The sequence below is a fragment of the Lysinibacillus sp. FJAT-14222 genome (assembly GCF_001278875.1).
GTDB lineage: Bacteria > Bacillota > Bacilli > Bacillales_A > Planococcaceae > Lysinibacillus > Lysinibacillus agricola.
In genome coordinates, this window is the sequence record NZ_LIYL01000021.1 from 115344 (window position 1) to 173014 (window position 57671).

50 protein-coding genes and 2 pseudogenes (2 of these 52 cut by a window edge) are annotated in these 57671 nt (G+C 37.6%); 51 read left to right on the forward strand and 1 reads right to left on the reverse strand.

Features of this window, described 5'->3' with window-relative positions; translation table 11 throughout:
• From AN161_RS10165 to AN161_RS10250, 21 genes and pseudogenes are all read left to right on the forward strand, one after another.
• Nucleotides 1–536 carry the 3' portion of a phosphatidate cytidylyltransferase gene (locus AN161_RS10165; protein ID WP_053594238.1) on the forward strand. It extends 262 nt beyond the left edge of the window, so the window shows 536 of its 798 coding nt (coding positions 263–798); its start codon lies beyond the left edge, outside the window; it ends in the stop codon at nt 534–536.
• A gap of 90 nt (nt 537–626) precedes the next feature.
• On the forward strand, nt 627–1772 hold the full coding sequence (dxr, locus tag AN161_RS10170; RefSeq protein ID WP_053594239.1) for a 1-deoxy-D-xylulose-5-phosphate reductoisomerase: 1146 nt from the start codon (nt 627–629) through the stop codon (nt 1770–1772).
• A gap of 43 nt (nt 1773–1815) precedes the next feature.
• Nucleotides 1816–3078, forward strand: coding sequence for an RIP metalloprotease RseP (rseP, locus tag AN161_RS10175; protein ID WP_053594240.1), 1263 nt, complete (start codon nt 1816–1818; stop codon nt 3076–3078).
• Between the two features lie 144 nt (nt 3079–3222).
• Nucleotides 3223–4929 (forward strand): proline--tRNA ligase, encoded by a 1707-nt coding sequence (locus tag AN161_RS10180; protein ID WP_053594241.1) that lies wholly within the window; start codon nt 3223–3225, stop codon nt 4927–4929.
• A 244-nt stretch (nt 4930–5173) separates the two neighbouring features.
• Nucleotides 5174–8101 (forward strand): annotated as a pseudogene (locus AN161_RS10185) (PolC-type DNA polymerase III); the annotation flags it as partial.
• Nucleotides 8102–8827: 726 nt separating this feature from the next.
• Nucleotides 8828–8992 (forward strand): hypothetical protein, encoded by a 165-nt coding sequence (locus AN161_RS29565; protein ID WP_158003001.1) that lies wholly within the window; start codon nt 8828–8830, stop codon nt 8990–8992.
• Between the two features lie 186 nt (nt 8993–9178).
• Entirely contained in the window at nt 9179–9460 is a 282-nt protein-coding gene (locus AN161_RS28740; protein ID WP_143114710.1) for a hypothetical protein, read from the forward strand.
• Between the two features lie 294 nt (nt 9461–9754).
• Nucleotides 9755–11179, forward strand: a pseudogene (locus AN161_RS10190) (PolC-type DNA polymerase III); the annotation flags it as partial.
• A gap of 446 nt (nt 11180–11625) precedes the next feature.
• Nucleotides 11626–12102, forward strand: a complete 477-nt coding sequence (gene rimP / locus AN161_RS10195; RefSeq protein ID WP_053594242.1) for a ribosome maturation factor RimP — start codon at nt 11626–11628, stop codon at nt 12100–12102.
• A gap of 24 nt (nt 12103–12126) precedes the next feature.
• The gene (gene nusA, locus AN161_RS10200) at nt 12127–13266 is read left to right on the forward strand and encodes a transcription termination factor NusA (RefSeq protein ID WP_053594243.1); all 1140 of its coding nucleotides are present in this window, start codon (nt 12127–12129) and stop codon (nt 13264–13266) included.
• Nucleotides 13267–13447: 181 nt separating this feature from the next.
• Nucleotides 13448–13726, forward strand: coding sequence for a YlxR family protein (locus AN161_RS10205; RefSeq protein ID WP_053594244.1), 279 nt, complete (start codon nt 13448–13450; stop codon nt 13724–13726).
• Nucleotides 13723–14031, forward strand: a complete 309-nt coding sequence (locus tag AN161_RS10210; RefSeq protein ID WP_053594245.1) for a YlxQ family RNA-binding protein — start codon at nt 13723–13725, stop codon at nt 14029–14031. Before AN161_RS10205 ends, AN161_RS10210 begins: the two co-directional genes overlap by 4 nt.
• Nucleotides 14032–14045: 14 nt before the next feature.
• Entirely contained in the window at nt 14046–16316 is a 2271-nt protein-coding gene (infB, locus tag AN161_RS10215; RefSeq protein ID WP_053594246.1) for a translation initiation factor IF-2, read from the forward strand.
• Nucleotides 16316–16594, forward strand: coding sequence for a DUF503 domain-containing protein (locus tag AN161_RS10220; protein WP_053594247.1), 279 nt, complete (start codon nt 16316–16318; stop codon nt 16592–16594). Before infB ends, AN161_RS10220 begins: the two co-directional genes overlap by 1 nt.
• 102 nt (nt 16595–16696) lie before the next feature.
• On the forward strand, nt 16697–17038 hold the full coding sequence (rbfA, locus tag AN161_RS10225; protein ID WP_053594248.1) for a 30S ribosome-binding factor RbfA: 342 nt from the start codon (nt 16697–16699) through the stop codon (nt 17036–17038).
• 286 nt (nt 17039–17324) lie between these two features.
• Nucleotides 17325–18236 (forward strand): tRNA pseudouridine(55) synthase TruB, encoded by a 912-nt coding sequence (gene truB, locus AN161_RS10230; RefSeq protein WP_053594249.1) that lies wholly within the window; start codon nt 17325–17327, stop codon nt 18234–18236.
• Nucleotides 18237–18249: 13 nt separating this feature from the next.
• Nucleotides 18250–19206, forward strand: coding sequence for a riboflavin biosynthesis protein RibF (ribF, locus tag AN161_RS10235; RefSeq protein WP_053594250.1), 957 nt, complete (start codon nt 18250–18252; stop codon nt 19204–19206).
• Between the two features lie 155 nt (nt 19207–19361).
• Nucleotides 19362–19523 carry a hypothetical protein gene (locus AN161_RS29575; RefSeq protein ID WP_158003004.1) on the forward strand — a complete coding sequence of 54 codons (162 nt, stop codon included), beginning with the start codon at nt 19362–19364 and terminating at the stop codon, nt 19521–19523.
• A 175-nt stretch (nt 19524–19698) separates the two neighbouring features.
• Nucleotides 19699–19968: a 30S ribosomal protein S15 gene (rpsO, locus tag AN161_RS10240; RefSeq protein ID WP_053483257.1), complete on the forward strand. Its 270-nt coding sequence runs from the start codon at nt 19699–19701 to the stop codon at nt 19966–19968.
• Between the two features lie 287 nt (nt 19969–20255).
• Nucleotides 20256–22370 (forward strand): polyribonucleotide nucleotidyltransferase, encoded by a 2115-nt coding sequence (gene pnp / locus AN161_RS10245; RefSeq protein ID WP_053594251.1) that lies wholly within the window; start codon nt 20256–20258, stop codon nt 22368–22370.
• A gap of 150 nt (nt 22371–22520) precedes the next feature.
• Complete coding sequence (locus tag AN161_RS10250) at nt 22521–23744, forward strand: pitrilysin family protein (RefSeq protein ID WP_053594252.1); 1224 nt, start codon at nt 22521–22523, stop codon at nt 23742–23744.
• Nucleotides 23745–24632: 888 nt separating this feature from the next.
• Here the strand turns inward: AN161_RS10250 and AN161_RS30565 are convergent.
• Entirely contained in the window at nt 24633–24866 is a 234-nt protein-coding gene (locus tag AN161_RS30565) for a GntR family transcriptional regulator (protein ID WP_343069285.1), read from the reverse strand.
• 137 nt (nt 24867–25003) lie between these two features.
• Between AN161_RS30565 and AN161_RS10260 the strand changes: the two genes are divergently transcribed.
• The 30 genes from AN161_RS10260 to AN161_RS10405 all read left to right on the forward strand — a co-directional run.
• Nucleotides 25004–25267 carry a sporulation protein, YlmC/YmxH family gene (locus tag AN161_RS10260; protein ID WP_053594254.1) on the forward strand — a complete coding sequence of 88 codons (264 nt, stop codon included), beginning with the start codon at nt 25004–25006 and terminating at the stop codon, nt 25265–25267.
• 9 nt (nt 25268–25276) lie between these two features.
• Nucleotides 25277–26056: a dipicolinate synthase gene (locus tag AN161_RS10265; protein ID WP_053594255.1), complete on the forward strand. Its 780-nt coding sequence runs from the start codon at nt 25277–25279 to the stop codon at nt 26054–26056.
• A complete protein-coding gene (locus AN161_RS10270; protein WP_053594256.1) occupies nt 26050–26640 on the forward strand; it encodes a dipicolinate synthase subunit B in 591 nt (196 codons plus the stop codon). Before AN161_RS10265 ends, AN161_RS10270 begins: the two co-directional genes overlap by 7 nt.
• A gap of 82 nt (nt 26641–26722) precedes the next feature.
• Nucleotides 26723–27760: an aspartate-semialdehyde dehydrogenase gene (locus AN161_RS10275; protein ID WP_053594257.1), complete on the forward strand. Its 1038-nt coding sequence runs from the start codon at nt 26723–26725 to the stop codon at nt 27758–27760.
• Between the two features lie 13 nt (nt 27761–27773).
• Nucleotides 27774–28691 carry a 4-hydroxy-tetrahydrodipicolinate synthase gene (dapA, locus tag AN161_RS10280; protein ID WP_053594258.1) on the forward strand — a complete coding sequence of 306 codons (918 nt, stop codon included), beginning with the start codon at nt 27774–27776 and terminating at the stop codon, nt 28689–28691.
• A gap of 432 nt (nt 28692–29123) precedes the next feature.
• Nucleotides 29124–30791, forward strand: a complete 1668-nt coding sequence (locus AN161_RS10285; RefSeq protein ID WP_053594259.1) for a ribonuclease J — start codon at nt 29124–29126, stop codon at nt 30789–30791.
• Between the two features lie 131 nt (nt 30792–30922).
• Entirely contained in the window at nt 30923–31213 is a 291-nt protein-coding gene (locus AN161_RS10290) for a hypothetical protein (protein WP_143114713.1), read from the forward strand.
• Between the two features lie 69 nt (nt 31214–31282).
• Nucleotides 31283–33586: a DNA translocase FtsK gene (locus tag AN161_RS10295; protein ID WP_053594261.1), complete on the forward strand. Its 2304-nt coding sequence runs from the start codon at nt 31283–31285 to the stop codon at nt 33584–33586.
• Between the two features lie 187 nt (nt 33587–33773).
• The gene (locus AN161_RS10300) at nt 33774–34502 is read left to right on the forward strand and encodes a GntR family transcriptional regulator (protein ID WP_053594262.1); all 729 of its coding nucleotides are present in this window, start codon (nt 33774–33776) and stop codon (nt 34500–34502) included.
• A gap of 54 nt (nt 34503–34556) precedes the next feature.
• Entirely contained in the window at nt 34557–35642 is a 1086-nt protein-coding gene (locus AN161_RS10305) for a BMP family protein (RefSeq protein WP_053594263.1), read from the forward strand.
• Nucleotides 35643–36234: 592 nt separating this feature from the next.
• Nucleotides 36235–37782, forward strand: coding sequence for an ABC transporter ATP-binding protein (locus AN161_RS10310; protein ID WP_053594264.1), 1548 nt, complete (start codon nt 36235–36237; stop codon nt 37780–37782).
• A complete protein-coding gene (locus tag AN161_RS10315; RefSeq protein WP_053594265.1) occupies nt 37782–38828 on the forward strand; it encodes an ABC transporter permease in 1047 nt (348 codons plus the stop codon). The genes AN161_RS10310 and AN161_RS10315 overlap by 1 nt, the downstream gene beginning before the upstream one ends.
• Before the next feature lies 1 nt (nt 38829).
• A complete protein-coding gene (locus tag AN161_RS10320; RefSeq protein WP_053594266.1) occupies nt 38830–39789 on the forward strand; it encodes an ABC transporter permease in 960 nt (319 codons plus the stop codon).
• Nucleotides 39790–40022: 233 nt separating this feature from the next.
• Nucleotides 40023–41294: a pitrilysin family protein gene (locus AN161_RS10325; RefSeq protein ID WP_053594267.1), complete on the forward strand. Its 1272-nt coding sequence runs from the start codon at nt 40023–40025 to the stop codon at nt 41292–41294.
• Nucleotides 41291–42595 carry a pitrilysin family protein gene (locus tag AN161_RS10330; protein WP_053594268.1) on the forward strand — a complete coding sequence of 435 codons (1305 nt, stop codon included), beginning with the start codon at nt 41291–41293 and terminating at the stop codon, nt 42593–42595. Before AN161_RS10325 ends, AN161_RS10330 begins: the two co-directional genes overlap by 4 nt.
• Nucleotides 42592–43320, forward strand: coding sequence for an SDR family oxidoreductase (locus tag AN161_RS10335; RefSeq protein WP_053594269.1), 729 nt, complete (start codon nt 42592–42594; stop codon nt 43318–43320). Before AN161_RS10330 ends, AN161_RS10335 begins: the two co-directional genes overlap by 4 nt.
• A gap of 44 nt (nt 43321–43364) precedes the next feature.
• Nucleotides 43365–43622: a DUF3243 domain-containing protein gene (locus AN161_RS10340; RefSeq protein WP_053594270.1), complete on the forward strand. Its 258-nt coding sequence runs from the start codon at nt 43365–43367 to the stop codon at nt 43620–43622.
• A gap of 228 nt (nt 43623–43850) precedes the next feature.
• Entirely contained in the window at nt 43851–44639 is a 789-nt protein-coding gene (locus AN161_RS10345; protein WP_053594560.1) for a DUF3388 domain-containing protein, read from the forward strand.
• Nucleotides 44640–44664: 25 nt separating this feature from the next.
• The gene (locus tag AN161_RS10350; protein ID WP_053594271.1) at nt 44665–45579 is read left to right on the forward strand and encodes a helix-turn-helix domain-containing protein; all 915 of its coding nucleotides are present in this window, start codon (nt 44665–44667) and stop codon (nt 45577–45579) included.
• 50 nt (nt 45580–45629) lie between these two features.
• Entirely contained in the window at nt 45630–46208 is a 579-nt protein-coding gene (pgsA, locus tag AN161_RS10355) for a CDP-diacylglycerol--glycerol-3-phosphate 3-phosphatidyltransferase (RefSeq protein WP_053594272.1), read from the forward strand.
• 17 nt (nt 46209–46225) lie between these two features.
• Nucleotides 46226–47485 carry a competence/damage-inducible protein A gene (locus tag AN161_RS10360; protein WP_053594273.1) on the forward strand — a complete coding sequence of 420 codons (1260 nt, stop codon included), beginning with the start codon at nt 46226–46228 and terminating at the stop codon, nt 47483–47485.
• 157 nt (nt 47486–47642) lie between these two features.
• Nucleotides 47643–48710, forward strand: a complete 1068-nt coding sequence (recA, locus tag AN161_RS10365) for a recombinase RecA (protein ID WP_053594274.1) — start codon at nt 47643–47645, stop codon at nt 48708–48710.
• A gap of 743 nt (nt 48711–49453) precedes the next feature.
• On the forward strand, nt 49454–51013 hold the full coding sequence (gene rny / locus AN161_RS10370; RefSeq protein ID WP_053594275.1) for a ribonuclease Y: 1560 nt from the start codon (nt 49454–49456) through the stop codon (nt 51011–51013).
• Nucleotides 51014–51372: 359 nt separating this feature from the next.
• A complete protein-coding gene (locus AN161_RS10375; protein ID WP_053594276.1) occupies nt 51373–52095 on the forward strand; it encodes a Wzz/FepE/Etk N-terminal domain-containing protein in 723 nt (240 codons plus the stop codon).
• Nucleotides 52096–52242: 147 nt separating this feature from the next.
• Complete coding sequence (locus tag AN161_RS10380) at nt 52243–53430, forward strand: hypothetical protein (RefSeq protein ID WP_053594277.1); 1188 nt, start codon at nt 52243–52245, stop codon at nt 53428–53430.
• A complete protein-coding gene (locus tag AN161_RS10385) occupies nt 53427–54389 on the forward strand; it encodes a glycosyltransferase family 2 protein (RefSeq protein ID WP_053594278.1) in 963 nt (320 codons plus the stop codon). Before AN161_RS10380 ends, AN161_RS10385 begins: the two co-directional genes overlap by 4 nt.
• Before the next feature lie 10 nt (nt 54390–54399).
• Complete coding sequence (locus AN161_RS10390) at nt 54400–55617, forward strand: O-antigen ligase family protein (RefSeq protein ID WP_053594279.1); 1218 nt, start codon at nt 54400–54402, stop codon at nt 55615–55617.
• A gap of 26 nt (nt 55618–55643) precedes the next feature.
• The gene (locus AN161_RS10395; RefSeq protein WP_075807229.1) at nt 55644–56753 is read left to right on the forward strand and encodes a hypothetical protein; all 1110 of its coding nucleotides are present in this window, start codon (nt 55644–55646) and stop codon (nt 56751–56753) included.
• Between the two features lie 157 nt (nt 56754–56910).
• Nucleotides 56911–57618, forward strand: coding sequence for a CpsD/CapB family tyrosine-protein kinase (locus tag AN161_RS10400; protein ID WP_053594281.1), 708 nt, complete (start codon nt 56911–56913; stop codon nt 57616–57618).
• Nucleotides 57619–57639: 21 nt separating this feature from the next.
• Nucleotides 57640–57671: the start of a CpsB/CapC family capsule biosynthesis tyrosine phosphatase gene (locus AN161_RS10405; protein WP_343069287.1), read on the forward strand. 730 nt of this gene lie beyond the right edge of the window; the window shows 32 of its 762 coding nt (coding positions 1–32); its start codon is at nt 57640–57642; its stop codon lies off the right edge, out of view.

Sequence of the window (57671 nt, forward strand, 5' to 3'; positions counted from 1 at the left end):
ATGGTCTAATGATGCTATTGCTCATATACGTAGTCCTTGTAAAAAATAAAATTACATTTGATGAAGTTGCTTTTATTTTATTAGGAGCGTTTTATGTCGGGTTAGGCTTCCATTATTTAATCGAAACACGATATTACGGTCTAGAGTTTGTCGTATATTGTTTGCTTGTAGTTTGGACAACTGACTCAGGTGCATATTTTGTCGGAAGAAAACTTGGCAAAAATAAGCTATGGCCTGAAATCTCACCGAAGAAAACCGTGGAAGGTTTTGTGGGGGGAATTGTCATTGCAGTAATTTTTGCTGTCGCGATGCAAGCAATTTATCCATTTGCAAAGGGTTATGTCTCACTTATTTTCATCACAATCTTTGCGTCAATTATTGGCCAAATGGGTGATCTAGTGGAATCTGCTATAAAGCGTCATTTTGACGTAAAGGATTCAGGAAATATTTTACCTGGGCATGGCGGTATATTAGACCGCTTTGATAGTCTTTTATTCGTCGTGCCTTTACTACATTTTTTTCATACTTTTTGGTAGCTAGGAACTGTAGTAGTATTTCCTCTAATTAGAGTGGTTGAATAATCGTGCTATATCATTTGCTTAGATAGAAAAAGGGGACAATTTGTCGTGAAAAAAATAAGTTTACTTGGTGCAACTGGTTCAATCGGTTGGCAAACCTATGATATTTTAAAAGAACAACGCGATGCCTTTCATTTAGTGGCGTTTTCTTCAGGGAAAAACATCGAAAAAACTCGTGAAATGATCGAAACTTTGACGCCTGAGCTTGTATCTGTTCAATTAGAAGAAGATGCACTTACGCTCGCTAAAGAGTATCCGCAAGTTCATTTTACGTTTGGTGCGAAAGGGCTTGTAGAGGTTGCTACACATCCTGATTCTACGGTGCTTGTCAACGCTGTTCTTGGAAGTGTCGGACTAGAATCGACATTAGCCGCAATTCGCATGGGTAAAACAATTGCTATTGCCAATAAGGAAACACTCGTAACCGCTGGGCATTTAGTGATGGCAGAGGCAAAGAAATACAATGCAACAATTTTACCGGTTGATAGTGAGCATTCTGCAATCTTCCAATCGATGAATGGTGAAAATCCAAAAAATATTGAACGTTTAATCATTACAGCTTCTGGTGGTAGCTTCCGTGACAAAACACGTGAGGAATTGAAGCATGTAACGGTTGCAGATGCACTAAATCATCCGAACTGGTCAATGGGTGCGAAAATTACGATAGATTCAGCTACAATGATGAATAAAGGACTAGAAGTCATTGAAGCACATGTCTTATTTGATATGCCTTATGATAAAATTGATGTACTTTTGCATAGAGAAAGTATTATTCACTCCCTAGTTGAGTATCATGATACTAGTGTCATTGCACAGCTCGGTACACCGGACATGCGTGTACCTATCCAATATGCATTAAGCTATCCAGATCGTATGCCGCTGCATAACGGACAACGACTTAATTTAGCACAAATTGGTCAGTTACATTTTAAAGAAATGGATTTTGAACGTTATCCAGCATTGCGTCTAGCATACGAGGCTGGACGTACAGGTGGTACAATCTTAACAGCAATGAATGCAGCGAATGAAGCGGCAGTTGCGGCATTTTTACAGGGCAACATAACATTCCTTGAAATTGACGAAACGATTGAGCGTGTAATGCAGGCGCATAACAATATATTAGTGCCGGATTTACAAACAATTTTACAGGTAGACAGTGAAACAAGAAAAACAGTGTTAGACATGGTAAAATAACGAGAGAGATATCATTAACTATTCACTTTAAAGGTGGGGTATTATGCAAACAGCCATTGCATTTATTTTAATATTTGGCATGCTCGTATTCTTCCATGAACTTGGTCACTTCCTGTTTGCGAAACGCGCAGGAATTATGGTTCGTGAATTCGCCATTGGTATGGGACCGAAAATTTATGGGAAAACACATGGTGAAACAATCTATACGATACGTTTATTACCAATAGGTGGTTACGTTCGTATGGCTGGTGAGGACATGGATGGCACCGAATTACAGCCGGGCTACCGAGTAGGGCTTATTGTAGATGAAGATAATGTTGTCAAGAAAATTATCTTTAATCAAAATAATAAGCAATTACCAGATTTATTATTTTTAGAAATTGAACATGCTGATTTAGAAAAAGAATTGTTTGTGGAAGGTTATGATGAAGAAGAAAAATTAATTCGTTATAATGTTGCAAGAGATTGTATTCTCGTGGAAAACGGTAGAGAAACGTTAATTGCACCGTATGATCGTCAATTTAACGCTAAAACAGTCGGTCAACGCGCCATGACAATCTTTGCAGGCCCATTGTTTAATTTTATTTTAGCATTTGTTATTTATTTGCTGATTGGGTTATTCCATGGTGTACCTACCTATGAGCCAATCATAACAGAGGTAGTAGAAAATGATCCAGCTGCACAGGCAGGAATGCTTGCAGGTGATAGAGTAGTTGGCATTGATGGACAAGTAGTTGAAAAATGGCAAGATTTAGCTGCTATTGTACAAGATCACCCAGGTGAAGATATAACTGTTACAGTTGAACGAAATGGTCAGCAAGTTAACTTAAATATGACGGTAAAAGAAATAAAACAAGATGGCGAAAAATATGGTCAAATAGGGGTTAAGTATGAGAGCCCACGTGAATTTAATCCATTAAAGGCTGTTGTTTATGGCGCTCAAGAAACCTATAGTATGACTGTTCGAATCTTTGAATTACTTGGTATGTTAATTACCGGTAAATTCACTATAGATGCTCTTTCAGGTCCAGTAGGTATTTATAAAGCGACAGAGCAGGTAGCTCAATATGGATTCATAAATCTCATGAATTGGGCTGCGATGTTAAGTATTAACCTTGGAATTATGAACTTACTACCGCTTCCAGCACTTGACGGTGGTCGCCTATTATTCTTCGGCTTCGAAGCAGTAAGAGGCAAACCAATTGATCGTCAAAAAGAGGGGCTTGTGCATTTTGTAGGTATCGTACTATTGATGATACTAATGGTCGTAGTTACATGGAACGATATACAAAGATTTTTCTTTTAACTAAATTTAGTTAAATTTTCCAAGTGAAACTGATTGAAAACATAGCTTTGAGCGCAATTTTTTTGAAACATTGCGTTCAAAGCTAAATTTGTTTATGCTAATTAGAGTATAAAAACTTATCTATTAAAAAAGGTGGAACACTGAATGAAGCAAAGTAAAACATTTATCCCAACGCTACGTGAAGTACCTGCTGATGCAGAAGTAAAATCACATAAGCAATTACTACGTGCAGGGTTTATTCGTCAAAATACAAGTGGGGTATACTCGTATTTACCGCTTGCGAAACGTGTGTTAACAAAAATAGAAAATATTATTCGTGAAGAAATGGAAGCAATCAATTCGGTTGAGCTTTTAATGCCTTCATTACAATCTGCGGAACTTTGGCAGGAATCCGGCCGTTGGGAAAAATACGGCCCAGAATTAATGCGTTTGAAGGACCGTCATGATCGTGATTTTGCATTAGGACCAACACATGAAGAAGTGATTACAACTTTAGTACGTGATGAAATTAAATCATATAAAAAATTACCGTTAACACTTTATCAAATTCAAACTAAATTCCGTGATGAAAAACGTCCTCGCTTTGGTTTACTACGAGGCAGAGAGTTTATTATGAAAGATGCATATTCTTTCCATGCATCGCGTGAAAGCTTAGATGAAACATATGATGATATGTATCGTGCCTATTCAAATATTTTCTCTCGTCTTGGTCTAAACTATCGTGCAGTTATTGCAGATGCAGGCTCAATTGGTGGGAAGGGTACTCATGAATTTATGGTGCTTTCTGAAATTGGGGAAGATACAATTGCATATTCTGACACGTCTGATTATGCTGCGAACACCGAAATGGCAGAAGTTCTTGTAGACTATCAACCATCAGATGCAGCATTAAAAGAGCTTGAAAAATTGGCAACACCAGACCAAAAAACAATCGAAGAAGTATCAGCTTTCTTAAATGTTGAGCCTTCAAATGTCATTAAATCATTAGTCTTTGATGTTGACGGTGAATTAGTCGTTGTACTTGCTCGTGGAGATCACGAAATTAATGATATTAAACTGAAAAATGCGCTTGATGCTGGTTCTGTTGAACTTGCTAGTGAAGCAGCGATCCGTGATTTATTAGGCTGTGGCATTGGCTCAATCGGTCCTGTTAAATTACCAGTAGACGTAAAAGTAGTAGCTGACAATGCGATTAAATCTATTCGCAATGGTGTCGCTGGTGCAAACGAGGATGGATTCCACTTAGTAAATGTAAATCCTGAGCGTGATTTTGCAGTAAATGAATATTTAGATATTCGTTTTATTCAAGAGGGTGATCCATCTCCAGACGGACAAGGTATTATCAAATTTGCTGAAGGTATCGAGGTTGGTCATATTTTCAAATTAGGAATAACTTACTCTGCAAAAATGAACGGTACATTCTTAGACGAGCAAGGTAAGGCACAGCCATTTATTATGGGCTGCTATGGTATTGGTGTATCACGTATTTTAGCTGCTGTTGCTGAGCATTTCCAAGATGACAATGGTTTCACTTGGCCAACGCAATTAGCTCCTTATGATATCCATGTTGTACCTGTTAATACAAAGGATGAAACACAAGTAGCCTTAGCTGATGAGCTGTATGGCTTATTGAAATCTTACCGTTACGACGTGCTATTAGATGATCGTGCTGAGCGCGCCGGTGTTAAATTTGCAGATGCTGATTTAATTGGATTACCTGTCCGTGTAACAGTAGGTAAAAAAGCAACTGAAGGTATTGTTGAAGTGAAATTCCGTCAAACAGGTGAAACGTTCGAATGGAAAAAAGAAGAGGTCATTGATCGCTTAAATGAATTTTTCCGCAAAAACTAATTTCCTTTAAAACGATTTGTCCCGAAAAGGATGTAAATAGCATCAAATAGACAAGAAAATTCGCACCACTCCTCGGGGACAGCGAGCCAAGTTATGAATTCATAGATGTTTAGAATCTGTGAAGCTTGTAGACCACCCGGGGAAAGGGAGCGGATTTTTTTCGAATTTTAATCGTAAACATTGATGAGGAAATAAAACAAGGGGCTTTTAACATTGCCTCTTTCTGAAAGTAGGTGTCAATAGATTGGAACAGCAACAAGAAGCAAGAACGAGGTTTCAAATGCTCTTGCAGCAACTAGAGTTAACAGATGACGTGTATATGTCCTTTTTTGAAGAAGGTGAATTATCACGGCTAACCGTACACAAAAAGAACAGGCTATGGCATTTTAACATTAAATTACGAGGTATACTTCCTTTTCAGCTATACCAACTTTTTCGTACTCGTTTGACCGAAAAATTTTCAGCTATCGCTCAAATCCATACAACTTTTGAGACGGTAGAAAAAGATGTGACAGAGGAACTTGTTCAAGGATATTGGTTAACTGTAGTAGAGCAAATAGATGAAATGGCGCCAACTTTAAAAAATTGCCTAGTATCACAAACGCCTATGTGGAATGGGCAAAAAATTACTTTATCTTGCATGCAAGAAATGGAATTTATGATGCTGAAAACAAAGTATGCAGAAAAGCTTTCCGAAAGTTATGGTCAATTCGGCTTTCCACACATTGTGATAGATTTCGTGCTTCAAGATAAAACGGAAGAAATGATTGCGGCACAGGAAGCTTTCATGGAACAGAGGCGCTTAGAGGAGGCAGTTTTAGCTCAGCAAGCGATACAAGATTTCCAAAAACGAGAGAAGGAGAAGAAGGAAAATCCAGCCCTTGCCAACCTGGGTGACCGTCCATTCCAGCTGGGTATGTTAATTAAAGACGATGAAACCATGGAAATTAAACGCATTGTTGAGGAAGAACGTCGTGTTATCGTTGAAGGCTTTGTATTTGATACAGAAATCAAAGTACTAAAAAGTGGCCGTTCTTTATTGCAAATTAAAATTACCGACTATACGGATTCCATCATTGTAAAGATGTTCTCACGCGATAATGATGATGCAGAGCTAATGCAATATTTGAAAAAGGGAATGTGGGTAAAAGTCCGCGGTTCCGTACAAACTGACACATTCATTCGAGATCTAATCATCATGGCCAACGATATTAATGAAATCAAAAAAGAAACACGACAGGACAAGGCTCCAGAGGGAGAAAAGCGGGTAGAATTGCATTTGCATACACCAATGAGTCAAATGGACGCTGTAACACCAGTTGATAGACTTGTTGCGCAGGCTGCAAAGTGGGGTCATCCAGCCGTGGCTATTACTGACCATGCTGTTGTGCAATCCTTCCCAGATGCTTATGCAGCAGGGAAAAAGTATGGTATCAAAGTTATTTATGGCTTGGAAGCTAATTTAGTAGATGATGGTGTACCGATTGCTTATGCACCTGAGAACCGTTTATTAGCTGATACTACCTATGTCGTGTTTGACGTAGAGACGACAGGTCTATCTACTGCTTACGATACTATTATTGAGCTTGCCGCGGTGAAAATTAAAGATGGAAATGTTATCGACAAATACGAAAGCTTTGCCAATCCACATCACCCACTCTCTGCGACGACCATTGAACTGACAGGCATTACAGATGATATGGTACGTAACGCGCCAGAAGTGGAGCAAGTCATTAAAGAGTTCCATGCATTTATCGGAGATTGCATAGTAGTAGCCCATAATGCATCGTTTGATATGGGCTTTTTATACACAGGCTATAAAAAATTTGGGCTAGAGGAAACAGTTCATCCAGTCATTGATACGTTGGAGCTTGCGAGAATGCTTTATCCAACGATGAAAAACCATCGTTTAAATACACTTTGTAAAAAATTCAATATTGAATTAACCCAGCATCACCGGGCTATTTATGATACAGAGGCAACGGGTTATTTACTTTTACAGCTGTTAAAAGATGCAGATGAATTAGATATTAAATACCACGACGACTTTAATAAGCATGTTGGTGGTGGGGATGCTTATAAAAAGGGACGACCAATGCACTGCACAATATTAGCGGTAGATAATGTTGGACTAAAAAATTTATTTAAAATAGTCTCCCATTCCCATACAAAAACTTTCTATCGTGTACCTCGTGTAACACGGGCGGTCCTAGAGCAATATAGAGAAGGATTATTAGTCGGCTCAGGCTGTAGTAATGGTGAATTATTTGAGACCATGATGAATAAATCCCCAGAGGAAGCAGAGAAAATTGCGAGATTTTATGATTATATTGAAGTTCAACCTAAGGCAGTGTATGCACCATTAATTGAGCGCAATGTCGTACGTGATGAATGGACACTTGAAGATATTATTCGCAAGTTAGTAAAGCTAGGGAAGAAGATCGATAAACCAGTTGTAGCAACCGGTAATGTGCATTATTTAGATCCAACAGACGGGATGTTCAGACAAATACTAGTTGGTTCACAAGGTGGTGCCAATATATTAAATAGATCAAAGCTACCTGAGGTTCATTTTAGAACGACTGATGAAATGCTTAAGGAATTTGATTTTTTAGGACCGGATCTTGCAAAAGAGGTAGTTGTCACCAACTCTCAAAAAGTCGCAGATATGATTGGTGATGTTAAACCAATTAAAGATGATTTATACACACCGAAAATTGAAGGCTCAGATGATGAGGTCACAAATTTAACCTATGAAATGGCTCATCATATATACGGAGAAGAGCTACCAGAAATCGTCAAGGCTCGAATTGAAAAAGAATTAAAGTCAATTTTAGGCCATGGTTTTGGAGTAATTTATTTAATTTCTGCGAAGCTTGTTAAAAAATCATTAGCGGACGGTTATTTAGTAGGTTCTCGTGGTTCTGTTGGATCTTCATTAGTGGCAACTTTTATGGAGATTACTGAGGTAAATCCACTTCCACCTCATTATATTTGTCCAAATTGTAAGCATTCCGAGTTTTTTAATGATGGTTCAGTAAGCTCAGGTTTTGACTTACCAAATAAAGATTGTACGGAATGTGGAACACCGTATAAAAAGGATGGACAAGATATTCCATTCGAAACGTTCCTTGGATTTAAAGGAGATAAGGTACCTGATATCGATTTGAGTGCGACACGTTGTTAACTGAAAAGGTTAACCACCTTCATTGGTAGAACTGCTATTTCGAAGTGTGGAATGAGAGAGTAACGCCTTGAAACACACTCGCTGAAGCTACGACAAGCGTGGACGGTATTGCAAACACCAAAAACGTTTGAAGCTCGTTAAAGTAGGCTGAAGTTCACCCAAACAGTCAGCTGTGGAAAGAGGGATAGAAATCTCTTGTGAATGATAGGTCTGGCGTCTATAAAATTCCTATGGTTAGAAGCGGTAGAATAATCGAGACGAACCCTCGACTGACTTTTCGTGAATGTCACGTAGTAGAAATGCTGCAGGGTCCAGTTAGGACTTCTAGGTGTGGATGAGTAAGTGTTAGGTTATGAAAATCCATATTGTGTTACAGGCACAATCCAGCCTAGCGGAATTTAGAGGGAACCTAAGGGAATTATGTACAGATAGAAATAGTGGAACGTGTGAAACTCCTAACGTAAGAGAAGATTGCACTTCAATGACGACGGTGTATGGAAAGGCAAAATGGCTATAACATACTTTAAAGGAGTGGCAGTAGTGCCGTAGTACTGACGAAGAAATGCTGTTGATGACTGAATAACCAATAAGTCGGAGGGAAAAACATTTCAGAGGGAAGGGCACAAGTCGTTAACGTTGAAACAAAACCTACAATAAGTCAGATTCGTGTATGACTAAAGAGAACGAAAACTTCGTAAAGGAAGTGATTAGTTGGCTGACTTAATGATTCAAAAGTTAAGAAATAACGAATATTTTGGTTTACAAGAGTCATTTGATAACCTTTTTAAAGAAAGCGAAAAGGGTTGGTACTTTACAGATATCACAAGTGAAGATTTAAAAGGCACATCACCAAAATTTGTGAATGACATTTGTTAAAACATATGCCTTGTAATATAAGTTGATCTTCGTTACGACTGGGCGACTCCTTGGGGATCAGCGATAGAGGAACGAAGGCTAAAAACATCACGTCCTGTGATAACGCCTTCGTGACCAACATCGGTGCTGTTGCTGTCGCTGCGCTTTCGCACAAACAAAACCCTCTGCTGCCGCTACGTTAGCACTATGCTTTCGCGCAAAAAACATCTGTTGGCCCAAGCGGCTCATCGGACGCCCCCAGGAAGCTTTGCTCTGTGCGAAAGCAAAGCGGCAGCTACAAATGTTTTCTATAGCGAAAGCAAAGCGGCAGCTACAAATGTTTTATCTGCGCGAAAGCGAAGCGTCAGCGGCAAATGTTTTATCTGCGCGAAAGCGAAGCGTCAGCGGCAAATGTTTTATCTGTGCGAAAGCGTAGCGGCAGCAACAAAGCGCCCAGCTGGAACGGAAATCAACCACACGTTATGGTGATGAGTCATTTAAAAGTAATGAATTGCTGGTATATCCTATTGAAGCAATTCGACATGATATACGAGGACAGAGAAAGCCTGAATTTACAGGTCCTTAATTCAAAGATTTAAAACATGTGTCTGTTCAAAGCTCGATTCGAAAAGAAAGCAATAAATAAAATAAACGAACTAAGAACGGAAGTAGGAAATCCAAAGCTTAGTTTATAAATTTCAACAAAGTTAACGATGGAACGCCGTATGACGCCGAAAGGGTCACGTACGGTGTGGGACGGGGGAAGAGCTGGAGATAATATCAAATGTTTACCTATCGTCATACTTTTCTGGTGAATATCAACCACAAGCTCATAACTATACGAAGGTACTATTCGGTGAAGATTATGTATATCGTGCCGGGACAATCGGTACAGTTGCAGAGAAAACAGCGTATGGCTACGTAAAGGGCTATGCTAATGATAACAACCTACACTTCCGCGGTGCTGAGGTAGATCGGTTAGTGCAAGGTTGTACAGGCGTAAAACGTACATCAGGACAGCATCCAGGAGGAATTATCGTAGTACCGGACTATATGGATATTTACGACTTCTCACCAGTGCAATTTCCTGCGGATGCACAAGATGCAGAATGGCGTACAACGCACTTTGATTTCCATTCCATTCACGATAATATTTTAAAGCTCGATATTCTCGGGCACGATGATCCGACTGTGATTCGGATGTTGCAGGATTTATCAGGAATAGATCCAAAAACCATTCCAACAGATGATCCAGTCGTTATGAAAATCTTTAGTTCTCCAGAATCTTTAGGCGTAACAGAAAAACAAATTGGCTGTAAGACGGGAACACTTGGGATTCCTGAATTTGGTACTCGCTTTGTGCGCCAAATGCTTGAAGATACAAAGCCATCAACATTCTCGGAGCTTGTGCAAATTTCAGGACTTTCACATGGAACGGACGTGTGGCTTGGTAATGCACAAGAATTAATTCAAAATGGTACATGTGTACTGAAAGAAGTAATTGGCTGTCGTGACGATATCATGGTGTATTTAATTTACCAAGGGTTAGAACCGTCACTGGCGTTTAAAATTATGGAGTCCGTGCGTAAGGGGAAAGGATTATCTGAAGAGTTTGAAGCAGAGATGCTAGCGAATAAGGTGCCAGGCTGGTATATTGAATCATGTAAAAAGATAAAATATATGTTCCCGAAAGCCCACGCTGCTGCTTACGTTTTAATGGCAGTTCGTATCGCTTGGTTTAAGGTACACTTCCCGATACTTTACTATGCAGCGTATTTCACAGTGCGCGCAGATGATTTTGATTTAATTGCGATGGTACAAGGCTCGCAAATGATTCGTGCAAAAATTGATGAGATCAATATAAAAGGCTTAGATGCTTCAACAAAAGAAAAAAACCTATTAACTGTGATGGAACTAGCACTTGAAATGTGTGAGCGCGGTATGAGCTTCCAAAAGGTGGACTTATATCGTTCGCAGGCTAGTGAATTTGTAATTGATGGGAACTCTTTAATTCCACCATTCGATGCGATTCCTGGACTTGGTACGAACGTTGCGAAAACAATTGTGGCAGCACGTGAGAACGGGGAATTTTTATCGAAGGAAGATTTACAGCAACGCGGTCGTGTCTCCAAGACATTAATAGAATACATGGATCAATTGGGCTGTTTAGAGGGAATGCCTGATGCTAATCAGTTATCACTTTTCTAAAATAAGAAGGTTAGTCTGAAGGCATCATCATCAATAACGAATAACTTATAAGCATTATGCTCAAATTAAGGCTTATAAAGTTGAGGGTGACATTTGTTAAAATGTATACCATGTATATAAGTTAGCCGGAACGGAAATCCCCCCACGTTATGGTGATGGACCTAAATTAAGCACAAATTTCAAATTCCAGACACAATTATGGCTATTCCTAATAGATATCTAGAATAAGGAAATTTGCATTGTGCTGTAAACTATGCTATCCTTACTGTAATAATTTGTTGATATTTTTCCAGCAAAAGAGTGGGTCCTTCCCGCTCTTTTCTGTTGTTATACCGTAGCAAAACAAATTTTTGACTAACAGCAGGTAAGACCGTTAAATTTCACCAAAGCTACTGGTGGAATTTCTGTTTTATTACGCCAGAATTTGATAGATACAGGAGGAAACAATGAGCAAAGTACCATCTTTAATTGAAGAGCTCGCCAAACCGATTGTTGAAGAATTAAATCTTGAGTTAGTGGATGTCGAGTTCGTAAAAGAAGGACGTAACTGGTTTTTACGTGTTTATGTGGATACACCTGAGGGGAGTATTGACATTGACCAATGTGCTCAAGTTAGTGAACGACTGAGTTTGCTGTTGGATGAAAAAGATCCAATTACACAAAACTATTATTTAGAAGTTTCTTCACCTGGAGCAGAACGTCCATTAAAAAAGGATGCTGATTTTGAAAAAGCGATTGGCAAATTTATTTATATTAAAACCTATGAGCCCATCAAGGACATGAAGGAATTCCAAGGCTACTTAACGTCGTACGATGAACATATATTAGTGGTGGAAGTACTCATCAAAACCCGCAAAATTACAGTAACAATTGAACAAGAAAAAATCGCATTGGCACGATTAGCCATCGATTTTTCAGCATAATGCATATTTAGGAGTGAAAACAGAATGAGTAGTGATTTGTTAGATGCGCTAAATGCGCTAGAAGAACAAAAAGGAATTTCAAGAGATGTGTTAATTGAAGCAATTGAAGCGGCATTAGTTACAGCTTACAAACGCAACTTCAATCAAGCACAAAATGTTCGTGTGGACTTAAATTTAGATAAGGGCTCAATTCGTGTCTTTTCACGTAAAGATGTTGTAGAAGAAGTAGAGGATGATCGTTTACAAATTTCTATAGAAGATGCAAAGGCTATTAACCCTGCATACCAGATGGAGGATGTGGTTGAGCAAGAGGTGACACCTCGAAACTTTGGTCGTATTGCCGCACAGACAGCGAAACAAGTAGTTACACAACGTGTACGCGAGGCAGAACGCGGTCTAATTTACGAGCAATATGTGGACCGTGAAGATGATATCGTGACTGGTGTAGTTGAGCGTCTAGATGCTCGTAATATATATGTAGGTCTAGGAAAAGTAGAGGCTGCATTACCACAAAACGAACAAATTCAAGGTGAAACATATCATCCACATGATCGTATCAAGGTCTATATTACAAAGGTTGAACGTACTACACGTGGGCCTCAAGTCATTGTTTCACGTACACATCCTGGTTTATTACGCCGCTTATTTGAAATGGAAGTACCTGAAATCTATGAAGGTATTGTAGAAATTAAATCGATTGCTCGTGAAGCAGGAGATCGTTCTAAAATCTCTGTTTATGCACATAACGAAGAGGTAGATCCAGTAGGTTCATGTGTAGGTGCAAAAGGCGCGCGTGTTCAAACAATTGTTAACGAATTAAACGGTGAAAAAATCGATATCGTTGAATGGTCAGAAGATCCAGTTGTATTTGTAGCAAATGCTCTTAGCCCATCAAAGGTTTTAGATGTTCAAGTAAATGAAGAAGAAAAATCTACAACGGTTGTCGTACCTGACTATCAATTATCATTAGCAATTGGTAAACGTGGTCAAAATGCACGTTTAGCTGCAAAGCTAACAGGCTGGAAAATTGATATTAAGAGTGAAACAGATGCTCGTGAGTTAGGTATTTATCCATCTGCTACAAGCACTTTCATTCCTGCTGAGGATGAAGAAAGTGATTTTGATGATGTAGCAGTTGACTTATATCAAGACGACGAAGAATAAGTAAGAAAGCCGTGTGACTAGTTAGCTGCCATTATTCAGTGGGCGTTGGGCTGCGTCGACTGAATAGTGGCAGAGTCCTACAATGGAAAATGGAATTTAATTTAAATCCAAGTTAATGGCCAATGTAGTGCATGGCTAGTCCACCTCTTACGACATGCTTCAGAGAGGAAAGGTGATTCTTATGGCTATTAATAAAAAAGTACCTCTTCGAAAATGTGTAGCTACAGGAGAAATGCTACCAAAGAAAGAAATGATTCGTGTTGTTCGTTCAAAAGAGGGCGAGGTAAGTGTTGATATTTCCGGAAAAAAACCCGGACGTGGTGCTTATGTCTCTAAATCGGAGAAGGCGATTGAAATCGCCCGAAAGAAAAATGTTTTAGGGCACCAACTTGATGTAAAAATCCCTGAAGAAATCTACGATGAACTTATTTTGCTGATTCGTAGGGAGTCTATTATATGATCAATCAAGCAGTGTTTAACTTGCTTGGAATAGCGGCGAGAGCCCGTAAAATTATTTCAGGAGAAGAGTTAGTAGTAAAGGAAGTCCGCAATGGTAATGCAAAGCTAGTACTGCTTGCAAACGATGCTTCTAAAAACTCTAGCAAAAAAATTCAAGATAAATGCACGTACTACAACGTTGAGTATCATGTAATTGGTGATCGTTATGATCTAGGACATGCTACAGGTAAGGAGGCCCGAGTGGCTTTAGCTATTACCGATAAAGGTTTTGCAAGCAAATTGTCTAGTCTACTCAACGAAAAATAATCGGGGGTGAGCAGATGACCAAAATCAGAGTTCATGAATATGCGAAACAAGTGAATAAAACGAGTAAAGAGGTTATTGAAGCACTAAGTAAATTAAATGTGAGTGTAACAAACCATATGTCAATGTTAGAAAAAGATATAGTGGCAAAGTTAAATCAATCATTTAAAGCTACAAAAGAAGTGAAGAAACCTACTCAAAACGTATCGCAAAAACCACAAGCTAATGGTCAACAAAAACCACAGCAATCGGTGAAAAAGCAAGAAGGGCAAAAGCAGCAATCTACTACTTCTAAACCAAAAGTCAATAATCAGCAACAAACGCATCAAAACTCAAATTCGTCTAACGAAAAATCTAAGAATATAAAAGGTAATCAAAATCGAAATATGACACAAAATAATAATAATAATAATAATAATAATAATCGCAGAGGTTACAACCAACGTCCAAAACCAGGAATTCATGGCGGAAAACGTCGCCATCCAAAAACACATCAACCAAGTCTACCAGTGAAACAAAAGGAATTACCAGAAAAAATTACTTTTGTTGAATCACTTTCTGTAGCAGAATTAGCTAAAAAATTACACCGTGAACCATCAGAAATTATTAAAAAATTATTTATGCTTGGTGTAATGGCAACAATTAACCAAGAATTAGATAAGGATGCAATTGAATTAATTTGCACAGACTATGGTGTAGAAGTTGAAGAGGAAATTCGTGTAGATATTACGGATTTAGAAACACACTTCGAACAAACAGAAGAAATTAACGAAGAGGACTTATCAGAACGTCCTCCTGTAGTGACAATTATGGGGCACGTTGACCATGGTAAAACTACATTATTAGACTCTATTCGCAATACAAAAGTTACAGCTGTTGAAGCTGGAGGTATTACTCAGCATATCGGTGCTTATCAAGTAACTGAAGGCGACAAAAAAATTACGTTCCTTGATACACCAGGACACGCTGCTTTTACAACGATGCGTGCGCGCGGTGCGAAAATAACAGACTTAACGATTTTAGTGGTTGCTGCGGATGATGGTGTTATGCCACAAACAGTTGAAGCGATTAACCACGCAAAAGCAGCAGAAGTACCAATTATCGTTGCAGTCAATAAAATGGATAAACCTTCAGCTAATCCAGACCGTGTGATGCAAGAGTTAACGGAGCATGGCCTAGTTCCAGAAGCTTGGGGCGGCGAAACTATTTTCGTACCAATTTCTGCATTAAAAGGTGAAGGCATTGACACATTATTAGAAATGATTTTACTTATCGCTGAAGTTGGAGAATTAAAAGCGAACCCTAATCGCTTAGCACTTGGTTCAGTAATTGAAGCACAGCTAGATAAAGGTCGAGGCTCTGTTGCAACGCTTTTAGTACAAGATGGAACATTAAAAGTTGGGGACCCAATTGTTGTCGGCCATGCTTATGGGCGAGTACGTGCTATGGTGAATGACAAAGGCCGTCGTGTGAAGGAAGCTGGACCATCAACGCCAGTAGAAATCACAGGCTTAAATGATGTACCACAAGCTGGTGACCGTTTCGTTGTCTTTGAAGACGAAAAAACAGCACGCCAAGTTGGAGAAACTCGTGCAATGACAGCGATTCAAGCACAACGTTCAGAAAAACAACGCGTAACGCTTGATAACTTATTCGAACAAATGAGTCAAGGCGAAATGAAGGAGCTTAACTTAATTGTTAAGGCTGACGTTCAAGGTACTGTAGAAGCTATGGCTGCATCATTAATGAAAATTGATGTTGAAGGCGTAAACGTGAAAATTATTCACACTGGCGCTGGAGCGATTACAGAATCAGATATTTCTCTTGCTGCGGCTTCAAATGCAATTGTTATCGGCTTCAACGTTCGTCCAGATGTCAATGCAAAACGTGCAGCAGAAGAAGAGGGCGTAGATATTCGTCTACACCGCATTATCTATAAAGTAATTGAGGAAATTGAACAAGCAATGAAAGGTATGCTTGATCCAGAATTCGAAGAAAAAATTATTGGTCAAGCAGAAGTTCGACAAACAATTAAAGTATCAAAAGTTGGTACAATTGCTGGTTCGTACGTAACAGAAGGTAAAGTAACTCGTGATTCTGGCGTACGTGTAATCCGCGATAATGTAGTAATTTTTGAAGGTGAATTAGATACACTTAAACGTTTTAAAGATGAAGTAAAAGAAGTTGCTAGAGGTTACGAATGTGGTATTACAATTACAAACTTCAACGATATTAAAGAAGGCGACATTATCGAAGCCTATATTATGGAAGAAGTTAAACGTGCTTAATGATTGTTTACGCAGAGGTTGAATTCATTATTCAAACTGCCCATTCGTTGAAGGAAAAACGTGCTGTTCTACAGCGTATGATTACTCGCACTAAACAAAAATTTAATGTATCCATTGCGGAAATTGACCATCAAAATGTATGGCAGCGCACGAAGTTAGCGCTTGTTGCTGTTTCTTCTTCAAAAGAAGCAGCCGAGCGTGAAATTAATCATGCGCTCCATTACTTACAGTCAAATCCGGCTTGGGAACAGTTAAATGTTTGGCGAGACTATCTATAAGTAACATTAGATTGTTGTGTTGTATGATTTGTCATACCTTGCTTGTAGATATGTGCAAGTGAGGACACAACTATCTGTACATCGAAATTGAGGTGACAAACTATGTCTCTACGCTCAAACCGTGTCGCTGAGCAAATGAAAAAAGAGCTCGGTGATATTCTTAGCCGTAAAATAAAAGACCCGCGTGTTGGTTTCGTTACTGTTACTGGTGTTGAGGTAACAGGTGATTTACAGCAAGCGACAATTTATATTACAACTCTAGGCAATGAACGTGAACGAGAGGAAACACTAAAAGCTTTATTAAAAGCTTCTGGTTTCATTCGCTCAGAAATCGGTTCACGAATCCGTTTACGTCGTACACCAGAATTAATTTTTGAATTTGATTCATCGATTGAATATGGGAACCGTATTGATTCATTGCTACGTGGTTTACACGAAGAATAAGCTTAACATAAAAAGTCTGCCAAATGCATGTTCATGCAGGCAGACTTTTTACATTCATAGAATACACCACAAAAGATTTTGTCTGAGCAAAACGGCGACGAAAAATATACGAATTTGGATAATGTCAAATATGTGAAAAACGAATTAATTTTGGTTCATCACCAATTGGAATGATAATTGCTAAAATGCATGCTATGTGGGCTCGAACGACCCCAGAAAAGCACCTAGTCATAACGGAAATCAACCCCGAATTATGGTGATGAACCTTGATTTTAGGAGGATATTTATGAACGGTATTTTACCGCTTTGGAAGGAACGTGGCATGACGAGTCATGATTGCGTCTTTAAATTGCGAAAAATTTTACGTACCAAAAAAGTTGGACATACAGGGACACTTGATCCAGGTGTCGAGGGAGTCCTTCCCATTTGTATTGGTCAAGCAACACGCATCGCAGAATATTTAACAGATGCAGGAAAGACGTATGAAGCCATGATATCAATTGGGCGTACAACGACAACTGAGGATGCAGAGGGAGAAACAGTTGAACAAGATAGTACGATTAAAAAATTTACACGTACTCAATTGCAAGAAGTTTTAGCCTCGCTAACAGGTGTTATTAATCAAACACCACCGATGTTTTCAGCTGTCAAAGTAAATGGTAAACGTCTCTATGAATATGCCCGAAAAGGCGAGATCATCGAAAGACCTACACGTCAAGTTACTATTTATGCACTAGAGCTATTAGATGATGTAGAAATATACGAAGGACAAGAAATTACATTTCCTGTACGTATAGCGTGTGGTAAAGGGACGTATATTCGAACACTAGCTGTGCAAATTGGACAGGCGCTTGGCTATCCTGCACATATGAAAGAGCTCGTACGCACAGCCTCAGGCACCTTTACGCAAGAAAATTGCTTTACATTGGCACAAGTTGCTGAGCTAATGGAAGCTGAACAAATCGATACATGTATTTTACCAGTTGAGTATGCATTAACAGATTATCCATATATTGAGATAACCACTGCTAATGAAAAAGAAATTTTCAATGGACAAGTGCTTCCCGCAGATGCATTATTAAAGATACATGATAAAATTGTTTTTGGAATCAGTGGGAAAGCATTTGCGGTCTATCATGCCCATCCTACAAAGGAAGGGTTTATGAAGCCACATAAGATGTTTCCGACGATAGAGTAGGAGGATTTTTTGTATGGAGGTCATTCATTTAAAATACCCACACCAACTACAGCAACGAGAAAGCATGCAGCCATATTCATTGGCACTTGGCTTTTTTGATGGTGTACATAGAGGGCATCAGGCAGTTATTAAGGCAGCGAAGGAAGAAGGAGACAAGCGTCAAATTCCAACGGCTGTTATGACATTCGATCCACATCCTTCTTTAGTGCTTGGCGGACGTAACGAAAAAGTATTTTATATAACGTTATTACAGCAAAAATTGCAGCTTTTTGAAGAACAGGGTGTTGATACAGCATTTGTTGTACACTTCACATCTGATTTTGCAAAGCTTTCACCTGATGCATTTATTGATACATTTATTCGTGGGTTGAACATTCAACATGTTACAGCTGGCTTTGATTATTCTTTTGGTGCATTCGGTAAAGGTAAAATGGAAGATATGCGTGCATTGAGTAATGGAGATTACGGCGTAACAGTTGTTGAAAAGAAAATCGACGATATCGAAAAAATTAGCTCTACACGTATCCGTAAGCTTTTGCAAGAGGGAGATATGGAAGCAGCAAGATTGCTCCTAGGACGACCATTTGAAATTACGGGTATCGTTGTACATGGTGATAAGCGAGGACGCACAATCGGTTTCCCAACTGCTAATGTCCAAGCGTTAGAGGGGACTTATATCCCAGCAAGCGGTGTGTATGCGGTACGATTACTTGTACAAAATAACTGGTATGATGGTGTATGTAATGTAGGCTATAAACCCACATTTAAAGATCCAAATGACAAGCAATTATCCATCGAAGTCCATATATTAAACTTCGAAAAAAATATTTACGGTGAAGAAGTACATGTCGCTTGGTATAAACGTATAAGAAGTGAACGAAAATTCGATGGTATTGAAGCATTGAAAGCACAAATCGAAAAAGATAAACAGGAAGCAATTGAGTATTTTACACTTATTACCGAAAGTTAAAACGTATACCATGAATATAAGTTGATCTTCGTTATGGCTGGGCGACTCCTTGGGGATCAGCGATAGAGGAACGAAGGCTAAAAGCATCACGTCCTGTGATAACGCCTTCGTGACCAACATCGTGTTGGCCCGAGACCCTGGAGCGAGCAACGCGAGTGAAGCGGCTCATCGGACGCCCCCAGGAAGCTCTGCGCGAAAGCGAAGCGTCAGCGGCAAATGTTTTATCTGTGCGAAAGCGTAGCGGCAGCAACAAAGCGCCCAGCTGGAACGGAAATCAACCCCACTTTATGGTGATGAACCATATTTTATCGGGTTAATGCAAATTAAATATGCGTTAGCATTTGAATAGGCTTACGTTAACGCTTGCTTGACCTTTTGATTTATGGTAACATTCATAAGTGCATAATATGCTAAACCTTAGCTCGGTATATCGATGACTCCAACGTTTACTGTGCTAGTGGGGATTAACAATTATTTAGGAGGTCCATACAAATGGCTATTTCAAAAGAACGTAAAAACGAAATTATTGCTGAGTACCGTACTCACGAAAGTGATACTGGTTCACCAGAAGTACAAGTTGCAGTATTAACAGAGGAAATTAACGCTCTAAACGCTCACTTACGTACACACAAAAAAGATTTCCACTCTGAGCGTGGTCTTCTTAAAATGGTAGGTCGTCGTCGTCACCTATTAAAATATCTTCGTGAAACTGACGTACAACGTTACCGTGAACTAATCACTCGTTTAGGCTTACGTCGCTAATTGTCGATCTAAAAGCGGGATTAATCCCGCTTTTTCTTTATGTTTATAAACATTAAGAAGACATTAACTTTACTATTGCGAAAAAAGCATATATGACACGAAATTCAAGCAAAAAAACTTTGTTTCAATCAAATACAGAAATAAATCCTAAATAAATTGGCAATAACTGAATTTAAATGTATGATTATTTAATGAAATATTTAGCATAGAACAAGCATTTTTGGTACACTTACTATTAGTACATACAGACGAAGTAAGTGTTTTTATAATAGAGAGGGGTTCATTGAATGAACGAAAAGAAAGTCTATTCCTATGAATGGGCTGGCCGTCCGCTTGTAATCGAAGTCGGACAGTTAGCAAAACAAGCAAATGGGGCCGTTTTAGTACGCTATGGTGATACATCTGTACTTTCAACAGCAACAATGTCAAAATCACCGAAACCACTTGATTTCTTCCCATTAACAGTAAACTACGAAGAACGTTTATACGCAGCAGGTAAAATTCCTGGTGGCTTTATTAAACGTGAAGGACGTCCATCTGAAAAAGCAATACTAGCAAGCCGTTTAATCGACCGTCCGATTCGTCCGATGTTCCCAGACGGTTTCCGTAATGAAGTACAAGTGATTTCGATGGTCATGTCTAACGATCCGGATTGCACGTCTGAAATGGCTGCAATGCTTGGTTCATCAATAGCGTTAGCTATTTCAGATATTCCATTCGACGGACCGATTGCAGGTGTACAAGTTGGCTATATCGACGGTAAATTTATCGTGAACCCAACAGTGGAACAATCTAATCAATCAACAGTCCATTTATCTGTAGCAGGTAACAAGGATGCTATCAACATGGTTGAAGCAGGTGCACTAGAAGTACCAGAGGAAATAATGCTAGAAGCCATTATGTTCGGTCATGAAGAAATCCAAAAAATTATTGCTTTCCAAGAGCAAATCGTTGCAGAAGTAGGAAAAGAAAAATTATCTATAACATTATTTGAAATTGATGAAGCGATTCAAGCAGATATAAAAGCAGCTTGTGAGACTGACATGCATGATGCTATTCAAACTGCTGAAAAACATGCACGTGATGAGGCTATTAAAGCGGTAAAAGACCGTGTTATTGCTTCTTATGAAGAGCAAGAAGCTGATGATGTAACAATGAAGCAAGTTTATACAATGCTAGATAAAATGGTTAAAGACGAAGTACGTCGTCAGATTACAGAAGATAAAGTACGTCCAGATGGTCGTAAGTTAGACGAAATCCGTCCACTTTCTTCTGAAACAGGCATATTGCAACGTACACACGGTTCAGCATTATTTACGCGTGGACAAACACAAGCCCTTTCTATTTGTACATTAGGTGCACTAGGGGATGTACAAATTATCGACGGTTTAGGCGTAGAAGAATCAAAACGCTTTATGCATCACTATAACTTCCCTCAATTCTCTGTAGGGGAAACTGGCCCAATTCGTGGACCAGGTCGTCGTGAAATCGGGCATGGTGCATTAGGAGAGCGTGCTCTTGATGCGGTTATTCCAGATGAATCTGTATTCCCATATACAATCCGTTGTGTATCGGAAGTACTTGAATCAAACGGTTCTACATCTCAAGCTTCTATCTGTGCTTCAACGTTAGCGATGATGGATGCTGGTGTTCCATTAAAGGCACCTGTAGCAGGTATTGCAATGGGTCTTATTAAAAAGGGAGAGCATTACTCTATTTTAACGGATATTCAAGGTATGGAAGACCACCTTGGAGATATGGACTTTAAAGTTGCTGGTACAGCTAAGGGTGTAACAGCACTTCAAATGGACATTAAAATTGATGGTTTATCACGTAATATTCTAGAGGAAGCATTAACGCAAGCTAAAATTGGGCGTATGCACATTTTAGAATCAATGCTTGCTACTCTTGCAGACCCACGTGAAAAATTATCTCAATTTGCACCGAAAATTGTGATCGTGAAGATTAATCCTGATAAAATTCGCGATGTCATCGGACCTGGTGGTAAACAAATTAACAAAATTATTGAAGAAACTGGCGTAAAAATTGATACGGAGCAAGATGGTACAATTTACATCTCTTCTGCAGATGAAGAAATGAACGCTCGTGCAAAACAAATTATCGAAGACATCGTACGTGAAGCAAAAGTTGGCGAGTATTACTTATCAACAGTTAAACGTATTGAAAAATTTGGTGCGTTCTGTGAAATATTCCCTGGTAAAGATGGCTTACTTCACATCTCTGAAATTCAAGAGGAACGTACAAAACAAGTTGAAGATGTATTGAAACTTGGCGATCAATTACTTGTAAAAGTTATTGAAATTGACAAGCAAGGTCGTGTGAATTTATCTCGTAAAGTTGTTATCCAAGAGGAAAAAGAACGCGCTGAGCAAGATAAATAATAAATTGTAGAAAAGGCTGCGTATAATGCGCAGCCTTTTTTAAATCAACTATAAGGAAAATGGTTCTATAAGGGATATTTTGGGGGAAGCTTCTGAAGATCCCACATTATGCCTTTGATGTAGAACTAGAGATAAATTGGGGGAGATTTTTTGGTACAAGTACATACATGTCAGAATGGTGTGCGTATTGTGTCTGAGCAAATCGATCATGTAAGATCTGTTGCGCTAGGCATTTTTGTGAATGCAGGATCTCGTTATGAGCTACCTGAGGAAAATGGCATTACGCATTTTATAGAGCATATGCTTTTTAAAGGGACAAAAACTCGAACAGCTCGTCAAATTGCAGAAGAATTTGACCGAATTGGTGGAGAGTTAAATGCCTTTACATCCAAGGAAAATACTTGTTATTACGCAAAGGTTTTAGACCACCATGCTGAGCTTGCAGTCACAATATTAGCAGATATGTTCTTTAACTCTACGTTTGCAGAGGAAGAGTTAGAGAAAGAACGACAAGTTGTGCTAGAGGAAATATTGATGAGTGAAGATGCACCTGATGACGATGTTCATGAAAAGCTATGGGGAGTTATGTATCCGAATGATGCACTCGGTCGTCCAATACTGGGAACTCCTGCTACGTTGAAAACATTTACAGCAACTATGATACGTAACTATATGGCTAAACATTATGGTCCAGAATCAGTTGTTATTTCAATAGCGGGAAATATTACTGAAAAGCTCATGCAAACAATTGAGGACTTATTTGGCCAATATCAGCCATCTCGACTTGCGGTTGAACCTGTATTAACGAATCCTCATTTTTATCCAGGAGAGATTTCAAAAACTCGCGATACGGAGCAAGCGCATTTAGCCATTTCTTATCCAGCAATCGGTGTAAAGGATCCAGATATGTATAGCTTTATTGCACTTAATAATATTATTGGTGGTAATATGAGCTCTCGTTTGTTCCAAGAAGTACGCGAGGAACGTGGTTTAGCTTATACAATTTTTTCTTACCAATCCTGTTATGCTGATGTTGGAGCATTTACGATTTATGGTAGTACAAGTCGTCAGCAATTATCACAGCTACAGCATACAATTGATGCAACATTACTTGATATCGTGGCAGGTGGCGTAACAGAGGAAGAGCTTGATAATGCGAAAGAGCAGCTCAAGGGTAGTTTTGTTCTCGGTCTAGAGGGGACAGGTGCTCGTATGAATCGCAACGGCACAAGTGAGTTAGTGCATCGTAAACATCGTTCAGTAGACGAAGTATTAGCGTCCATCGATGCCGTATCCATGGAATCGGTAGATCGTTTAATAGCAAAAATCATGAAAGCTGAGCCAGCCATTTCAATTATTGGCCCAGAAGCTTAAAAAAGGTTGCCTTTTATAGGCAACCTTTTCAGCTTGTCTACAAATCTGTATCTATAAAGGTTGATTTTCACTCCGAGTAGGTGCACTCACGGGCTTGGCTTCAATCTCCTCGTCATTGCGTTCCTGGTGGCTTTCAGCGCAAGCTTATCTCACAGGAGTCACCACTCTCCGTAAAAAATCAACGTTTCCTCATCATTATTATGGTTAGACACGCTGCACCAAAAGAGTATTATAGCTATGATTAACATTTAAAATACTACCTTCCACATAAAATAGTATTATGTCTTCAAACGTAGGCTTTTTTAGTGAAAATACTTTGTTTACTTTATAACTAGTACCTCTATACAAAAGGCTCCATTCTGCCTTCTTATAAGACATGATTTGGTTTTCGTATATTTCCCCATTTCTTCCTTTAAAAATACGGTACTCATAGAACAGTATATCCTTACTTTGACTAAATAAAATTTCACCATTGTGAATCAATATAATATAGTCAGCGATCTTTTTTAATGTGTTTCATCCTGCATAAAATCTAAAAATAAAGCGAGAATTTCAATACGAATTATTGAGCCTAGTTCACTCGTTACTTCATCTAAAATTAACCGTTTCATCTTTCATCCTCATTCCTCGGGTTAATTCTTGTACTTTTCTTCCTCTTAGAAGGCTAATCGCTCAAAAAAACTGAATCCCACGTTTTAAACACTTTCTTCATAATTTGTCGAGTTGCGTCACATTGAGCCTTTCAGGTACATGAAAATCGTCAAAAACCACACCGATGTCGTTTTTTATCGATAATTCAAATTCGACAATATCTTTGCCAAATAACAAAATTTCGCCATGTTCTTTTTTAAGCTCATCATCATAACGTGTGGTTGATTTCCGTTCCGACTAACGTGATGGTTTTAGCCTTCGTTCCTCTATTGCTGATCCCCAAGGAGTCGCCCAGCCGGAACGAAGATCAACTCTTATCAATTTCGCCTTGGCATAATTGAAATCCTTTGCAAGTGCACGAATAGATGGTAGTGCGTCACCTGCCTGTAATTTATTGGCTAGTATCGCTTCCTTAAGCTGTACAGTTATTTGTTCATAAATGGGTTTATCACTGGCGTTGCTTAAATGGATATGTACAAATTTTTCACTTCACACATCTGTATACAGATGGCGCGGGTAAATGCAATATTTTCGTAATTTGGGTAAGGGTCACGAATTGCAAAAACTCGGCATATATTGGGGTAACGGTTCAAGGAGGGAGATGAGGAATGCTACTATCAGAGATGGTGGATAAAGAGTTAATTCAAGTTGAGGGTGGCGTACACTTTGGCATACTGGCACATACAGAATGTCTATTAGATGTGCAAACAGGAAAGATACATGGCTTTGAGATTGTTAAAGATAAATTGCCATTCCAAAAAAAGAAAGTGAAAGTTAGTGAAATGATACCTTGGCATGAAATTATACTAATTGGTGAAGACCGGATTTTATTTAACAAAACAACGACGGTACAGTCAGAATTTTTACAGTGAGGTGAGCTTTTGGAAAACGAAAAATGGCTTGTTATCGGTGAGGATCCAAGATTAAAGGAATTAGCTACAATGCTAAGAAGCCCATCGAGAACTGTATTTTATAAAAGAACATCAGTTTGGAATGAGGAGCTAAATAAGCTTGTATTAGAATTCCAACCAAATAGAATTATTCTTCCCATTCTTCCATTAAAAATTGAAGTGGAACAGCTTTATGGAATATCACAAGTTAAATTTTATACAGGGCGTTTGACTATGCATTGGAAGCATTTACTTGAGAGAAATGAAACAAATTGCTATTTACAACAAGAATCTTTTATTTGGCAAAACGCAAGATTAACAGCGGAGGGGTTTATCGCCACGTTTTACGGACTCGAGCAAAAATGTATTTACGGACAAAACTTTACTATCGCAGGGTTTGGGCGCACCGCCAAAATGCTCGCTTCATTACTCGTAAAGATGGGCGCTAATGTCCATATAGTAGCGCGTTCAGTTGTACAAGTGAGTGAAGCAAAGGCATATGGTTATAAAGCTACGAATTTAGATGATCGTAAATGGTCAATTAATGATGGGATATTTATCAATACGATTCCAGCTAAGTGGATTACTGAATCATTCCAAGAACATGTCCCAGTTGTACTATATGATTTGGCTTCGGAGCCGGGCTGTTTAGATATTGACGCCGATCAATTACAAACGTACGTGCTATTGCCGTCATTACCTGGGAAATACTTTGCACATGATGCAGCTACAATACTGTGCAAGGCAATAGAGGAGGAGGAAAATTGCTAACGGGGAAACGAATAGGTTTAGGTATTACAGCCTCACATTGCACGTATGAGGATGTAGTACCTAAAATTCAAAACTTTAAAGATGTAGGAGCAACTGTTATCCCAATAATTACGCATTCCGTTTTACATGCGGCTACTCGTTTTGGTACGGGGGAGGAATGGATTGCGAAGATAGAGGAATTGACTGGACAAAAGGTTATTTCCTCTATTAAAGAGGCAGAACCATTCGGACCATCCAATCCACTGGATGCGATGGTTATAGCACCGATGACAGGTAATAGTATTAGTAAATTTGCTAATGCAGCAACAGATAGTCCGGTGTTAATGGCTGCTAAGGCAACATTGCGCAACGGTTCGCCTGTTATCCTAGGCATTTCAACAAATGATGCTCTTGGCTTAAATGGTCTGAATATTATGAGGCTACTAAATGCCAAAAATATTTACTTTATTCCATTTGGGCAGGACTCACCACATTCGAAACCCAATTCCTTGATTGCCGATTTTGAGCAAATGGTCGCTACTGTTCATGAAGCGATTACGGAGAAAAAGCAATTACAACCGCTGTTAGTACAATATTTCAAATAATTCACGAATTACACACAATTTTCAGTATTTTTGTGATACAATAGCACACATTATGGAACTTGTATTCAAGGAGAGATGACAGATGACAAAGCAGTTAACAGTTGCGGTTGTTGGGGCAACAGGGGCAGTAGGCACAAAAATGATGGAGCAACTAATTAAACGTAATTTTCCAATCGGAGATATTAAGTTTTTAGCTTCTGCACGTTCAGCAGGAAAACCAATCGAATTTAATGATAAGACATATACAATAGAAGAAGCGACACCTGAAGCTTTTGAGGGCGTCAATGTCGCTTTATTCTCAGCTGGTGGTTCGGTATCAGCCGTGCTTGCACCAGAAGCGGCAAAACGTGGCGCAGTAGTTATCGATAACACGAGCCATTTTCGCATGGATCCAGAGGTACCACTAGTTGTACCTGAAGTAAATCGTGGCGATCTTGCTAAGCATAAAGGAATTATTGCGAATCCAAACTGCTCTACAATTCAAATGATGGCTGCGCTTGAGCCCATTCGTCATGCATTTGGCTTAACAAAAATTATTGTATCGACATACCAAGCAGTTTCAGGTGCAGGTATTTCTGCCATTCAAGAATTAAAGGCACAAAGTGTAAACTGGGATGCAGGTAAGGATGTAGAAGCAAATATTTTACCTTCTGGTAGCGACAAACGTCATTATCCAATCGCTCGTAATGTCATTCCACAAATCGATAAATTTACAGACAATGGCTTTACATACGAAGAAATGAAAATGATTAATGAAACGAAGAAAATCATGCATGCACCAGAGCTAAAAGTAGCTGCAACTTGCGTTCGTGTGCCAGTCGTTTCAGGACACTCTGAATCTGTTTATATTGAAGTAGAGAAAGAAGCAACGTTACAAGAAATCTTTGAAGTATTACGCAGTGCACCAGGTGTGGTATTACAAGATGATATCACAACACAAACTTACCCAATGCCTATCTATGCAGAAGGGGAAGAGGCTACTTTTGTAGGACGTATCCGTCAAGATTTAGACAATAAAAAAGGATTCCACCTATGGATCGTTTCTGACAATCTTTTAAAAGGCGCTGCATTAAACTCAATCCAAATTGCAGAAGCAATGCTTGAGGATAACTTACTATAAGAGGGGTGTAAGGATGAATTTAGGTCGAATTGGAACGGCGATGATTACGCCGTTCAAAGAAGATGGCACGATTAATTATCCAGAACTAGAACGTATTATTAATCATTTGATTGATAATGGTACAGATTGTATTGTCGCATGTGGCACAACCTCTGAAAACCCAACTATGTCCACAGAAGAAAAAATTGAAGTTGTACGCTTTACAGTAGAAAAAGTAGCAGGTCGTGTACCCGTTATTGCAGGTACAGGGGATAACGAAACTGCTTACTCTATTGCAATGACGCACAAGGCTGAAGAAAATGGTGCAGATGGTATTATGCTTGTAGCGCCATATTATAATAAGCCAAATCAACGCGGTATTTTTGCGCACTTTGAAACAATTGCCAAAGAAACAAGTTTACCTGTCATGCTTTATAACGTGCCAGGACGTACAGGCGTCAATGTTGCCTATGAAACTTCCGTTGCTTTAAGTAAAATTTCTAATATTGCATGGATTAAAGAAGCGAGCGGCAATTTAGATCAAATGGGCGATGTTATTGAGAATGTTGATTCAGATGATAATTTTTTAGTTTATAGTGGGGATGATGGTTTAACACTTCCACTACTAGCAATCGGCGGAGCAGGTGTTATTTCAGTTGCTGCCCATGTTGTTGGAAATGATATGCAATTAATGATTAAAGCGTTTGAAGAAGGAAATCACGAGCTAGCAGCCAAAATTCACCGAGCATTATTACCTTTAGTACGTGCGCTATTCGCTCAACCAAACCCTTCGCCTATCAAATATGCGATGACAAAATTAGGCTTTGATACACTCAATGTTCGTTTGCCAATGATGGAAATGACAGATGAAGAAAAAGCAAACTTTGACCGAATTTGGGATACGTATCAAGAAAAAGCGAGCAGCTTTAGAAAAATAAGTACCTTTAGTTAATTTACTTAAACTCTCAGACCGTAAACAAACTCAAGATTTTTTAGTTTGTTTACGGTCTTTTTTGATTATATAGAAGAATAAGGCCGTTATTTTCCGCAATTTGGGTATTTCGTAAACTTATATTCAATAAGAATGTCGGAACCTTTTCGTGAAATATCGGTATCATTTCTGAATTTTCGGAACATTTTCATCGTTTATCGGAATGTTTTTTACATTTATCGGATTACTTTTTATCTCGCACTATTAGTACACATGAAAGACGCAACTTTAAAGGGTTGCGTCTTTCATTGATTTATTTTCTTGTACGTTGTTTTGTAAAAAATTTCTGTTTCCACCATGAAAGTTGTATTTTTAATTTGTGCAAAAGCTTTGCAAACCGTATAATAAATGTTAAGTGGTTGCTGTTCGGGATATTTTTTAGGAGGAAATAAATTGACAAAAAAGAAAAATGAACTAATTCGCATCATCCCACTTGGTGGCGTGGGCGAAATTGGGAAAGCAATGTACGTAGTAGAAATTGACGAAGAGCTATTTGTAGTGGATAGCGGCTTAATGTTCCCAGAAGACGAAATGCTGGGCATTGATATCGTAATTCCAGATATTACGTATTTAGAAGAAAATAAAGATCGTGTGAAAGGGATTTTCTTAACGCATGGTCATGAAGATGCAATTGGCTCGATTGCTTACGTATTACAAAAAGTGAAAGCGCCAGTGTACGGATCAAAACTAACAATTGCACTTGCAAAGGAACATTTAAAGGATTTACCTGCACCACATCAGGTGAAATTCTTTGAGGTTACGAACCGTAGTCGTATGAATTTTAATTCAACGTATGTGACATTCTTCCATACAACACATAGTATTCCCGATTCGTTAGGGGTAGTGTTCCATACATCTGAAGGAGCAATTGTTCATACAGGAGAGTTTAAATTCGATCAATCAGCGACAGGTAAATTTAAGCCTGATTTAGCAAAAATGGCACAGCTTGGGGAAGAAGGCGTATTTATTCTGTTATCTGAGTCGTCTGAAGCTGAGCGACCAGGTTATACGACTTCTGAGATTGTGATTGAGGAGCAATTATCAAAAACATTCCATTCAGCATCAGGTCGTATTTTAGTTGCTGTTTATGCATCGAATTTTATTCGTATTCAACAAGTATTTACACAAGCTCAAAAATCGTTCCGTAAAGTAGTTATTGTAGGAAAACCTTTAGAGAAAGCTGTGGATTTAGGTGTACAGTTAGGCCACTTAACGGTAGAGGAAGATACAATTATCCCTATCTCAGAAATGCAAAAGTATCAAGATGATGAGATTATTATTATTGCAACAGGTAATAAAGGGGAGCCACTTGATGCATTAGAAAAAATCGTTCGCAAACATCACCGAGACATTAAAATTAAGCAAGATGATACAGTATTAATTACTTTTACACCGTCTCCTAGTATGGAAGTACAGATGGCTAATACGATGAACTCCATCGCAAAAGCTGGTGCTGAAGTTCTGACATCTAGCAAAAATGTACATGTTTCGGGGCACGGTAGCCAAGAGGATTTAAAGTTAATGCTTAACTTAATGCAACCAAAGTACTTTATCCCTGTGCAAGGTGAGTACCGCATGCTTATTGCTCACTCTAAGCTTGCACAACAGCTAGGTATGCAAAAATCACAAATTTTTATCGCCGATAAAGGGGATATTGTAGAATATAAAAATGGTAAAATGCGAATGAGTGGCCGTGTACAAGCTGGTAATGTATTAATAGACGGTATTGGTGTTGGCGATGTAGGCAACATCGTACTTCGCGATCGTAAGTTATTATCGCAGGATGGTATTTTCATTGTTGTAGTAACATTAAACCGTGCTCAAAAGAAAATTGCATCTGGTCCAGAAATTTTATCACGTGGTTTCGTATATGTACGCGAATCAGAAGAATTAATGGTAGAAGCTTCTGATATTGCTAAAAATGTTATTGAAAAATACGTTGGTAAAGATACATTCGAATGGACAAACATTAAACAAGAAATTCGAGATACACTGAATACGTATTTATTCCAAAAAACGAAGCGCCGCCCAATGATTATCCCAATTATTATGGAATATTAAAAATGTAAGATCATCGTTGAATGAAAAAGGATTTTCTAACCGAATGTAAACGGTGGAAAATCCTTTTTTTGGCTCAATCCTAAAAGTTGGGGATGACATTTATAAGCATCACGTTCTGTGATAACGCCTTCGTGACCAACATCCTTTTGGCCCAAGCGGCTCATCGGACGCCCCCAGGAAGCTTTGCTCTGTGCGAAAGCGAAGCGACAGCAACAACAAATGTTTTCTGTAGCGACAGCAAAGCGGCAGCTACAAATGTTTTCTGTAGCGAAAGCAAAGCGGCAGCTACAAATGTTTTATCTGCGCGAAAGCGAAGCGTCAGCGGCAAATGTTTTATCTGTGCGAAAGCGAAGCGACAGCAACAAAGTGCCCAGTCGGTTCGGAAATCAACCACACGTTATGGTGTTGAGTCTTTTTTTTGAAATAATCAAGTTCTACATGTTATTATTCGCTACATATATAAAATGGATTTGTAAAAGAAGGTGAAATAGATGGCGACTAGTAAAAAAAGAAAAGTCACTAAAAGAAAAGCAACTACAGGAAAAGCAACTACAGAAAAAAAAGAAATGCATCCGCTAATGTATGAAATTTTAGGGCTCATCTTAATTGCGTTTGCAGTTATTATGATATTTGAATATGGCATGATTGGACGTATTCTACAAACAATAGCAATGTTTCTTTTTGGAAATTTACATTTTGCTGTGCCATTTATGCTTATATTTGTTGCATTGTTACTGATGATTGGGCGGAAAAAAGTAAGCATTTACGATCGTCTACTATTAGGTATGCTCCTAATTGTTATGAGTTTAACAATTTTTAGTCACGGCATTCTTTTTGAACAATTATCAAAATCTGGTGGTTTATTATCAGATTCTGTTTTGCGAGAATCTTGGCGGATTTTAATTAATTCAGAGGGTATTATCCATCGAAGTAATGCACTTGGCGGTGGAATGATTGGTGCACTGTTATTTAGTGCTCTTCATGTATTATTTGAGGCAACAGGCGCGAAGGTCGTCGCATGGGCTATTTTCTTTATCGGGTTAATTTTAGTAACAGGAAAGGCACTTGTTCCATATTTAGCGGAAAAAATGCCCGACCTTTTTGGCAAATGGCAAAAGAAACATCGTGATAAGAAAAAAAGTATGCCGAAGAAACCTAATAATCGACGTTCAAAAGTGGAAAGCAAGGATGAAATTGCTGCTGTCGATCAGACGCCTGAGATACAAGAGGAAGAAGAAGTTTCTCATGAACCGATTATCTCTGCCTTCACTCAAAATGTATCCCATGAACGAGAAGCATTTCCAACTGCTGAAAATGAAGAAATTGAACATGGAGAGATTGTTGATGATGTCCATATTGAAGGTGCAGATGCTGTGGAAAATGCAGATTATCAACTTCCTTCTTATAATTTACTACAATTACCGCCACAGCATGATCAAAGCGGTGAATATTCTGTTATTCAGGCCAATGCGAAAAAGCTTGAACAAACTTTGCAAAGCTTTGGTGTAAAGGCAAAAGTAACGCAGGTTCATTTAGGTCCAGCTGTAACGAAATACGAAATATTACCAGATGTAGGCGTGAAAGTTAGTAAAATTGTAAACTTACAGGATGATCTTGCCTTAGCACTTGCTGCGAAGGATATTCGTATGGAAGCACCAATTCCTGGGAAGTCTGCGATTGGTATTGAAGTACCGAATAGTGAGGTAGCCATTGTTACACTGCGTGAAGTGTTAGAATCTAAAGACGGAGCAAAGCCAGAAGCATTATTGCAAGTTGCTTTAGGTCGTGATATTACAGGTCAAGCAGTACTCGCCGAGCTCAATAAAATGCCACATTTACTTGTTGCAGGTTCAACGGGTAGTGGGAAAAGTGTGTGTATAAATGGCATTGTCGTATCAATACTCATGCGGACAAAACCACATGAAGTAAAACTGATGATGATTGACCCGAAAATGGTGGAATTAAATGTTTATAACGGAATTCCTCATCTTCTAGCGCCAGTTGTCACAGATGCACGAAAAGCGTCGCAGGCACTAAAGAAAGTAGTGTCAGAAATGGAACGCCGCTACGATTTATTTTCTCACACAGGAACACGTAATATCGAAGGCTACAATAGCCATGTACAAAAGGTAAATGAGCAAACCGATGAAAAACATCCAAAATTACCGTATATTGTTGTGATTGTAGATGAGTTAGCGGACTTAATGATGGTTGCATCAAGTGATGTAGAGGATTCTATTACACGTTTAGCGCAAATGGCACGCGCAGCAGGGATTCATTTAATAATTGCAACCCAACGACCAAGTGTAGATGTGTTGACAGGCGTTATTAAAGCAAATATTCCTTCACGTATTGCCTTTGCGGTATCGTCAGCAATCGATTCTAGAACGATATTAGATATGGGTGGAGCAGAACGTTTACTCGGTCGAGGAGATATGCTGTTTTTACCTGCCGGTGCATCTAAACCAAAACGTGTGCAAGGTGCCTTTTTATCAGATCAAGAAGTTGAGTCAGTTGTTAACTTTGTTATAGAACAGCAAAAGGCGCAGTATCAGGAGGAAATGATTCCGACCGAAGAAGAGACAATTTTAGAGGAAACGGACGAATTATTTGATGAGGCTGTACAGTTAGTTGTAAGTATGCAGACGGCTTCTGTTTCGATGTTGCAGCGCCGCTTCCGTATCGGTTATTCGAGAGCTGCTCGTATTGTCGATCAAATGGAACAACGCGGTATTGTCGGGCCTTCAGAGGGTAGTAAACCTCGACAAGTGCTCATTCATCAATACGATAATTAGTGCCAAAATATCGACAAAAAGGTGAATTATGATGTCTACATTGTGGAAGCATAAGTACAATTCAAAATTATGACGCAATTACTATAAGGCGTAATTGATTTCATTCTACAAAAATGTTATATTTATGAACGATTAGTAGGAATGTTGTACATCAGATGTCTGATCTCTGATTTTGGTGGTGATATATGTGACTATTAAAGCAGATCATCGTCATCTCTATCTTCAAGTAATTGATCGTTTAAAGTCTGACATTGAAAAAGGCATTTTTAAAGAAAATGAAAAACTGCCTTCAGAGTTTGAATTATCGAAATCACTAGGAGTCAGTCGAGCAACACTTAGAGAAGCGCTACGACTGTTGGAAGAGGAGAATGTCATTGTGCGTCGACACGGGGTAGGTACGTTTGTAAACCCTAAGCCATTGTTTACATCAGGCATCGAGCATTTATCGAGCATTTCTTCTATGATCGAAACAGCAGGTATGGAGCCCGGTTCCCGCTTTTTAAAGGCGACGGAAAACATTCCTTCTGAGGAAGATTTAAAACGCTTCCAATGTGATGACGAAGATAAAATACTCACGATTGAACGTGTCAGAACAGCGGATGGTGAGCCAGTAGTTTACTGTATAGACAGATTACCAGCAAGCTTCCTGCCAACTGACTTTGTAGAAAAAAAAGAAGTTTCACTTTTCTCTGCACTTGAACAATCCGGTAAAATTCATGTTGCCTATGCTGTAACATATATCGATCCAGTCGGGTATCATGAGCAAGCTTCACCGATTTTAAATTGCGGCCGTGAAACAGCTCTTTTAGTATTAAAGCAGTTGCATTACGATGATCATGATCAAGTAGTGCTGTATTCAAAAAATTATTTCCGAGCTGATAAATTCAGCTTCCATGTAGTTCGAAAACGGGTGTAGAACATTTCTAAATATTTTTCCTGCTAATTACAATACCTTTGGGGGGTTAACAAAATGAAAAAACGTAAATTTGGCTTAGTATTAACATCAGTATTAGCTGCAAGTGCAATCCTTGGTGCATGTGGTGAGAAAGATGACGATAAACCTGCAAAAGAAAATGAAAATGCATCAGGCGAAAGCAACAAAGAAGAAGCGTTCTCAGTTGCAATGGTTACTGACGTAGGTGGCGTTGATGATAAATCATTCAACCAATCTGCTTGGGAAGGTGTTCAAGCTTACGGTAAAGAACATGACCTAAAAAAAGGTGATGGTGGCTTTGACTACTTACAATCAAAATCAGACGCAGACTATGATTCAAATTTAAACGCATTATTACGTCGTGACTTTAACTTAATCTACGGTATTGGTTTCATGATGGAAGACGCTATAGCTGCAGTAGCTGAAGAAAATCCAGATAATAATTTCGCAATCATTGACGCTGAAGTAAAAGCAGACAATGTAGTATCTGTACTGTTCAAAGAGCAAGAAGGTGCTTACTTAGCTGGTGTAGCTGCTGCGAAAATGTCTAAATCAGGTAAAATTGGTTTTGTAGGTGGCGTAGATATTCCAGTTATCAACCGCTTCCACGCTGGTTTCGTTGAAGGTGCAAAAGCTGTAAATCCAGATATCGAAATTAAAGTAAAATACACTGGTGCATTTGATAAAGCTGACCTTGGTAAAGTTACTGCAAACAGCATGTACTCTTCAGGTGTAGATGTTATCTTCCACGCTGCTGGTGCAACTGGTAACGGTGTATTCTCTGAAGCAAAGGAACGTAAGAAAAAAGATCCTAATGCAAACATTTGGGTAATCGGAGTAGATGCTGACCAATACGAAGAAGGTAAAGTAGACGACAAAACAAATGTAACTTTAACTTCTATGTTAAAAGGTGTTAACACAGCAGTTGTAGATATTTCAAATAAAGCGAAAAACGGTGAATTCCCAGGTGGCGAAACGCTTACTTATGGCTTAGCTGAAGACGGAGTGAAACTTGCGGATTCTCGTGGTGCGATCCCAGAAGATGTTCAAACTGTCATTGACGAATATAAAGAAAAAATTGCTAAGGGTGAAATCAAAGTTCCAGAAAAAGCGGAAAAATAATTCATCTTTTGATCATCATAAGGGACTTTTAGAAGACCCTTATGATGATTTTTCAATCTATCGTTATATTTCGACTATTTACAATACTCTGTTTGACTCTATTTATCATTACCATAGAGGTAGTAATTTTATATGAGTTTATCGCAAGAATAGTAATGATGGTATCAAGTTAATAGAAGAAAGGTTTCTAACGATGACCTTTCCTGTATTAATTTATCTTCATTCAGCAAATATTTAATATCTACCTCTATTGGTGGGACAAGATATACGTGAATTTTTTGTTAATAGGGTACATAATGCCCACTGAACGAAGATAGAACCTCTGGCTGAAGTCATTGTTGTCCAAAGTGAAAAACTTTGAGCTAACAGTGACAATGGCTAGTATTTAGATTAGTTTATTAGTATCGACAAAATAATTAAAATTAAGTTTGTCTCAAACAAATCTAAATAACATTTCAATAACTGGACGCATTGTTTATCTGCGCGAAAGCGAAGTGTTAACGAAGCGTCAGTGGCAAAGCGAAAACAAAGCGACAGCCACAATTACGCCAAGGCGAAATTGATAAAAGTGCCTATTAAGGGAGTGACAAAATTGGAATACGTGATTGAGATGCTAGGAATCCGCAAAGAATTCGGTGATTTCGTGGCGAATGATAACATCACCCTCCAACTGAAAAAAGGCGAAATCCATGCATTACTTGGTGAAAATGGTGCAGGTAAATCGACTTTAATGAACGTACTTTTTGGTTTGTATCAACCAGAGGGTGGCGAAATTCGAGTTCGTGGGAAGGCTGTTAAAATTACAAACCCAAATGTGGCCAATGATTTAGGGATTGGTATGGTCCATCAACACTTTATGTTAGTGGAAAATTTTACAGTGACAGAGAACATTATTTTAGGTTCTGAACCTACAAAAATGGGAATTATCAACATTAAAGATGCAGCAAAGAAAGTACAAGCACTTTCTGAAAAATATGGTTTAGATGTTGATCCATATGCCAAAATCGAGGATATTACTGTGGGGATGCAACAGCGTGTTGAAATTTTAAAAACACTATACCGTGGTGCCGAAATTTTAATCTTTGACGAGCCTACTGCATCTTTAACACCACAGGAGATTACAGAGCTTATTCAGATCATGCGCCGCTTAATTGCAGAGGGCAAATCAATTATTTTAATTACCCATAAGCTAAAGGAAATTATGGAAGTCTCTGACCGTGTGACGATTATCCGAAAAGGTGAAGGGATTGGAACGGTTATAACTGCTGAAACAAACCCTAACCAATTAGCTGAAATGATGGTAGGTCGTCAAGTTGAATTTAAAACAGAAAAAACAGAAGCAAAACCAACTGATGAAGTGCTTACAATCGAAAACTTAGTTGTTACAGACTACCGTAATATCGATAAAGTAAAAGGCTTGAACTTAAAAGTACGTAAAGGTGAAATAGTTGGTATTGCGGGTATCGATGGCAACGGACAATCTGAGTTAATCGAAGCCATTACTGGCCTACGTAAAATAAAGAATGGTAACGTTAAATTAAATGGCAAAGATATTACAAATATGAAACCTCGAAAAATTACTGAGGAAGGCGTTGGGCATATCCCGCAAGACCGCCATAAGCACGGTTTAGTATTAGATTTCCCAATTGGCCATAATATCGTACTGCAAACATATTACCAATCTCCAATTGCTAAGGGCTTTGTCATGGACTACAACAAGGTGTCTGAAAAAGCGCGCCAAGTTATCGAAGAGTATGATGTACGTACTGGTAATGGTGAAATGACACCGGCTCGTGCCCTTTCAGGCGGGAACCAACAAAAAGCGATTATCGGTCGTGAAATTGATCGTAATCCAGACTTATTGATTGCGGCACTCCCAACACGTGGTCTTGACGTAGGGGCAATTGAATTTATTCACTCTCGCCTTATCGAGCAACGTGATAAAGGAAAAGCAGTACTGTTAATTTCATTTGAATTAGATGAGGTCATGAATGTTTCGGACCGTATTGCTGTTATATATGATGGTCAAATTGTGGATGAATTAAACCCAAAAGAAACAACAGAACAAGAGCTTGGCCTATTAATGGCAGGACAAAGTAATAAAAATAACATAAATGATGCGAAGGAGGGGAACGACTAATGTCAAATCGTGTCATTAATATACTCGTTCCTATCATCTCTATCATTATCGGTTTAATTGTTGGTGCTATCGTAATGGTAGTCAGCGGCTATGACCCAGTACAAGGTTATATTGCCCTTTGGACAGGTATTTTTGGAGATTCATATTCAATTGGGAACACAATCCGTCAAATTACACCGTACCTATTGGCAGGTCTTGCAGTGGCATTTGCCTTCCGCACAGGTTTATTCAATATCGGTGTTGAAGGTCAGCTGATTTTAGGTTGGCTAGCAGCAGCCTGGGTAGGATATGCATTTGAACTACCTAAAGTTATTCACTTACCATTAGCATTACTTGCGGCAGCTGCTGCAGGTGCATTTTGGGCCTTTATTGCAGGTTTCTTAAAAGCGAAATTTAAAGTTCACGAAGTTATAGCGACAATTATGTTAAACTACACTGCGCTTTATATTGCGAATGCAGTGATCAAAAAATTGTCTGACGGTGGCTTTAAAACAGAACGCGTTCATGAATCAGCTTCTTTACGTTCTCCGTTTTTAAGAGAGCTTACAGACAATTCAAGTCTTCACTATGGCATCATTATTGCACTGTTGATGGTAGTTGTTATGTGGTTCATTTTAGAAAAAACAACACGTGGATATGAGCTTAAAGCGGTAGGATTTAACAAGCATGCTGCAGACTATGCTGGTATGAGCGTCAACAAAAACATTATTTTAGCGATGACGATTTCAGGTATGTTCGCAGGTCTTGGTGGTGCTATGGAGGCACTAGGTACTTTCCAAAATGCTTCTATTAAAGCAGGCTTTACAGGTATAGGTTTCGATGGTATCGCCGTTGCTTTACTCGGCGCCAACACGCCACTAGGGGTAGTATTTGGGGCTTCATTATTCGGCTCACTTAAATACGGAGCACTAAATATGCCAAATGCTGCAGGTATTCCCGAGGAAATCGTATCTATTATTATCGCATTAATTATTTTCTTCGTAGCATCAGGTTATATTATTCGAGTAGCTTTACAAAAGTTAAGCAAGAAAAAGGAGGGACAATAACATGGGCTTTTTAGAAATGTTATATTTCATCATCCCTTCTGCAATTTTTTATGCAACACCTTTAATTTTTACTGCAATCGGTGGTGTATTCTCTGAACGTTCTGGTGTTGTAAACATCGGGCTAGAAGGTTTAATGATTGTTGGTGCATTTGTTGGTATTTATGTCAATTTAGAATTTGCTTCAACATTTGGTGCAGCAACAATTTGGGTGGCTATGCTGGCAGCTGTTATTATTGGAGGAATCTTCTCACTTCTCCACGCTGTTGCTTCAATTTCCTTCCGTGCTGATCAAACGGTATCAGGGGTTGCTATTAATTTATTAGGTTTAGCGGTAACTGTATTCTTAGTAAAAATGATTTATGGTAAAGGTCAAACAGATATGATTGCCCAACCAATAACTCGTTTCGCTATCCCTTATTTAAAGGATATCCCGTTCTTTGGTCCATTATTATTCCGTGATGTCTATAGTACGTCAATTTTAGCTTTTGCAGTAGCTATTGGAGCATGGTTTATCATTTATAAAACTCCATTCGGTTTACGTTTACGCGCTGTCGGAGAACATCCAATGGCTGCAGATACGATGGGCGTAAATGTTAATAGAATGCGCTATATTGCTGTTGTCATCTCTGGGGCATTAGGTGGTCTTGGTGGTGCAGTGTACGCGCAATCAATTACAGGCGATTTCTCACATGCAACAATTGCTGGTCAAGGCTTTATGGCTATTGCTGCAATGATTTTCGGGAAATGGCATCCGATCGGTGCATTAGGCGCAGCGTTATTCTTTGGAGTAGCACAAACGTTAAGTGTTGCAGGAAGCGACATTCGTTACATTCAAGATATTCCTGCTGTATACCTACAAATTTTACCGTACGTATTAACAATCTTTGCGTTAGCAGGATTTATCGGTAAAGCAAATGCGCCAAAAGCTAGTGGTCAACCTTATATTAAGGGGAAACGCTAAAAACAAGTTAGACATATACAAAGACTGGGCGAAAATGCTCAGTCTTTTTTCTTGTACATATCTCAAGCGTTTGGGAAAATGATAGTTGGAGATTGATTTTTTTCAAACAGGTTAATCAACAAACATAATCACTTTTCATATACATACTTTGGATTCTTTTTGCAATTATAGACAATAGACATGTATAGTATGTGTAGTACTTTGTTATATTAAGAAAGATAGGAGGGTTCCATATGTTTAAAACAATACCTTTTGCAAAAGGTGTCAATTTGCATATCCGACAAACGACCCAATTTAAAACCGTAAATTTTTCAATTAAATGGAGAAGAGCATTAACGGCCACAAATGCGTCTGAACGCACAGTGTTAACAAATGTCTTGCAACACAGCAATGCCAAATATACGACAACAGCCGCATTCCGAAGTTTTTTGGATGACATGTATGGCACAGTGTTATATTTTGACACATCCAAACGTGGTAATGAACATACAGTACTGATGAATGTAGAAGCTGTTAATGATCATTATTTGGCAAATACAAGTGTTTTAAATGAAGTGCTTGGTTTATTGCACACTGCAATATTTGAACCAAATCTAGAAAACGGTGTATTTAAGGAATCTATTGTAGAACGTGAAAAGAAAACGGTCATCCAACGTATCGAATCCATTTTTGACGATAAATCTCGTTTTGCACAGCAACGCCTTCAGCAAATTTTACGTCCGAATGAACCGGCCTCTATTTCTGCTAATGGAACTGTAGAGGACATTCAAAAAATTACCTCTACATCATTGTTTGAAGCATATCAATCCATGCTTGCTGACGATAAAATAGACATTTATATTGCAGGTGATATAAATGAAGGTGAAATCGTGGCGAAACTGAAAGAAGCGCTCCCATTTAATGATCGTACATTTGAAGAAATCCCTGCTGTGCTTCCGCAACAGCATCCACAAAATGATTATGTACGTGAACAACAAGAAATGAAGCAAGGAAAGCTGCATATTGGCTTTAGTACACCAGTACGATTTGGCGGTCCTGACTTCGCAAAAATGCAAATCTTTAACGGCGTATTCGGTGGCTATCCACATGCCAAATTATTTATGAATGTTCGTGAAAAGGAAAGTTTAGCCTACTATGCGTCAAGCTCATATGCATCACATTATGGTTTAGTCTTTGTTGTGTCAGGGATTGAACCAAAGAATGAAGAAAAAGCGCTATCACTTATTAAGGAACAACTTGCTGTTATGCAAGCGGGCGATATTACAGATTTGGAAATAGAACAAACAAAGGCAATGCTGACAAATCAGCTAAAAGAAGCATTAGATTCTGCCCGTGGACAAATAGAAATTTTTGACCAATATAAAGATTTACCTGAGGAATTCTCTGTTGAAGCTTGGGCCAATAAATGGAAAGCTGTTACGAAGGAAGATGTTGTTGAGATGGCGAAGCAAGTACAGCTAGAAGCGGTCTATTTCTTATGTGGAAAGGAGCAAGCCGCACAATGAAAACAATTGAATTCAAACAATTAGATGAAACATTGTATTATGAAAAACTAGAGAATGGCTTAGATGTCTATATTTTACCGAAAAAAGGCTTTTCAAAAACGTTTGTGACGTTCACAACTAAGTACGGCTCTGTTGACCGTACATTTGTGCCAATGGGTGACACGGAAAGCATTACAGTACCAGATGGCATTGCCCACTTTTTAGAGCATAAAATGTTTGAAAAAGAAGATGGCGATGTATTCCAAAAGTTTAGTGAATTCGGCGCTTCAGCCAATGCCTTTACATCGTTTACACGTACAGCGTATTTATTTTCATCAACAGACAATATTTATAAAAGTACAGATACATTATTAAATTTTGTCCAAGAGCCTTACTTTACAGAAGCAACAGTCAATAAAGAGAAGGGCATTATTGGGCAGGAAATTACGATGTACGATGATCAGCCAGATTGGCGTCTATATTTTGGAGCAATCGAAAATATGTATCATAATCACCCAGTAAAAATTGATATCGCTGGTACAATAGAATCGATTGACGGTATTACTGCGGACCATTTATATACGTGCTACAATACATTTTATCATCCATCCAATATGTTATTATTTGTCATTGGTGCAGTAGATCCTAATGAAATGATGACGTTTATTCGTGACAATCAAAACAAAAAAGAATTCCCTGAACCAACACCAATTCAACGCTTCTTTGATCAAGAGCCGACAGAGGTTGCTATCAAAGATCGTGCATTGCATATGGATGTACAAAAGCCAAAAGTATATATTGGCTTAAAAGCAAAAGAAACAAATCTTTCTGGTCGTGACATGTTAAAGCATGAGCTATCTGTTCAAATTGCACTTGAACTTATTTTTGGACGTACATCTAATTTTTATGAGCGTGTCTATGAAGATGGCTTGATTGATGAAACGTATGCATTTGATTTTACGTTAGAAAATGGTTTTGGTTTTGCTTTAATTGGCTCAGATACTACAGAACCCGCTGCATTAGAAAAAGCTATTAAGGAAGAATTAGCAAAGTATGATGGAGATGCACAAAAATTTGAAAGTGCCGATTTAGAACGAGTGAAACGTAAAAAAATTGGTTTCTTCTTACGTGCACTAAACTCTATTGAATTTATTGCTAATCAATTTACACGTTATTCGTTTAATGATATGAATTTGTTCGATGTCGTGCCTGTACTAGAAGAACTAACGATTGAAGATTTGAAAAAAGCATTTTCTTCGATTCAAGGCGAGTCTCAACAAACTGTCTTTAAAATTTTACCTACAGAGAAGGGTGTACAGTGAAAAAGTTTGCCCTCGTGTTAGGTGCATCGGGTGGGATTGGCCGTACTATTTGTCAGAGTCTGGCAGAAGATGGTTGGTCCATCTACATACACTTTTCAAACAATGAGAAAGCGGCACAGGCTTTATATTGTTCTCTTTCAGAAAACTTCCCTGCACAGGAGTTTATGCTTGTACAGGGAGATTTTTCGAAAGTATCTGGGGCACAATTGCTAGCATCGCAAATTTTTAATGTACAAGCGATTGTTTTTGCAAATGGTCAGGCACATTATTCTCTACTTGAAGATACTACGGTGGAGGATATGGATGCATTATGGCGTGTCCATGTGCAAAATCCAATGCGTCTAACGGCATTGCTTTCATCAAAGCTTCGCGCTCATGATGTCAGCTACGTGCTTTTTATCGGTTCCATTTGGGGAGAGGCTGGATCGGCAGGTGAAGCACTTTACGCCACTGTGAAGGGCGCCCAACATGCCTTTGTGAAGTCATATGCGAAAGAAGCGGCATTGTCACGAATTCGTGTCAATGCCATTGCACCAGGCTTTATTAATACTTCGATGAACAGTCATTTAAGTGAAGATGAGCTTGAATATATTTTAGAGGACATTCCGTTAGGTACAATAGGACAAACAACGGATGTTGCTGAAATGGTGCGCTTCTATCTTTCTGGAAAAGCAGATTATGTAACGGGGCAAATAATTCGATTAAATGGAGGCTGGTACATATAATATTCTTTTTTGCACATACTACATGTGTAAAGGAGGAGGAACATATGACCATTTTAGAAAACTGGCAAAAATGGACATCGTTTTTAGGACAAAATGTTATGCAAGCAGAATCAAGCGGTATGCCAAAGAAAATGATTCAACAAGCTGCTGTACAAATTGGGGAATATTTGGCGACAAATGTCGATCCTAAAAATGAACAAGAGCGAGTGCTGTCGGATTTATGGAGCGTTGCCTCTGAAGATGAAAAACATGCATTGGCGAATTGTGTCGTTAAACTTGTACAAAATAAGCATGTGCAGTAAAACAAAGAGGAGAGCCCATCTCCTCTTTTTTCTATATAAAAAGCATTTTTTGTATGAAAAAGGGAACGTATGTAAGCCTTATTTTGAACTCTCAAAAAAAAAATAGTAAGTTTTTAAAAATAACACCATAATTCCATATATTCTAACTTTCCATTACATAAAAAATCAGCTATGATGGAACTTATAAAGGATTTTTTACGTTAACTAATAGGAAGGGAACGAGTGTGTTTGAGCGATTGGTACTTTGAATATGAAATTCAGGTGAATCGCCCTGGATTATTAGGAGATATTGCTTCACTTTTAGGGATGCTTCGTGTCAATATTATTTCAATAAATGGTGTCGATGAGGATCGACGTGGTATGTTAGTGCATACAGACAATGATGGAGCAATTGAGCGTTTTCGTACAATTGTTTCGACAATGGAACATATTAACGTGACCAAATTTCGACAACCAAAACTCCGTGATCGTTTAGCCCTTAGGCACGGTCATTATATTCCTCGAGATGCAGATGAAAAAAATACCTTCCGCTTTGTTCGAGATGAACTTGGTATTTTAGTTGACTTTATGGCTGAGCTCTTTAAAAAAGAAGGGCATAAGCTCATTGGAATACGTGGAATGCCTCGTGTTGGGAAAACCGAGTCGATTGTAGCGGCAAGTGTATGTGCCAATAAAAAATGGATTTTTTTATCATCTACAATGATCAAGCAGACTGTTCGCAATAAACTTGCTGGTGATGAATTCAGTGACAATAATATTTTTATATTAGATGGTATTGTGACAAGACGTTCATCTGATGAACGGCATTTGCAACTAGTGCGTGAAATGATGAGTATGCCTTCCATTAAGGTCGTCGAGCATCCAGATATGTTTGTTCAGCATTCAGAATATAAGATTGAGGATTTTGATTATATCATTGAATTACGTCATCACCCAGATGAAGAAATTACGTACGAAATAATGGAAAAAAATCACATGATGTCCGAATCCAATTCATTTGGAGGATTTAATTTTTAATTTGATATTAAAGTAGGTGTTATGAGTGGCAGAATTAGGGACTCGACTGAAAGAGGCGAGACTGTCTAAAGGCTACAGCTTAGACGATTTGCAAGAAATAACGAAAATACAAAAGCGTTATTTAGTAGGTATTGAAGAGGGCAATTTTTCGATTATGCCTGGTTCGTTTTATGTACGAGCTTTTATTAAACAATATGCAGACGCTGTTGGTTTGAACGCAGAGGAAATTTTAGAAACTTATAAAAACGAACTGCCAGGTACGCCAAACGAGCAAGTAAACCAATCGTTGACGAATAATCCAAGCAGAAGAAAAGTTTCCAAGGGCCCTTCCAATAAAATGATGGAGGCAATGCCGAAAATAATCGTTGGTTTATTTATTATTGTTATTATTGTGGCAATTTGGGTGCTAGGGCAATCTAAAATTAAATCGGGGCAAGACGATCATGACGATACCCCACCAGAAATGGAATATGATACAAAAGCAAATCCAATCGATAGTCAAAAAGATAAAGAAAATGAAGATAAAAAAGCTCAAACAACTGGTAAACAAGACTCAACAGATTCAAAAGATTCAGCAAAGGAAACACCTGATGAAAAGCAAGCTGAAGAGGTTAAGCAAACGATTTCAGCAGGGACTATTGAAGCAGATGGGGCAACAACTTCTTATACGTTAACAGGTACAGATTCTCTTAAAATACGTATTGAGGTATCAGGTCCTACATTTATCGGTATTCGAAACCAACAGCAACAAGAAGTATTAACAGAAACACGTGTATATAATGCAGGAGAAGTTGTAGAATTCGACGCAACATCTCAAAACTACGCTCGTATCCGTTTAGGTAATTCAACGCAAGCTAAGGTATACATTAATGACGAGCTTTTAACGTATGCACAGCAAATTGTAACGCAAAACATCGTCATCAATTTCAATAAAGAATAGTAGTCATCTAGTGATGGCTACTTTCTTTCATCATGAAAGGTGTTAGAAAAATGAACATTCCAAATAAAATTACCATCTCTCGAATCATACTTATTCCGTTCTTTGTCATTGTTATGATGTTTGATTTCAACTGGGGAACAATGTCACTATTCGGTGCGAAGATGCCTGTTCATCATTTTGTAGGTGCACTTATTTTTATTTTTGCTTCAACAACTGATTGGGTGGATGGTTATTATGCACGTAAGTATAATCTTGTGACGACGTTTGGGAAATTTTTAGACCCGCTAGCTGATAAGTTACTTGTATCAGCAGCATTTATTTTAATGGTTGAACTCGATATGGCATCATCTTGGATAGTCATCTTAATTATTAGCCGTGAGTTTGCGGTAACTGGTTTACGATTAATTTTGGCTGGAGAAGGCGAAGTCGTAGCAGCAAACCAGCTTGGTAAAATAAAAACATGGACGCAAATAGTGGCCATCGCAGCAGCACTTTTACACAATACAATCTTTACACTTATTGGTATTCCATTTAATACAATTATGCTATATATTGCATTGTTCTTCACACTGTGGTCTGGATGGGATTATTTCTATCTAAATCGACGTGTCTTACTTGAGTCTAAATAAGAAAGGTCTTGGGGATCATGAATGCTGAAATTCTTGCAGTTGGCTCAGAGTTATTGCTTGGTCAGATTACGAATACAAATGCGAGATTTATTTCGAGTCAGTTGTCGGAGTTAGGGATAAATGTGTTTTATCACACTGTTGTTGGAGATAATGCAAAACGTTTAGAAGAGGCTATTTCCGTTGCAGAGACTCGTGCTGATTTAATCATTTTCTCTGGTGGGCTTGGTCCTACAAAGGATGATTTAACAAAGGAAACGATTGCTCGTCATCTTGGTGTTCCTCTCGAATTTGATGATATCGCACTGACATATATTGAGCAATTTTTTGCAAAACGAGGACGTCCAATGACGGACAATAATCGTAAGCAAGCTTTAGTATTAGCAGGTAGTGAAGTATTAGCAAACCATCACGGTATGGCACCTGGCATGATATTAACAAAAGATAGGCGTACGTATATTTTGCTGCCAGGGCCACCCAAAGAGCTTGAGCCAATGTTCCAATTTGAAGCAAAACCAAAGCTTGGTGTGATGTTGAATGCCGGAGGGGTTATTGCATCACATGTTATGCGCTTTTACGGTATCGGAGAAGCGGAACTTGAGGTACGGATCCAAGATATTTTAGATGCTCAAACAAATCCAACTATTGCTCCTCTTGCTTCGGACGGCGAGGTTACATTGCGTGTAACTGCCAAGGCAGAAACCGAGCAAGAAGCGCAGCAGCTTATTGCCACAAAGGTAGCAGAGATTCAAGCGCTTGTTGGTGACTTTCAATATGGTATAGATGATGATTCTCTTGCCTCTAAAACTGTAGAAATGTTACTAGATAATAAGTTAACAATTTCTGCGGCAGAAAGTTTAACAGCAGGGTTATTTCAGTCAGAGCTTGCTGAGATACCGGGTGTAGGAGATGCCCTTGTTGGTGGCGTTGTTACGTATACAGAAGAGGCTAAGATTAAGCAGCTCGGTATTACTAAAGAATTATTAGATACACATGGTATTGTAAGCAGTGAGTGTGCAGCCGCTATGGCTAGTGCTGTGCGTGAAAAAATCGGTACTACTATTGGTATTGGATTAACAGGTGCAGCAGGTCCTACAGCACACGATCATCAGCCAGTAGGGACGGTTTGGATTGGTATTGCTATTGGCGATGAAGAACCAATTACGTATTTGCTTCATTTATCGGGCATGCGCAATACGAATCGACTTCGCGCGGTGAAGTTTACATGTCATTATTTAATGCAACTTTTGGAAGAACGAGGCTTTACAAAACGCTATTAATAGATATGAAAATAGAAATTTGGGTTGAAAAAGATACCCAAATTTTTATTTTGGATAAAATCGAATAAATGTTCGCTTTTTTCTTGCGTGTTCTCTTAAAAACAAGTATAGTAGAGAAAGAGAAAAACAGTGAACAGTTTTCGAAGGAGGAAAATGAATGAGTGATCGTAAAGCAGCCTTAGAACAGGCGTTAAAACAAATTGAAAAGAATTTTGGTAAAGGTTCTATCATGAAACTTGGCGAAAAAACCGATTTAGAAATCGCTACATCTTCAAGTGGTTCGTTAGCACTTGATGCTGCATTAGGTGTTGGTGGTTATCCACGTGGACGTATTATTGAAGTATATGGCCCGGAATCATCAGGTAAAACAACGGTTGCTTTACATGCTATTGCAGAAGTGCAAGCAAATGGCGGACAAGCTGCTTTTATCGATGCTGAGCATGCTTTAGATCCAATCTATGCACAAAAATTGGGCGTCAATATTGATGAGCTTCTATTATCGCAACCAGATACAGGAGAGCAAGCACTTGAGATTGCAGAAGCATTAGTACGTAGTGGTGCTATCGATATCATCGTTATTGACTCTGTAGCAGCATTAGTTCCAAAAGCTGAAATTGAAGGGGATATGGGTGATTCACATGTCGGTCTACAAGCTCGTTTAATGTCTCAAGCATTACGTAAGCTTTCAGGTGCTATCAATAAATCAAAAACGATTGCTATTTTCATTAACCAAATACGTGAAAAAATCGGTGTTATGTTCGGAAACCCAGAAACAACACCTGGTGGTCGTGCGCTTAAATTCTATAGCTCCGTTCGCTTAGAAGTACGTCGTGCAGAAGCTATTAAACAAGGCAATGACATTATGGGTAACCGTACAAAAATTAAAATTGTGAAAAACAAAGTAGCACCACCATTCCGTACAGCTGAAGTCGATATTATGTACGGTGAAGGAATTTCAAAAGAGGGCGAAACAGTCGATTTAGGTGTTGAACTAGACATCGTTCAAAAAAGCGGTTCTTGGTATGCTTACGGTGATGAGCGCCTAGGTCAAGGTCGTGAAAATGCCAAACAGTATTTAAAAGAAAATCCAGCAGTACTTGACGACATTGCGAATAAAATCCGTGCTTCTTACGGTATTGCATCTTCTTCATATACTATTGCGGCTCATGGTGAAGAGGAAGAAATGGATGATGAATTAAAGCTTCTTCTTGAAGACGAAAAATAAATAAATCAATTATGCCTCGGCATAATTGCGTTCGGATTTGGCTTTGTGCTTGCACTTGCACAAAGCACTCCTTTCCGAATTCGTAACATCCGCCGGAGGCTTTAAAAGGAAAATGCATTGTTCCCACTCTTAGAGTGAGAGCAATGCATTTTCCTTTTATATTTACATATACTAGGAAATTCGGTTCTATAAAATTTGTTGGAAATCCATACGATTTATGATGAAGGCAAATGCCCCGGCACTTTTGCCGAAAAACTGGCTTTTTAGTTGGTCGGCGGAAAGGGAGGGGGAGTCGCCAGAACGTTTCCTGTAAGCTACGCATTGTTCTAATAGAAAAGCGACGGATAGCCTCATCGAAATCACGGTTTGAACGTCATCAAGAGAGGGGAGGGAAGTTTACATTGTTCCTCCACCCGAACTTTTATGTACGCCGAGGATATAAGGCTTTTAGCAAAAATAAATAGTCTGTAAAATATTTCCTAAGCACTACTTTTCTTTTATTTTTGTAAAAAGTAAAATGTGGGTTAGTGTAAAAGTATTAGGGAATTAATTCTCTTAATGGATATGACTGACTTTTTTTCTTTCGAAGGGCGAACAGATGCCCGACTATCCTTGACAGAGTTTAAGCCTAGTTATACAATTAAATATGTATAATTTCTGAATTATGACTTTAAATAGGCACTGCAATTTTTGTATGCGCCGACTGAAACTGTATTACCCAAATAGCAAGAGGAGGTGTTCATATGGATGGAATTACTATCATCTCCGCTTTGCTTGGACTCATCGTTGGTGCCGCTGTTAGCTATATCTACATGAAAAAAGTGAATGACTCAAAAATCACTGGTGCTAAACATGTCGCTGAAACAATCGTTGAAGAAGGAAAACGAGAAGCGGAGGCATTGAAGAAAGAAGCACTACTTGAAGCCAAAGATGAAACTCACAAATTTCGTAATGAAGCAGAAAATGACATTCGTGAACGTCGTTTAGAACTTCAAAAACAAGAGAACCGTTTATTGCAAAGAGAAGAGAATCTTGATCGCAAAGATGATGCTCTAAATAAGAGAGAAGCAGGCTTAGAGCGTAAAGAACAAGCTCTAGCTGAAAGACAACAGCATATTGAACAGATGGAGAGCAAAGTGGACGAGCTCGTTGCCTTGCAAAAAACAGAGCTAGAGCGTATTTCAGCTTTAACTAGAGATGAAGCAAAAGCTATTATCTTAGGAGAAGTAGAAAAAGAGCTAGCGACTGATATTGCTGTGATGACGAAGGAAGCTGAGACACGTGCAAAAGAAGACTCAGATAAAAAAGCACGTGAAATTTTATCACTGGCGCTGCAACGTTTTGCAGCAGACCACGTTGCAGAAACAACAGTATCTGTCGTGAACTTGCCTAATGATGAAATGAAAGGTCGTATTATAGGTCGTGAAGGTCGTAATATCCGTACGCTGGAAACGCTAACAGGTATAGATTTAATTATTGATGATACTCCAGAGGCGGTTATTTTATCAGGCTTTGATCCAATTCGTCGTGAAACGGCTCGACTCGCACTTGAAAAACTTGTACAGGATGGCCGTATTCACCCTGCTCGAATTGAGGAAATGGTGGAAAAAGCTCGTCGTGAAGTGGATGAACAAATCCGCGAAACAGGTGAGCAAACAACATTTGAAATTGGCATTCATAACTTACATCCAGATTTAATGAAGATTTTAGGCCGCATGAAATATCGTACAAGCTATGGACAAAACGTCCTAAAACATTCAATAGAGGTTGCATATTTAGCAGGCTTGCTCGCTGCTGAACTTGGTGAAGATGTAGCATTAGCTCGCCGTGCAGGTTTATTACATGATATTGGTAAAGCAATTGACCATGAAGTTGAAGGTAGCCACGTCGAAATCGGTGTGGAGTTAGCAACAAAATACAAAGAACATCCGGTCGTAATAAACAGCATTGCTTCTCACCATGGTGATACAGAGGCAACATCTGTAATCGCCGTTTTAGTAGCTGCAGCGGATGCATTATCAGCAGCTCGTCCAGGTGCTCGAAGTGAGACACTTGAAAACTATATCCGAAGACTTGAAAAGTTAGAGGAAATTTCCGAAAGCTATGATGGTGTAGAAAAATCCTTTGCAATTCAGGCTGGTCGTGAAATCCGTATTATTGTACAACCTGAAAAAATTGATGACTTGGCTTCACATCGCTTAGCGAGAGATATCCGTAAGCGAATTGAAGAAGAACTTGATTACCCAGGTCATATTAAAGTAACGGTTATTCGTGAAACACGTGCCGTGGAATATGCGAAATAGAAAAGAAAATGAAAGGCTTCCTTTGACATAGGTCAAAGGAAGCTTTTTTATTACAAAAAAATAAAGTTCCTATCATCAAAATCTAGTATCTGTCCCCAAGTTTGAAGTCACGGTCTGCTCCCTCAGGTGAGAGTGTGTTAGAGACTTAGACTTCAGAAGCCACTTTCATTTGTAGACAGCCACAAATTCATTTTCTTAGTATTTTAGATTTGGTTATTTTTAATAAAATTTCAACATAGATTAAAAAAGGGACATTTTTATTTAGGTAGAGAGTATATATAGCGATTTACATAAATTTGGAAATTAACACAAGTGGAATTCTAATAGGATTTGTACCAATAAAAGGGGATGGATATTAAATGGATGAGGTTGTTAGTTTACAAAAAGTATTTCAGATTATAAAAAACAAAAAATGGTTAATAACAGGCATTGTATTGCTCGCTATCATTGCTTCTACAGTGTTAAATTATTTCTATATAACTCCAGAATATGAAGCTTCTACTCAGATTTTAGTAAATCAAAAAGGAAAAGACAGTGAATATGTAGGCGTTGATAAAATACAGGCAAATCTTCAATTAATTAACACTTATAACGTCATTATCAAAAGCCCAGTTATTTTAACAAAAGTAATTGAGAAACTTGACCTTGAAACAACATCAGAAGAACTTACCAAACAAATAAATGTATTAAATACTGATGATTCTCAAGTAGTAAATATTAGTGTTAGAGATGAAGATTATGATAAAGCCATAGCCATTGCCAATACAGTTGCGGAAGTATTCAAAAGCGAAATCCAAATTTTAATGAATATTAATAATGTAAATGTTCTTTCTTCAGCTCAACCAACAAAAAACCCAACACCCGTCTCTCCGAATACTTACTTAAATATAACGATTGCAGTAGTAATAGGTCTTATTATCGGTATAGGACTAGCCTTCATATTAGATTATATTGATACAACTATTAAAAGTGAAGAATATATAGAGGAAACCTTGGATTTACCGATTATAGGAATTGTGTGCTCAATCCCCGATAATAAAAGTCAAAAAAAGGTTTTTAGAAGTAGAAGTAGATCATTTTAACATATTTATTTATTTAAAAGTAATATGCGCGAAGGCTAATAGTGAATGAAACGACATAAGAAAAATAAACCATCAAGACCTAATTGATAAGTGTAAGATATCCGCATAATTCATACAAAAATGAATGGATAGGAGGGACAGAAGTTAATGAAAATATTGTTTATAGCTGCACAGTCGTTATTTTCAAATTCTTCAGTAACATTAATGAATTTAGGTTTTATTGAAGCCTTGATATTGAATGGCTGTAAAGTCGATGTCATCACTTCTGAATTGCCTGAAAAGCATATTTCGCAGGATGAAGGTATTAAATTGCCTGATATAAATAGTTTAACGGCATATCCTATTGGAGGAGCATATAACATTTTTAGTAGCAAGAAATCTTCCGCCACTCCACAAATCTTTCAAAGTATAACACGGTTAATAAAAGATTCAATTAAGTATACTTACTCATTATTTACCATATATGACCATCAACTTAGGTGGATTAACAATGTAGATAATATAGAAAATAATAATGTTAACTATGATTATATTATTTCATCTTCTGATCCAAAGCATGCTCATTTATTTTCATTAAAAATGATTCAACAAAAAAAAGTGAATTATAAAAAGTGGATTCAAATATGGGGAGATCCTTTTAGTTTAGATATTACGAATAGAAACCCAATAGTAATTAATCGAATGAGAAAAGAAGAAAAATACCTATTTGAATGTGCAGATAAAGTTTTATTTGTATCTCCCTTTACAGCTCAAAAATATCAAGCTCTTTATCAGGAACTAAATCATAAAATTGATTTTATTTTAATCCCTTATTTAACTACTGACGATCAAAAAAGTGGAAATGATAAGGAGATAACATTTGGATATTTTGGGGATTATAGCTCCCATATTAGAAATTTAAAGCCATGTTATGATGCAATGAATGAACTAAACTATAACTTTGTTGTTAGAGGAGATTCTGATATTAAACTGAAAAGCACAAAAATGATTGATATAGGACCACGCATCAACTTAGAAAAGTTGAGAGAACTAGAAAAAAATACAGATATTTATATTCATCTATGTAACCTTAAAGGTAGTCAAATACCAGCTAAATTATATTATTATTCTGGATCGAAAAAGCCTATTCTCTTCATATTAGATGGCGAAAAAGAGGAACTCCGAAAATTTTATAGTCAATATAATCGTTATATTTTTTGTGAAAATAACGTTGAATCTATAAAAGAAGCCCTAAGATTTATAAATGAAAATTATAAAAAAATAATCTATCCAACAGTGAGAGAGTTTGCACCAACGTATATCGGACATGAACTTATAAGGAAGATGCAGCAATGAGTGCTCCTAATGATTTTATAAGTATTATTATCCCTGTTTACAATATAGAAAATTATATAACGAGATGTCTACAATCACTTCAAAAACAGACAATACAACACTTTGAAATCATTGTAATTGATGACGGTTCAACGGATGGCTCGAAAAATAATATAGTCCAGCTTGCTACAAAGGATCATCGAATAAAATATTATTATCAAGAAAATAAAGGAGTAAGTTCTGCAAGAAATAAGGGCTTAGCTTTAGCAGAAGGCACTTACATTATTTTTATAGATGGAGATGATTTTGTACATGAAAATTTCCTATATGAGATATGTAAAGAAATACATTCATGTAATGTGCTGGCTATAATAACGAATATTCTACCGAAATCCAATGCTACAGAGAAGGAAAGGTTAAAGGCAGAAGAGGCATTTAATCGAATTTTAGAAGGATCCTTCGATCGGACAGCGTGTGGAATATTATTTCGGAAAGCAGTAATTGAAGAATTTAATTTAACTTTTGATGAAGATATTCAATATGGAGAAGACATGGTCTTTACATTGAAATATCTAAATTGTCATAAAATTGATGAAGTGGTTTTTCTTAATAAGAACATGTATGTAGTTGAAGAAAGGCAAAATTCTTCAATGAGAGTCGCAGATCCTTATTTTTATAAAAAAACACTGCATTTAAAAAACATATTAGAGTGTTATTTTATGAATAAGAACTCTTCTATTGAAACAATATCATTATTTAATAGGTATTTTATGGGGGACTATCTTTTAGCTAACAGTAAATTGTTAACATTAGAAATTTCAAAAAATAAAAAGAAAACAGTTTTAAAAGAGCAACGATTTGAATATGTTATTGATGTCTCGACTGTGCCCCTAACTATAGAAAAAATAAAATACAATATCATAAGAAAGGTCAATATAGGAATTGTACTATTTTTATTCAAAATAAAAAACACTGTTTGAGGGTGTGTTGATGGACCAAAATAAAAAAGAACATAATATCATGTTGGATTATACTTCTTGTATTATATTATTTTTCACTATGATTTTAGCTCCTTATAGCTTTATAGGGTTTTTATCTATGAGTAGCTTTATTTTAATTATGTTTTCATTTCTTGTTGTATTTTTTACTAAAAAATTTATTTTTAATAAATATATTGTTTTTTTATTTACAGGACATGTTTTACTCTCTCTATTCGTCATTTATTTCACGCCCTTCAATATAGGCATGTACAGCATGTATAAAAGTATTATAGCGTCAACCGTTATTTTATTTTGCACTATGCAATTAATAAGATTTATAACGGAAAGGACACTAGTAATAGTAAGTTATTATTTTGTAGCCATTACTGGTATTTTTCTACTATATCAAGTGGTTTGGATTAGTGCAGGTAAAATTCCTTTTGATGGTCAGCTGTTTTCGAATTTAGCTAGTGGATATGAGTGGGCAACATCGGTTACATATAGAAGACCAAATGTCCTTTTTTCTGAACCCTCATACTTTGCTATATTTTTATTACCGATATTAGGTTTATATTTAAATAATGGAAAAATTATTGCCTCATTAATTTGCTTAATTTGCTTATTTGTTTCAACTTCATCTTTAGGTATTTTAGGAGGCGTTTTAATCTTTACTTTCTATATTATTAAAAATAAAAAATATAAATTAGCTTTCCAGATCTCGACGTTTACTATTTTAGGAGGCATTCTATTAGCATTTCTTTTAGATTGGCAGTGGATTTTCACGGATAATATGAGGAAAATATCGAATATTAATGACGAAAGTGGCATGAGATTAGTTGGTTATATAGATTATTTTTTTGAATTACCTTTTCCTAATCAATTAATAGGGGTTGGCTTTCATCAATTAGCAAATTATTTTAGAGGGTATGATTTGTATAATTATAGCAATTCATTCGTACTACTTCTTATTAATCACGGAATTATTGGGTTATTACTATTCATTGTAGCAATGGTTTTCTTATTTTTTAAATCGAATGGCAAAGGTCAGCTACTGATTTTTTTATTTTTAATAATAGCTGCTGTAGACGGTATAATTTATGGCGGTAATTTTTTCTATGTTTTAACATTTATAATGTTGAATTTCCATAAAAAAGAAGGCAGTATGCAGAGGAAAATAAGCACATACAACAAACAAATTTCTTATCAGAAGAACATGTTTGAGGCTTAACATTATAAAAAGAGACGAGGATGCAAATGGTAATTCTTATTAGAAGTAACGAGGCAAATCCAGATCCGAGATTACAAAAATATATAAATTATTTAGAAAGTAGTCATCAAAATTATAAAGTTTTAGCATGGAATCGAGGAAAAGAAAACATTAAGAAGGCTAATTTTACATATTTTAATTTGCAAACAGGATATGGGTTAGCTTACAAAAATATTCCGTATAAAATAGCCTGGTTTATTTTTATTTTTATTTATTTAATTCGAAATAGAAAATCGTATTCTTTAATACATGCATGTGATTTCGATACAATGCTCCCAGCATATTATTCAACAATTTTTACTAGAAAAAAAATAGTTTTTGATGTTTTTGACTGGTTCTCCAATCCTCAACCTAAAGGATTTATAAAGTGTACGATAAATAGAATTGAAAATATTCTATTTAAGAAAACTGACTTCGCTATAATTTGTGAGAAATACCGTATTAACCAAGTAAACCCTAAATACAGAAGAGAATTCTTTGTATTACCAAATATTCCATCTATTCAATTAAAAGATGATCAAGACATTTATAAGAAGGTAAATAGTCAACGATTAAATTACAAATATATTTTAAGTTATGTGGGTGTATTTGATCAATTTCGAGGTTTAGAGGATATATTAAAATTTGTATCTCAAAATGAAGATTTTTGTTTGAACATTGCGGGATATGGCTATTTGGAAAATTTGGTGTTTGAAATTTCTGAAAAATATGACAATGTAATTTACTGGGGGAAAGTAGATTATAATACTGGCTTAAATATGATGAAAAATTCCGATATGATTATCGCTTTTTATTACTGTCAGGATGATGACCATTTTTATGCAGCACCTAATAAATACTATGAGGGTCTGTTTTTAGGGAAAGCTATTTTAACGAATAATGATACATTGTTAGCTCAAAACACGATAAAGCATGATACAGGCTTTGTTATTCAAGAAGGACTTCCATCAATCAGTACATTCTTTCTAAATCAATTTAATATTGATGATGTTCAACAGAAAAATAAGAATACAAAAGCAATTTGGCAGACTGCCTTTGAAAACTATACTGAAAAATTTATGACTGAAATATACCAAAAAATATTGGACGAAAAATAAGAAATGATCAACACTAGTCATGGTTTTTTTATTGTTAGATATTTTTTTGATAATGAGTACTGTTTAGAAAAACTATCTCATATATAAAATGGAGATAGATCCTTTCTGAAATTCTAAAAATCGAATTTATTATACTAATGTGGAGGAGGAACTATTTATGTTTCGTACTAAGAAAAAGAGAAAGCTGCTAACTTTGGCACGTAAATTAGTTACTGTTTATGATTCTAAATCAATTTTATCTGAACAATTCAGAACAATTCGAACAAATATTACTTTTTCTTTATGCGAACAAGATGAAAAAACAATGCTTATTACATCATCTATACCGGGTGAAGGTAAATCAACAAATGCTGCAAATATTGGTATTGTTTTTGCTCAGGAAGGAAAAAAAGTATTGTTGGTCGATGCCGATATGCGTAAGCCAACAATACACCATACTTTTCACTTAACGAATACGGTAGGATTATCTAGTTTATTAATTCGACAGAAAATCCTTGAAACTATCATTCAAACCACTTCTGTAGAAGGGCTTTCTGTTATTACGAGTGGCCCAATCCCACCCAACCCAGCAGAATTATTAGCATCTAAAGCTATGAATGAATTTTTTGAAACAGTCAAAAAAGAATTCGATATCGTCATTTTTGATGCGCCTCCGCTGTTATCTGTTACGGATGCACAAATTCTAGCAAATAAATGTGATGGTACTTTACTTATAGTAAATACAGGTGTTGTAGAAAAATTAAATGTGATAAAGGCGAAATCAATACTCATAAATGCTCAAGCAAAAATTCTAGGTGTCGTTTTAAATAATTATGTATTTCCTCGTAATCATCATTCTAATCAATATTACAATTCAATAGAATAGGGGGATTTGAAGGTGATTGATATGCATAGTCATATTTTATTTGGTGTAGATGA

Coding starts and splice junctions, on each gene's coding strand:
- rpsO (WP_053483257.1), top strand. CDS start 19,699: ATGGCTATTTCAAAAGAACGTAAAAACGAAATTATTGCTGAGTACCGT.
- AN161_RS10315 (WP_053594265.1), top strand. CDS start 37,782: ATGTCAAATCGTGTCATTAATATACTCGTTCCTATCATCTCTATCATT.
- AN161_RS10320 (WP_053594266.1), top strand. CDS start 38,830: ATGGGCTTTTTAGAAATGTTATATTTCATCATCCCTTCTGCAATTTTT.
- rny (WP_053594275.1), top strand. CDS start 49,454: ATGGATGGAATTACTATCATCTCCGCTTTGCTTGGACTCATCGTTGGT.
- AN161_RS10305 (WP_053594263.1), top strand. CDS start 34,557: ATGAAAAAACGTAAATTTGGCTTAGTATTAACATCAGTATTAGCTGCA.
- recA (WP_053594274.1), top strand. CDS start 47,643: ATGAGTGATCGTAAAGCAGCCTTAGAACAGGCGTTAAAACAAATTGAA.
- AN161_RS10295 (WP_053594261.1), top strand. CDS start 31,283: ATGGCGACTAGTAAAAAAAGAAAAGTCACTAAAAGAAAAGCAACTACA.
- infB (WP_053594246.1), top strand. CDS start 14,046: ATGACCAAAATCAGAGTTCATGAATATGCGAAACAAGTGAATAAAACG.
- nusA (WP_053594243.1), top strand. CDS start 12,127: ATGAGTAGTGATTTGTTAGATGCGCTAAATGCGCTAGAAGAACAAAAA.
- pnp (WP_053594251.1), top strand. CDS start 20,256: ATGAACGAAAAGAAAGTCTATTCCTATGAATGGGCTGGCCGTCCGCTT.
- AN161_RS10340 (WP_053594270.1), top strand. CDS start 43,365: ATGACCATTTTAGAAAACTGGCAAAAATGGACATCGTTTTTAGGACAA.
- AN161_RS10210 (WP_053594245.1), top strand. CDS start 13,723: ATGATCAATCAAGCAGTGTTTAACTTGCTTGGAATAGCGGCGAGAGCC.
- AN161_RS10380 (WP_053594277.1), top strand. CDS start 52,243: ATGAAAATATTGTTTATAGCTGCACAGTCGTTATTTTCAAATTCTTCA.
- AN161_RS10260 (WP_053594254.1), top strand. CDS start 25,004: ATGCTACTATCAGAGATGGTGGATAAAGAGTTAATTCAAGTTGAGGGT.
- truB (WP_053594249.1), top strand. CDS start 17,325: ATGAACGGTATTTTACCGCTTTGGAAGGAACGTGGCATGACGAGTCAT.
- AN161_RS10395 (WP_075807229.1), top strand. CDS start 55,644: ATGGTAATTCTTATTAGAAGTAACGAGGCAAATCCAGATCCGAGATTA.
- AN161_RS10180 (WP_053594241.1), top strand. CDS start 3,223: ATGAAGCAAAGTAAAACATTTATCCCAACGCTACGTGAAGTACCTGCT.
- dapA (WP_053594258.1), top strand. CDS start 27,774: ATGAATTTAGGTCGAATTGGAACGGCGATGATTACGCCGTTCAAAGAA.
- ribF (WP_053594250.1), top strand. CDS start 18,250: ATGGAGGTCATTCATTTAAAATACCCACACCAACTACAGCAACGAGAA.
- AN161_RS10375 (WP_053594276.1), top strand. CDS start 51,373: ATGGATGAGGTTGTTAGTTTACAAAAAGTATTTCAGATTATAAAAAAC.
- AN161_RS10390 (WP_053594279.1), top strand. CDS start 54,400: ATGGACCAAAATAAAAAAGAACATAATATCATGTTGGATTATACTTCT.
- rseP (WP_053594240.1), top strand. CDS start 1,816: ATGCAAACAGCCATTGCATTTATTTTAATATTTGGCATGCTCGTATTC.
- AN161_RS10220 (WP_053594247.1), top strand. CDS start 16,316: ATGATTGTTTACGCAGAGGTTGAATTCATTATTCAAACTGCCCATTCG.
- rbfA (WP_053594248.1), top strand. CDS start 16,697: ATGTCTCTACGCTCAAACCGTGTCGCTGAGCAAATGAAAAAAGAGCTC.
- pgsA (WP_053594272.1), top strand. CDS start 45,630: ATGAACATTCCAAATAAAATTACCATCTCTCGAATCATACTTATTCCG.
- AN161_RS28740 (WP_143114710.1), top strand. CDS start 9,179: ATGCTTTCGCGCAAAAAACATCTGTTGGCCCAAGCGGCTCATCGGACG.
- AN161_RS10360 (WP_053594273.1), top strand. CDS start 46,226: ATGAATGCTGAAATTCTTGCAGTTGGCTCAGAGTTATTGCTTGGTCAG.
- AN161_RS10330 (WP_053594268.1), top strand. CDS start 41,291: ATGAAAACAATTGAATTCAAACAATTAGATGAAACATTGTATTATGAA.
- rimP (WP_053594242.1), top strand. CDS start 11,626: ATGAGCAAAGTACCATCTTTAATTGAAGAGCTCGCCAAACCGATTGTT.
- AN161_RS10400 (WP_053594281.1), top strand. CDS start 56,911: ATGTTTCGTACTAAGAAAAAGAGAAAGCTGCTAACTTTGGCACGTAAA.
- AN161_RS10325 (WP_053594267.1), top strand. CDS start 40,023: ATGTTTAAAACAATACCTTTTGCAAAAGGTGTCAATTTGCATATCCGA.
- AN161_RS10275 (WP_053594257.1), top strand. CDS start 26,723: ATGACAAAGCAGTTAACAGTTGCGGTTGTTGGGGCAACAGGGGCAGTA.
- AN161_RS10205 (WP_053594244.1), top strand. CDS start 13,448: ATGGCTATTAATAAAAAAGTACCTCTTCGAAAATGTGTAGCTACAGGA.
- AN161_RS10385 (WP_053594278.1), top strand. CDS start 53,427: ATGAGTGCTCCTAATGATTTTATAAGTATTATTATCCCTGTTTACAAT.